The sequence below is a fragment of the Streptomyces sp. NPDC004788 genome, assembly GCF_053601115.1.
Genome location: NZ_JBSGBF010000070.1, coordinates 1 through 43578, shown reverse-complemented (window position 1 = coordinate 43578; position 43578 = coordinate 1). Strand labels below are relative to the sequence as shown.

Here is a 43578-nt window from a genome sequence, read left to right as displayed (position 1 = left end):
GGAGCACCGGGCGCCGCGTCGGCGTCTCGTCAGAGGGGCGGCAGGCCGCGCTCGTACCCTTCGACCTCGTAATGCTCCAGCATGCTCGACACTCGGTCCCGACTGTTCCCGCTCAGGAACGGGATCGCGGCCGTCAGATACCGGCGAGAGTCGAGCAGACCTTCCAGCACCGTGAAGTACACCGCGCCAGACGAGTGCATTCCTGGGATGTTGTACACGTCTTCCACGAGGTCGAAACACCGCCGCAGCAGATCGCTGTCGAGCTCCTCCTTCTCCAGAGCGGGCTGCAAGAGCTCCCTGGTCAGCAGGTCAAGCAGATTCTCATAGAGGTCCAGACCGCTGTCCGTCGTCGGTGGTGCCTCGCCCGCCCGAAGCCCGTACTTCTCCTCCACGAGCGGCCTTGCCTCAGGAACGCGCTCCACCAGAAGGGTGAGGAAATCATCAGCCGTGATCACTGGGGTTCACTCCTCTCGCCGTTCAGGCAATGGCTGGCGCAGGGCATCCCTCACCCCACAGCACGCACCGGACACCATAACCGTTATTCATTTCGTCGGACACCCCAAATGGATCAAGAAGTGACTCCACGGCGGATTTCGAAGCTTCTTCCCACCCGTACTTATAGACGTTCACCGGATACGAGGCCACCGAGGCACCTGTACCCACAATCCCGAATGCCTTGCCGAAGCCTCTCAGGTTCTGAGGCTTCCCCACGGGCTTGGGAGCCTTGAACGGTACCTCCTCGAACACCTGGCCCGTAAGCTCTGACAGCGCCGTGGATTTCAGCACCGCGCTTCTGGACTTCAGCATGGCCAAGCCACACGGGGCCCTGTCTGCACCGCAGCCGGGGCCCTACCTGTGGGCAGCGGAAGTCGAAATGGTCTCAGCGAGTGCACAGGTTAGCGAGTCCAGGGATCATCGCCGTCGTCGGTGAAACATTCTGGCCAGCCACCGGTGCCAGATGAGTGCTGTGGCTATGCCGACGAAGGCCAGGAAGCGTTCAGGCTTGCGTTCGTAGCGGCGGTGGAGGCTGCGGAAGCCGGCCAGCCAGGACATCGGTCCGCTCAAACGACCCACCGGTGCCGGACGCGCCACTGATCAGGCAGGCCAGGCCCGGGGACCGGGTCGGTGCGGTCATGTTGCGAGCACGAGGTCGCCGAGATCGCACGGACAATGGCAATCGTTCGGCTTAAGGCTGATCTTCTCGGCAGCGGGTTGTCTCGGTTGCCACCCCTCGACTCCACCAACCTCCGTTAGGACAACCCCAGGCTACGTCGTCCCGGACCCGGCGGCGCGGAGCCCTGCGTAGTCGAACGGCGGGCGGAGGGCAGATGGGAAGCCCGGCTCAGTGGTAAGTAAGCCCGCAGCTGACGACGTGCGTCTGCTTCTGGGCGAACTGCGGTTCGCTGTCGGTTGTCCACACAACACCTAATGATCAACAGCGGGCCCTCGCCGAGCACGGGCCGGCGCCAACTCACATGCCGCGGTCAGCTCCGGAAAGAGGAGCCAACCCCGGCATCGAGTCCGTAGTCGCTTTCCGTTACCTCAGGCGATGGCGATCCGCGGGTGGGCGCCCGGGCGGATCCAGACCATGATCTTGTCCATCGTCGTGCGCGGGATCGACACGCAGCCGGCCGTCGCTCCTGCCCCGTTGACGTGCAGGAAGATGCCGGCTCCCCGGCCCGGGGTGGCGGGCCAGCGGTTGTAGTTGATGACCAGCGCCTTGGCGTACTGGGTCCGATAGTTGATCAGGTGCTCGCTGCCCCGGTCGCCCGCCTCGGTGAGCGGGAAGTCCGCGCCCTGTTCGCCATGCATCGAGTTGTAGAACTGCGATTCGGGGTCCTCCACCCACCAGTCGTCGGAGTCGACCACGTGGTACGGCATGCTCGTGCCGCCGGCCTCGACGCCGAAGCCCTCGGTGATGGTGTATGTGCCCGACGGCGTGGTGTACGTGCCCTGTTGGCGCGTCGTCCCGTCCGTCACGCCCTTGGACCCGACCCGACCAGCGCTCGTCGCGAACTGCGCCTTCCAGCCGGAGGATCCTTTGGACCAGGCGGTGACCGTGGCGTAGGAACCGCTCGCCTTGACGGTGATGATCTGGGTCGCGTCGCCCACCTGGACGGGGACGGGGAAGTTCGGCGCGCTCGTAGTGGTCGAACTCTGCGTGCCCCCGCTCACACTGCCGGTCCGGGCCGTTGACGACGTCTGCTTCGGTGACGCACCGACCGTGGGCTTGACGGAAGCGGAAGCGGACGCGGACGACGAGGCGGAGGCCGACGAGGACGGCGCAGCGGTGGCTGACACGGACGCCGAGGGCGATGCCGAAGAGGACGGCGACGCGGACCCGCTCGCCGAGTCGCCGGGCGTCGCGGTGGAGCCGGTCGCCCCGTCCGCCACCTGCTCGGCGGCCGGGGCGTCGCCTCCGTCGCTTCCGCAGCCGGACACGAGGAGCAGCGCCCCGCCGGCGGCAGTCACGGCGAGAAGTCTGCGGGCACGAGGGAGGAGAGTCTGAGGGCGGGCCGGCGTGGATGTTTCGGGCAGCACGAGAGAAACCTTCGAGAGCTAGGAGCCGAGGAGGCAGGAAGGGAAACGGGGTTCAGGGAGGAGGACCGGGTCGGGACTCAGCCCTGCGTTCGACCGGCCGTCGCGCGAAGCGTGCCGGCGCAGGTGGCGCGCCCGAAGGACCCGGTGGCCGTGGCGCTCTGGACGTGGCTGCCACGGATCGCGAGGGTGCAGCGCGCGGTGCCGCCATCCTTGCCGAGCAGGATGCCGATGAGCGGGTCCTGGCCGACCGGGATGTCGACGGTCGTGCGCCAGGGCAGCCGCGCACCCCTGACCACGGTCGCCTGCCCGGACTCATTGCGGGCCTGGAACGTGAGGTCGGCGATACCGGTGCCGGTCACCTCGTAGGTGACGGAGGCGGTGGGAGTTGACGGACGTACCGCCTCCTCGCCCCCGCCGCCGTGTCCGAGGACGCCGTACAGCAGCAGTCCGCCGCACACGGCCAGTGCGGCGCCGGGTATCAGCAACCCGGCACGGCCGGGACGCGGACGGGCGGCGGTGGCGGACGAGGGCCTCGCATTTCCCGGCACATTCCGGGATTCCGGTGTTGCCCTCGCCTTTTCGCATGCATTTTTGGCAGCGCTGTCCGAAAGTTTTTCCTCGCCCACGCGAATTCCCTTTCTACTCCGGAACCGGCTCCTTATATGCGATGACGTGGAGCGTTCGCAAGTGTGGGGATAAATCGGGCGCCGATGTTGCGAGAATGGCGAATTGTCGGACTTATGACATCGCTTGACATGGCGTCATCTGAGTGATTACAACCTGCGGCGCCGCTACGTCTGGCCTGCTCATCGGCGCACGCCGGATGTTTTCGGACACCTGTTATGACGTCGTAGAAAAGGAAAGGGTTGCAGTGATAACCACAAGGGGCAGGCTTATTGCGTGCCTGGTTGTGGCCGCGCTCACCAGTAGCGCGCTACCCCAGGTCGCATACGCGGCGCCCGCATCCGATGACGGCGACGGCAAGGGAATTGCCAGTGCCGTGAAGAGCTGGTTCACAGACGATGACGAGCGCACGATCGAGACACCACGGTCGCATGACGAGCTCGGCGTGGCCGACCGGCAGAAGCTGCCGAAGGGCACGAACGCGACGAAGGCCTTACGCGTCAAGGAGCTGACGGACCGGCGCACTTCCAGCGCCCGCTTCTGGCAGTTGTCGGACGGCCGGGTCCAGGCGGAGCTGTCGGCGGTGCCGACCTCCTACCGGGACGCGGGTTCGCCGTCCTGGAAGGCGATCGACACCACGGTCCGGTCCTCAGGCGCGCAGGGCTTCGATTTCGCCAACACCACCAACGAGGGCCGCAGCTGGTTCGGCTCCGACGCCGGCAGGCTGGTGCGGTTCCAGGCACCAGACGGCCGTTCGGTCACCCTGGGCCTGGTGGGCGCGGGCAAGAAGCTGAAGCCCGAGGTCAAGGGCTCGACGGTCACGTACCGGGACACCGTGGGCGGCGCCGACATCGAGTACGGCGTCGGTCCGGGTCGTGTGAAGGAGAACATCACCCTCGCCGAACCGCCCACCGGTCCGCTGAAGTTCGCTTTCAGCCTGGATACCGCCGGCCTCACTCCCAAGGCCCGCAGGGATGGCTCGATCGCGCTGTACGGCGAGCTGCCGAACACCCCGGTGATGGTGATCCCGGCGCCGTACATGACGGACGCGAAGAAGGCGGACGCGTCCGTCTTCGGGAAGACCTACAGCACGCGCGTCACCCAGCGGCTGACCCGCGACGGTGACCGCTGGAAGTTGACCGTCACGCCAGACGCCGCGTGGCTCGCGGCGAAGGAACGGCAGTATCCGGTCGTCATCGACCCGACGATCACGATCGCGCCTTCCCCGACGGATTCGCAGGACGCGATGGTCCTGTCGGACCAGGCGTCCACGAACTTCAACACCACGTGGAAGCTGGCTGCTGGCAAGACCGACACCGGCATCGCCCGTTCGCTGATCAAGTTCCCGCTGAGCGAGATCCCTTCGGGTACGAAGATCGACTCGGCGCGTCTGGAGATGTACTACGACCAGGCGCACACCACCAACGCCAACGACGTCACCATCGGCGCCTACCGGGCGACCGGCACGTGGGACGAGGCCACGGCGAACTGGACCAACACCAGCTCTCTGGTGGGTGAGCTGTCCGGCACCAGCGTCCAGGTCGACGACGGCGACGCCGGCACCACCGCGGCGACCGGCAGCTGGCCTCTGTCGACGTCGTCGCTGGCGCAGTACGGCATCGGCGCCGACTACCGCGCGAACAAGGACTCGGTCGCCGGTGACACGTACACCTGGCAGCCGAAGATCCCCGAGACGGCGTCGTACCGCGTCGACGTGCACTACGTCGCCGCCACGGACCGCGCCACCAACGCCCCGTACACAGTGACGTCCAAGGACGGCACCGCCACGTACACGGTGAACCAGCAGACCGGCACCAATGGTGTGTGGGCCTCACTGAACAACGGCTCGCAGATCAACTTCAACGCGGGTACGACGGGCAAGGTCGTCCTCGGTGACGGCCCCGCCTCCACCTCGACCGCGGTCATCGCGGACGCGGTGCGCTGGGTGGACCCGGCGTCGATCGTGAAGAGCGCCGGTGCGTACAACCAGTGGCACAGGTTCCCGGTCACCGACACCGTCCAGGGCTGGCTGAACGGCACGTACGCCAACAACGGCTTCGTGCTGAAGGCCGCCGACGAGTCGTCCACCGCCCCGACCGGCGGCCCGCGCTACGAGGCCGGCGACGGCGACTACGGTGGCGAAGACTCGACGATCCCGCGGCTGACCGTCACGTACGGCAAGGTCGGCACCGCCCTCAACTCGCCCACGGTGATCCACTCCACGGGCCCGGAGCTGTCGTGGAAGGCCTACGGCAACACCACCGGTGACACCGGCTACGACATCGTCGAGTACCAGCTGCACCGCTCCACGCAGCAGGCGTTCACGCCGTCCGCGGCGACCCTGGTCGCGCCGATCGACAAGAGCGTCACCGCCTACACGGACACCACCGCGACCCCGACCCCGGACTCCTCCTCCGCGGAGATCGGCCGGGCGTACTACTACCAGCTCGCGGTGAAGACGAAGAACGGCCAGCTTCTCGGCTCCCCGACCCGCGTCGTGGGCGTGCCGAAGGCGGGCCGCACCATGCGGCTGATCCAGGGCACCACGGGAGTCGCCGACACCACCCTGTCCTCCGCCCAGCCCACGACGAACGAGGACACCATCCAGTCCTTCGGCGTCGGCCAGAAATGGCTGGAGGTGGGCAACAACTCCACCACGTACGGCAAGGCCCGCGCGGTGATGGACTTCACCACCACCGCCATCCCGACCACGGCCACGGTCCTGGAGTCGCGGCTCTTCCTGTGGGGCGCGGAGACCACCACCGACACCAACGGCGCGATCTACGAACTCCACGGCCTGAACAAGGACTTCACCGAGACGCAGGCCACCTGGAACAACGCCACGTCGACCACGGCATGGACGGCCGCCGGCGGCGACTACTCAGGCACCGTCTCCGACACGGTCGCCCAGGTCTCCGAGGTCGGCCGGCACTGGTGGGACGCCACATCGCTGACCCAGGGCTGGATCAAGACCCCGACGTCCAACCACGGCGCCCTGATCAAGCTGAAGGACGAGTCCACCACTGGCCCGCAGGAACGCACCCTGTTCCTGGCCTCGGAGGCGTCCGACTACCAGCTCGGCCCGCTGCTGCGGGTGATCTACGTCGACTCCACCACGGACGACACATACTACGCGCCGACCACTCCGGCCCGGATGACCCCGAACTCCACGTACACGGTGGACTTCACGGTCACCAACACCACGTCGAGCGCGTGGGCGGCCGGTGAGCGCGTCCTGTCGTACACCTGGAAGCTCCCGGACGGAACGGACATGACCACCGGCGGCAACCAGGCGTCCACGGCCATACCGGCCCTGTCACCGGGCCAGTCGGCGACGATCCAGGCCACGGTGAAAACGCCGATCAACTCCGACTCGGGCAGCAAGCGCACCGAGTACGTGCTCGGCTGGGACGTCAAGAAGGTCTCGGACGGCAGCTGGCTGTCGGTGACGAACACCTCGATCCCGCCGCTGAAGCAGAACGTGGCCGTCGAGGACCCGACCTCCAACGCGCTGGGCCTGGAGAAGTTCTACTCCTACACCGGCAAGAACACCGGCGCCGGCTCGACGGTGATGAACAACCTGTCCTCGGGCAACAGCGTGTGGTCGTACAACGCGTTCACCAACCCGGGCCGCGGTCTGACGACCTTCGCCCGGTTCGCGTACAACTCGCTGGACACCTCTGACACGGTCACCGGTGCGGGCTGGTCGGCGCAGCTGGCGGGCCCGATCCGGCTCGGCGCGCCACTGGAGTTCCACCCCAAGCCCAACCCGACCGAGATCCGCCTGCCCGACGGTGACGGCACCACGCACGTCTTCACCAAGCAGCCCGACGGCAGCTGGAAGGCCCCCGCGGGCGTCCATTACAAGGTGACGGCCAAGGCGGGCCTGGACTGCACCCCGGACAAGGACCCGGTGCCGGACGCCTGGACGCTGCTGCGCCCCGACGGCACGCGCTTCCTCTTCGGCTGCGACGGCTACCTCACGTCGATCATCGACAAGAACGGCAACACGCAGACGTACACGTACGAGGAGCGCAAGTCCAACAACAAGCCGACGAAGTTCCTCACTTACATCACCGACCCGGCGGGCCGGCAGTCGCTGACGGTCGACTACTACAAGAAGGGCGACGCGTCGTACGACTACATCGACGACACGGGCGCCAAGATCACCGGCAGCAACCTGACCAACTCCAAGATCTACGACCACATCAAGTCGGTCACGGACATCTCGGGCCGCAAGGTCTCCTTCTTCTACACGACGAAGGGCCTGCTGGGTCAGTTCATCGACGGTGACGGCTCGTCGCAGCCGAAGGTCTTCAAGTTCACCTACGACGCCACCCAGGGCAACAAGAACGTCAAGCTGGTCAAGGTGACCGACCCGCGTGGCAACGCAACGCAGCTGACGTACTACGCGCCGCAGACCGGTGACGACCCGAAGTACCACTGGTGGACGAAGACCGTCACCGACCGTCTCGGCGGAGACACCGGCTTCGTGTACACGGCCGACACCGCGAACACCAAGTTCACCGACACGACGGTGATGGACGCCGAGTCGCACGCCACGACGTACGTGACGGACGACTTCGGCCGCCCGGTCCAGACGACGAATGCCAAGTCCCAGACGACGAAGATGTCGTGGGACGCGGACAACAACGTCACGTATCTGGAGGAGGACAACGGGGCGAAGACCGCGTACTGCTACGACCAGAAGACGGGCTATCCGCTCTGGCAACGCGACGCGGAGAACAACAAGGCCGGCGTGCCGGACCAGACGGCCACCTGTGTCTCCGACACCACCAAGTGGCCGGCGAACGCGGCGAAGTACGAGTACCAGACCCGCGCCGACGGCTTCTCGGCCGACCTGTTCCGCAAGACGTCCCCGGAGGGCCGGGCCTGGCAGTTCGGGTACGACACCTTCGGAAACCTGAAGACGGTCACCGACCCCAAGGGTGTCGCGACCACGACGGCGGGTGACTACACCACGTCGTACGAGTACGACGCCTACGGTCAGCTGACCAAGGCGACGGACGCCAACGGCAACCCGACCACCAACAGCGGCTTCGGCCCGACCGGCTACCCGGCCACCATCACCGACGCACTGGGCAAGTCGACCACGTTCGTCTACGACGAGCGCGGCCAGGTCACCGAGTCCAACGACGCACTCGGGAAGAAGACCACGCAGACGTACGACACGTTCGGACGGCCACTGGTCAACACGGTGCCCAAGGACCAGGCCGCGGGCGTACTGATCACGACACCGGCGCCGGTGTACGACGCCAACGACAACGTCACCGCCTCCACCGCACCCAACGGCGCGGTCTCGACGGCGGTGTACGACGCGGCGGACGAGATCACCGAGGCGACCGCGCCCAAGGACACCACCACCGGGCCGGAGCGCAAGTCCGTCTACACCTACGACAAGGTCGGCAACCTCAGGACGACCACCGAGCCGAAGGGCAACGCGACCACCGCGGACCCGAACGACTTCATCACCACGAACAACTACGACGAGATCTACCAGCTCACCGACGTGGTCAACGCCGCTGGTGACAAGGTCTCCTACGCGTACGACAACGTCGGCAACGTCACCACGGTCATCGACCCGAAGAAGAACACGACCGCGGACACCACCGACTACACGTCGAAGACCGCCTACGACCTCAACCACCGGGTCACCACGGTCACCGACGCCGCGGGCAAGACCACCAGCCGGTCCTACGACAAGGACTCCCTGGTCGTCTCCTCCACGGACGCCGAGAACAACACCACCGAGATCACCTACGACGAGCGCGGCAAGCAGACCCAGGTCAAGGTCCCGTACACGGGCACCAGCCCGAGCATCACGTACCGTACGACGAAGTACGAGTACGACCAGGTCGGCAACACCACCAAGGTGATCACCCCGCGCGGTGTGGACACGGCCGCCGCGGACGACTTCACCGCCCGTACCGAGTACGACGCGCTGAACCGTCCGGTCAAGCAGTTCCAGCCCTACGACCCCGCCGACACCCGCTACAACAACCCGAACGTCTACACCCAGACCGTGTATGACGCCGTGGGCCGGGTCGCGAAGACCTCGATGCCGCCGTCGGAAGGTCAGACGGTCCGCAACGACACCACCTACAGCTACTTCGACAACGGCTGGGCGAAGTCGTCCACCGACCCGTGGGACATCGTCACCACGTACGACTACAACGAGCTCGGCAAGCAGACCGCCCGCACGCTCACCTCGGCCGGCGGCTCTTCCAACCGCACGATGTCGTGGTCGTACTTCCCTGACGGCAAGCTGAAGTCCAAGTCGGACGACGGTGTGCCGGTCGGCAGCGCTGTCGTGCTCGTCGATAACTCCGACACCCAGAACACCACCTCCACGGGCACCTGGACCAAGGGCAATCTGACCGGCCAGCAGGGTTACGACCACCAGGTCCACGCCGCCGGCACCGGCACGGACGCCTTCACCTGGACCCTCAACATCCCCAAGGACGGCACCTACACCGCCTACGTCAAGTACCCCCAGGTCACCGGGGCGGCGACGACAGCGAAGTACACGGTCACACACTCCACCGGCACCACCGACAAGACCATCAGCCAGGCCGCCGGCGCCGGCACCTGGGTCAGCCTCGGCTCGTACACCTTCACCCAGGGCAACACCGCCAAGCTCCAGCTGTTCCAGAACAGCGCGGGCGCGGTCGTCGCCGACGCGGTCAAGCTCGTCCGCGACAACGCGGGTGACGCCGACGCGGAGAAGAAGACCTTCGCCTACAGCTACGACGTCAACGGCAACCTGACCTCGATCGACGACACCTCCTCCGGTGCCAAGATCGACACCTACACCATCACCTACACCGGTCTGAACCAGCTCGCGAAGGTGACCGAGGCGCTGGCCGGCCAGGAGAAGAAGTCCACCTCCTACACCTACGACGCCAACAGCCAGGTGGAGACGGTCACCCACCCCGACCAGTACTCCAAGTACACCTACGACCTGCGGGAACTGGTCAAGACGGTCTCCGTCGGCAAGACGGCGACCGACGCCAGCCCGAAGGTCACCAGGTACACCTACACCGACCGCGGTCTGAGGCTGCAGGAGACCAAGGCCAACGGCAACACGGTCGACTACACCTACTACCTCAACGCAGCCCTCAAGACCCAGGCCGAGAAGAAGCCCAACGGCACCCTCGTCTCCTCCCACACCTACGCCTATGACGCCAACGGCAACAAGGCACAGGACGTGGCGAAGAAGATGAACGCCGACAACCACGCGGCGTACCTCGACTCCACCACCGACTACACCTACGACCCGGCCGACCGGCTCGCCAAGTCGGTCAAGACCGGCAACGGAGCCGGCACCGAGACCTACGTCCACGACGACAACGCCAACGTCATCAGCCAGACGGTCAAGAGCACGTCCACGACGTACACCTACGACCGCAACAGGCTGCTGAGCGCAACAACGTCCGGCGCCTCCGCCAGCTACAACTACGACCCCTTCGGCCGCCAGGAGTCCGTCACCAGCGGCGGTCAGGTCATCGAGCGGAGCGTATACGACGGCTTCGACCACGTCATCGAGAGCAGCAAGCTCGACGGCGGGTCCATGAAGACCACGAAGTACACCTTCGACCCGCTCGACCGCACCACCTCCAAAACCGCCGACGGCAAGACCACCGACTTCACCTACCTCGGCCTGTCCAACGAGGTACTGAACGAAGAGGTCGCTGGCGTCCTGACCAAGTCGTACCAGTACAGCCCGTGGGGCGAGCGCCTCTCCCAGGTCAAGCGCAACACCGACGGCACGACCGAGGACGGCTACTACGGCTACAACAGCCACACCGACGTCGAGACCCTGACCAGCAGCACCGGTGACACCGAGGCCACCTACGGCTACACCGCCTACGGCAACGACGACACGTCCGAATTCACCGGCATCGACAAGCCCGACACCGCCAACCCGACGCAGGAGGCTTACAACCCCTACCGCTTCAACGCCAAGCGCTGGGACGCCCAGTCCGGCACCTACGACATGGGCTTCCGCGACTACAACCCGGGCTTGAATCGCTTCACCACCCGGGACACTTACAACGGCGCCCTCGCCGACATGGGGCTCGGCGCCGACCCGTACACCGGCAACCGCTACGCCTTCACCGGCGGAAACCCGACCAGCCTGGTCGAGTTGGACGGGCACAGACCGGATGATGGCGGGCGTTACATCTGCTCAAGCTGCTCAGGGGACGCCAAGAAGCTCTACGACTCCCTCTGCGCAAAGTGCTATTTCGCGCAGTTCAACGGAGCCCACGACACGGCAACTCTGTTGATGGCGGGATACCTGATGAGCATGCAGCCTGGCGGAGCAGGCGAAGTATCCATGGATCTCAGCGCCTCTGGAGGCCCCACCGATTCACGCAACTATATTGAAGGCGCCGGCGGCGGAGGGGGAACCGGTAAAGCGGATCTCATCTACTGGACCGCAGACACCGTGTACATCTGGGACTCGAAGAAAGCGGGCAACGAGGAGCGCAAGGGGAAGAGAGAGGTAGAGAGGTACGTCAAGTTCCTGCAGAAGCAGTTGAAGAAGAACGGGGATAATCGAACCGTGAAGGCGGGATTCACTCTTCCCGGCGCAGCTTCCGTCAATTTTCAGAAGCCAGAGGAGTGGGTGACCGCAAGGTCATCATCGGTCTCGTCATCGGTTATTGCGTACGAACAGTGGGATCGCACACCCCGAGCGAATCCACTTCCTGATCCCGTCACGGTTCCACTACCCGTCGCCGAACCCAAACCTCTGATCAACACGGACAACATGGTCGAAGGATTCAGGGACTGGTGGCACCGCAACATCGAGAACCACGACTGGTCGCAGAGCCCATTTTCTCCCGGCTCGGGTGCACCGATTCCGGTCGTCCCGCTGGCTCCGGTGTTCTAGCCATGTCTGCCCGTAGCTAGATCGAGTCCCTCGACCCGCTCGGCCGCCCCTAGCGGCAGCCGAGCGGGTCGCAGGACAATCCGGGCTCTGCAAAACGGGCTACTACGGACCATACACGCGCTTTGCTACAAGCTGCCCTTCCTGAGCAGCCAAAGCATAGAAGGATTGTAGATCCCCTATCCTTCGCCGGACTTCGCTGATCACAAAGTCCGGCAGGCCTCTGAAGTGGTCACGTGCCGCGATGAGCAAGTCGACATTCAATCCGTCGAGAAAATGCGAGACCTCAACAACTTCCTGCCTGTCCAGCATTGTGATCAAATCACTCGGCCCGCCAACCGTGCCCAGCAACGCGCCCCCCAGGATCACCAGGCTCTCAACGCCCTGGACGGGAATCCGGTCCCGAGAGATGGCGATGTTTACCGAATCCCACACCTCTCCCACCGCACAGAAGCCAGCGAAGTCGGTCCCCTCGCCCCACTCCTCCTCGTCCAGCGCTGCCACAAAACGGCTCTCAAGATAATTCAGCCCACGACTGGCCTCATCCTCATCCAGTCGCCACATCGTCACAGACATACCCATCCAGACACCCTCCATTTCCGCTAGAATGCAAGACTTACTGCCAACGCCACTGGCAATTCCATCTGAAGTGGCGCGAATTCGACGTCGCGAAAGAATGGCCCGCTCGATATTCTAGCAGATATCAGAACAGGTCTGCCCGCCCGTTCGGCGCCACCGAGAACGACATCCTCAGGAATCCCGGAACATGGAATCTCGCGATTTCCGGTGAGCCCGCCTGATTCCTCTTCCCTCTTGGCGCTCGCCGAGAATCCTATGAGCCGCTAGGAGGGCAGGGTGGCTCTCGCGCACCGACGATGAGGATCGATATCTGCTGACGGAAATTCAGCCACGGGACCATCTCAGCGGCGCTATTTTTTGCGGGACTTATTCGTTCCGAAGTCGACCGAAGGCGAGGGATGGGAAGTCTTCTTCGCGTGAGGGATTCGATCGGCCTGCATGTCAAAATTCTCACAGTGGTTCGCGATCTGGGGGGGTTCACCTGCTTCGGCCGCAAGGCGTTTCCGAGCCGCCAAATCCTGACTGTTGCCGTGGCCGGAAGCCTGACCCCTGAAGTCGGCACGGCACTTGGCCTCGATGTCCTTGGCCTTGCCTGAGTCGTCCCTGCCAGGCTGTGACGGGCCGCCAGGATCCGACGAGTCAGAGGGAGCTCGGGCGACGCCCCCGGCAGGGGGAGAAGAGGGGCTCTCAGGCACCTTGGGCACCACGGTCGGCGAAGGGGACATCACTCGGTTCTCGGGGCGGTCTTCGTCATCGGGGGCGAGAGCTGCGAAGGCAGCGCCGCTGAGAGAGAGGCTGGCCAAGGTGGTGCCAAATGTGATGCGCATCGGCCATCGGCGCCACAGCCTGCGGGGATGACGGGTAGGGCGAGGACGCCAGTCGTCACGTGAGCGGGTCGGGGCGTCGTTCAGGTCGTCAGAGTCGCGCGCGGCACGAAAGGCGGCGAGCGCATCCGACTCACCCTCGTCTACCAGGGAAGCCGGGATGAGGGCCCCGATCAGAAGGTCTCGGAGTTGATCGGACTCGGGGGAAGCATGGGAGGCACTGATGGCCGGGGAGAGCTTTTCGGTCATCAGTGCCTCCAAGAGACGGGACTGCTGATCCTAGCGGCTGCGCGTCTGTCTGGAGCCTCCTGCGTGTCCGGTGAGGTACGCGCGCTGATGGCTTCTGGGGCTGCGAGGCGCTGCCGGAGGGCGCTCAGGCCTCGGCTGAGGGCAGTTCGTATGGCGCCCGGGCGTTTGCCGAGGATGCGGGCAACGGTGGGACCGTCGAGGCCGACGATGGTGGTGAGCAGGACGGCTTCCGCCTGACCGCGTGGCAGAGCCGCCAAGTGGGAGAGGACCTGCTGGGTGGAGATGTTCTCCAGGGCCCGGTCGTCGGTGCGGTCGAGGGATGGCGGGTGAAGAAGATCGTCGAGACCGGTGGGCGAGGGCTGGGGACGGGCCTTCTGATGGCGCAACAGGTCCAGTGCGCGGTTGCGGGCTATGACGACGGTCCAGGCACGGAAGCCGGCGCCATCGCCGCGAAAGCGCCTCAAGTCCCGGGCGATCTCCAGCCACGCGGTCGACGCGACGTCCTCTGCCTCGTTGCCGACGATGCCCCTCAAGTAACCGATCAGGAGCGGATTGACCAGGCGGTACGCGCTCACGAACGCTTCCTCGTCGCCCTCTTGGGCTCGCCGTACCGCTTTTGTGAGCTCTTGATCGTGTACCCGGACGTCCCGGCCCCCACGCCCGGACGTCCCCTCCCGCTCCTCCACCTTGTGCGCCCCGCTCTCAGTGCTCGTGTCCAGTCCCCCCTGGCGCGCCAGAGAAACATTCCACAGGGATATCACAGGGTGTCTGAGTAACTTCCGTCGCAATGAGCCTATTTACACAGGTCAGGACCGGTAAGGACGTCGGCGAGAGCGCCCGGACAGTGTCAGGTAGAAGGTGTGCAGGGACTCCTCGGCGCCGATGCGGTAGCGGTTCTCGATCTTGCCGAGAGGGCTGCGCACTCGGCCGTCCGGCATCCGTACGCCAACCCGCTGGCCGAAGAATTGCCGCTGCGAGGCATCCAGGTTCACCCACACCGCGCCCGCCCGTCGGACAAGCACCTCACCCACGTACGCGCCAAGCCCGACGAGCATGGGCGGCAGCGGGCCGTCCTGCGGGTCGCTCCCCTGGCGTAGGCCATCCACGAGGAAGTCCACCAGGCGGAGGCTGGCCACGGAGTAGTCAAGTGGGAGGGGGCCCCGCGCGGTGGTCGAGCGGCGGGCGGCGAGGTGTGTGAGAAGCGCGGCCGAGTGGTGGGGCATGTCGCCCGCTGAGACCGCCCAGCCGGTGGCTCCGCCCTGGACCAGGCATCTGCTTCCATCGGCGTTCCGGTCCATTCCCGTCTCCCTCGACTCTCCTCGGGAAGCGGCCGGTCCGATTCCCGTACTTCCCTAGCGGAGCGGGCTCCGGAAACGTCACACCATGCGAAGCCGTGCCCGGTCAGCCGATAACAAGCACCAGGTGAACAACTGTGTGGAGGAATCGTCCGAAGATGCCTGCTGCGCAATGCACGCCGTGTCGGCGGTCGGTCAGCTCGCCCCCTTGTGGATATCGCATGCCCCGGTGAGACCGAGCCGACCGCGAGCCGTCAGCCCCTACGACGCTACGAGTCAACCTCAGCAACCAGCAGAGCTCAATTCTTAGTTCAGAGAAGCCGACGCGTACCGTCTGGACACGACGAAACGACTCCTTATTAGCATTCGATCGAGGTGAGGAAGCTGCGGAAGGTGAACTACAGCCCAAACGTTGAGCCTCGGCTGGGGCGGGCTGCTCGAGCGCACCCACCCCCGTGGTTGAGATGTATGAGCACCTGGCCAGCCAACCTCTCCGGGATCACCGAACTGGTGCCCGCTGTCCCTGTCGGCCTCGACACCGCGAGCGACCTCCGCAACGGGGCCAGTGAACTCACCGCGTACGACGACGAGGTCCGCAAGATGCTTGCTGGACGGCCGCTGCGGCACCTATCACGCAACTCGACTCCTCGTTCACGAGATCGAGGACGTCTGGGCATTCGGTCTCCGAGCCCTGATCGAGGACTCCCTGAGCGATCGGGTAGACGGGCCATCAAAGCCGGCAGCATCGACACCGCCTACTTGACTACTCTGTAGGACTCGACCGCACGCGTCCACGAGCCGCCCCATGCAGCAAAGCATCGGCTCGGTGATACGAGTGCGATCAGCTCCCGTCAGCCGCCCGAAAAGCTATGGCCTGTCTGGCTCTTGTCGAACTAGGGAGGAGGGGTCTGACGGTTCGGCCCGGTGTGGGCGGACGCCGAGTTCCAGAGCAACCGTCGCCTCGGTCACCCGGCGCTGATCATCACGGGCATCAATGTTTCCACACCGGCCGCTACCGGCGCAGACCGGGAACTCATCTTCCACTCTCTCGGCACCCGCCTCGGCCTGAACGGCAGCGGCTTCACAATGCGCTACGCCGCCGGCATCCCCGCCGAGCGGATCCTGAACATCTGCCACCCCGGGCATGCGGTCGGCACAAGAACTTCTCGAAGTTCTTGCTCCCAGCAACCTGGCGTCGAGGCGGGCAACGAGTTGCCCTCAGCCCGGCAACCAGGGCCAGCGAAGACAACCCCCAGCAACTCGCCGCCCTGCCGCCGCCACGCCCCAAGGGTTGCCTCGGTTGCGCCCCCTCGCCTCCGCCAACCTCCGTTAAGACAACCCCAGGCTAACCGGGTTGGAAACACGCGCCCCGGCGCCGGCGCCGCTGTCTTCCCCTCACGTGCTGACCTCGGCGGCGGGAGCTCCGCAGATTGGCGGTGCCGAGATCCTCGGGCCCTCCGTGCAGAGGACGGGATCACGCTAGTGCCGCGTCAGGCAACGTTCGCCCTGTCGACGACCTCCTGTAGGCGTTGGTCGTCGGCGTGGCGGTTTCGCCAGATGATGTAGCGGCGGATCATGCTGCCCTGTTCCTTGTGGCTGGCGTGGTCGGTGCCGTCGAGGGTGAAGTAGCGCAGGGCGGTGAACTGTGCCTCGATGCGGTTGAGCCAGGAGCTGTTGGTGGGGGTGTAGGCGATCTCGACGTTGTTCGCGGTGGCCCAGGTGCCGACCCGCTGGCACTTCTTCGTGGTCAGGTGCGGGGAGAAGTTGTCGCAGATGATGGCGATACGGACCTCGGACGGGTAGAGGGTGCGCAGGTAGCGGCAGAACTCCAGGAACTGGGTGCGCTTCTTGATCGGCTTGATGTGGCCGTAGAGCTTGTCCTTGGTCAAGTCCAGGGCGGCGAACAGGTTCTGTCGAACCTGAACTCTGTCGGCCACGCCGACCAGTTTCAGTGAACGCGCCGATCGGGACCCGGTTCCCGATCGGCGCGTCGCGGGCCGCCGTATCAGCCGAGATGCCGGGCGAAGAACCTCAGCGTGCTCTCCAGCTCGAATGCCGGGATCTCCCCATGCTTGCCGGGGTTGGCGTGCAACGTTTTCTCGGCCGAGGCCAAGGTGTCGAACAGCGCCAAGCTCTGAACCCGCGGGACCCGCTCATCGTCCCACTGCACCAAGAACTCGACTGGGACAGTGATCCGCGCGGCGGCCTCGGCCGACGCCAGCACCCCGCCCAAGCCCAGTACCGCCGCGCGGACCCGCGGTTCGGCAGCGACGAACGGAACACCGAGACCGCATCCCAGCGAGACCCCCCAGTAGCCCACCGGGCCGGCGCCGACGTGCTCAATTTGCTGAACCGCGTCCAGGACCGCCCGCCATTCCGGCACAGTCTGGCGGGCCACGAGCGCCTGGAAGCTGGCGATCAGCGGGGCCAGCTCTTCACCGGCTTCCACGCAAGCCTGGTTCTCAGTCGCGATCCGGTCGTACTCCTCAACCTTCGGCCGGTCGCCGTGGGCGGGAGCGTCGACCGCCACGACCGCGAATCCGCATTCGGTCACGAAGCGGCGTGCACGAGCCAGGACGTCAGGGGCCTTCTTGTGCTGACCGCCACCGTGTCCCATCAAGACGAGCGGACGAGGGGCGACGGCACCTGCCGGCGTCCACAACGCGCCAGGAATCTCGCCGAGGTTGAAGAGCTGTTCGCGGACGCCGTCGGAAGACGTCTCAGAGATGAAGCGCATAGCGATTCATGCCTTTCGGGATGCCTCTGCGGGCACTCCCTAGGCCATGCGAGGGAGGGAGGCCCGACCTGTCGAAGCGTTGATCGGTCTCACCTCCTCAGTTCGCAGCAGTGCACGGCGGCAGGAACGTATCACGAAGGACTCCACCCTGGCCCGGGTGGGGATGCGACAGGGCAAACATTGTCTGATGCGGCACTAGCTTGAATGGGAAATCCTCAGGATTCCCGGCACCCACCGCACCGGGGCCGATGCCGAGAACACCGTCACCCTGACCCCGAAGTCCAGCAGAATCTCCTTGCGGGCTTGGACATCCGAGGCCTTCATCCATCGGTCCTCCACTGTTTCGCCAGTGGGGCGCTGCACCATGCCAGGCGGTCGCTGGGGCTCGCTCTCCAGGTCCTTCAGCTCGTGGGAAAGCTCGATGTAGCGCTCGCGATACCACTCGGCGTCGTCGGGCTGGTCGTAGAGGCCGGCTTCACGGTCGGCGCGCAGGCGCTGCTGGTTGGCCTTGACCTCGGCGATGCGGTCGGCGACGCCGTTTCCGGAGTCGTAGACAGTTTCGACGATCGCGCCGTGCCCGAACTTCTCCAGGAACCAGGCCTCGACCAGAGCGTCCAGCTTCGCAACGCGCATGATGGGAGCCGGACGGCAGTGCTGCGCGTTCTTCCAGCCCTTGTTCCGGGCGGTGCACGCGTAGCGAGGTGGTTCGTTGGCGGACGTCTGGGTGAAGAGCCGGTTGTGGCACTGGCCACACAGGGCCACTTCCGTCAGGAGGTACGACCGGTTGGACTTGCGGCCTCGGTATGGGGCGTCGCCGGCACGGAGCACCTCCTTCAAGGCGTTGTGGGTGGTGCGGTTCCACAACCCCTCGCACAGGCGCACCGGGTTTCCCGTCCGGTCGATGACGGGCTTGCGCTGGTGGACGAGGTAGCCCATGGCCGCCTCGGACAAAAGCATGTTGCGCAGGCTCGTGGGGTACCAGGGGCGCCCACCGGCCGGCTTGCCGTACATCACGGCGAGGTGGTCGGCCGGCGACAGCTCGCCCAGTCGGTTCAGACGAGCGGTCTCGCTGCTCACCGACACGTTCTCGGGGTCGGCGAGGATGCGGCGGGCCACGCTCCGCAGGACCTCGGCCGCATGCGGGTGCAGCTCGACGCGGTCGACCCGACCGTTCGGCACGGTGCGGGCGTACTGGAAGCCGTACGACGGCTTACCCTTCGGGCGGCCCGCGGCACGGATCTTCTTGGTGGCGTCGCGGTTGCGCCGTTGGATGGCGCGCAGCTCCATCTGCGCGCCCCAGGCCTCCATGGTGAAGCGGTTCTCGTCGTTCGGGTCGTCGAGGTTCCAGACGCCCTCGTGCCCGTAGGTGACGAGGAGCTTGTCCTCGTCGCGCATCTTGTAGCCGGTGTTCAGGCAGTCGACCACGTTGCGGCCGAGCCGGTCGACAGCCGCGGCGACGAGCCCGTCGTACTTGCCCCGCTCGTCACGGAGCCACGGACCGAGCTTGGGACGGGTCATCGGGTCGGTGGCGCCGGACACCTCCCAGTCGTCCGCCCGGTCGATGATGTGCCCGCCGATGGCGGCGGCAGCCGTCAGCACGTCCTCCCGCTGCCGCTCGGGCGAGGTCGTGGCGGCGTTGCCCCGCGACAGCCGGCGTGCTCCGAGCAGGCACTTTCCGCAGCCGTCGTACGGCCGCACGACCTCGTCCATGGTGGTACCGCGCATCTTTCTCCCGTTTCGCCGGAGCATAAGGAGAATTGGCGGCCGCACCCAGGACGATCTCGACCGGCTCGATCAGCCCAGGAAGCTCAACCGCACCTGCCGTTGCGGGTTGTCCTTGTTCGTGTCCACCAGGCAGATCGACTGCCACGTCCCCAGCTCCAGCCGTCCGCCGAGCACCGGCAGTGTCGCGTGGGGTGGGATCAGGGCCGGGAGGACGTGGTCGCGGCCGTGGCCCGGGGAGCCGTGGCGGTGTTGCCAGCGGTCGTCGGCGGGGAGGAGGAGGTGGAGGGCGGCGAGGAGGTCGTCGTCGCTGCCGGAGCCCGTTTCGAGGATGGCGAGGCCGGCGGTGGCGTGCGGGACGAAGAGGTTGAGGAGGCCGTCGCGGCCCTGGGCTGCGCGGGTGAGGAAGTCCTCGCAGTGCGGGGTGAGGTCGGTGACGGTCTCGGTGGAGCCGGTGGTGAGGCTGAGGATCGTGGTGTCGAAGGCCATGGGGTCATCCTGCCGTCCGTGGGGCGGGATTGCGCGTCCACGCACCGAGACACCGTTGACCGGGTCCGGAGCGCGTGGCTACGTTCGCGGCATGCTGCGTCCAGCCCTGCTCACCACGCGCGGTCACATCGACCTGCTGCGGGTGGCCTCCGCCGCGTGTCGTCGCGGCCGCTGACGCCCCGGGTCCTTCTCTCCCCTCTTCTTTTCGTTTCCTTTCTTCCACGGCGTGCTGACGCCGCGCGCCGGAAAGGCCGGTTCCGCATGACCGTCCATCTGCACTGGTTCCTGCCCACCGGCGGCGACGGCCGTACCCTCGTCGACCGGCATGTCTACGGCGACGGCGGCATCGGCCGGTCGTCCGCCGCCCGTGGCGTGCGCGCGCCCGACATCGGTTATCTGACCCAGATCGCCAAGGCCGCCGAGCAGTTGGGGTTCGAGGCGGTGCTCACTCCGACCGGGACGTGGTGCGAGGACGCGTGGCTGACGACGGTGGCGCTCGCGCAGCACACCGAGCGGCTGAAGTTCCTGGTGGCCTTCCGGCCCGGCGTGGTCTCGCCCGTACTCGCCGCGCAGATGGCGGCGACGTACCAGCGCATCACGGGCGGCCGGCTGCTGCTCAACGTGGTGACGGGCGGGGACGCGGCGGAGCAGCGGCGGTACGGGGACTTCCTGGACCACGACCGGCGGTACGCGCGGACCGACGAGTTCCTGCGAGTGGTGCGCGGGGTGTGGGGCGGGCAACCGTACGACTTCGAGGGCGAGTACGTACGGGTGGCGGGTGGGCTCACGGCGCTGCCGCCGGATCCCCTGCCGGAGATCTTCTTCGGCGGCTCCTCGGCGGCGGCCGGACCGGTGGCGGCCGAGCACGCGGACGTGTACCTGACCTGGGGCGAGCCGCCGTGGCAGGTGAAGGAGAAGATCGACTGGATCCGGCGGCTCGCGGAGGAGCGGGGCCGAACGGTCCGCTTCGGCATCCGGCTGCACACCATCTCTCGGGACTCGGCGCGCGAGGCGTGGGCGACGGCGGACCGGCTGCTCGACGCGCTGGAGCCGGAGGCCGTGGCGGCGGCGCAGGCCGCGCTCGGCCGCAGCGAGTCGGTGGGGCAGCAGCGGATGCTGGCGCTGCACGGCGGCGGCACGCTGGACCGGGACCGGCTGGAGATCGCGCCGAACCTGTGGGCGGGGGTGGGTCTGGTACGGGGCGGGGCGGGCACCGCGCTCGTGGGCAGCCACCGGGACGTGGCCGACCGCATCGAGGAGTACCACGATCTGGGCGTCGAGCACTTCGTACTCTCCGGCTATCCACATCTGGAGGAGGCGTACTGGTTCGGGGAGGGCGTACGGCCCGAGCTCGCCGCCCGGGGGTTGCTGCCCTCGACATCCCTCGGCCCGGGCCAGGGGGTCACCACATCGCGCCGCCGGATCCCGGAGGCCACGGCAACCCGCCGCACGGCCCCGGACACCTGGGAAGATCCTGACCGCTCACACCGTTAGTGGAACCGTGAACGATTTCGGGGTACACGAAGCGCGGGGCATCGACGTCGTCGTCATCGGCGCCGGTCAGGCCGGGCTCTCCGCCGCCTACCACCTGCGGCGGACCGGGTACGAGCCCGACCGCGACTTCGTGGTGCTCGACCACGCGCCCCGGCCCGGCGGCGCCTGGCAGTTCCGCTGGCCCTCGCTCACGTACGGCAAGGTGCACGGGATGCACGCGCTTCCCGGCAAGGAGCTGACCGGTGCCGACCCGGCGCGGCCCTCGTCCGCGGTGATCGGCGACTACTTCGCCGACTACGAGGAGACCTTCGGCCTGCGGGTCCACCGGCCGGTCGACGTCACGGCGGTGCGCGAGGGCGAGCAGGGGCGACTGATCGTGGAGACCTCGGAAGGGGTGTACGCCGCACGGGCGCTGATCAACGCGACCGGCACCTGGGACCGGCCGTTCTGGCCGCGCTACCCGGGACAGGAGACCTTCCGCGGACGGCAGCTGCACACCGCGCAGTACCCGGGGCCGGAGGCGTTCGCCGGACAGCGGGTGGTCGTGGTCGGCGGCGGGGCGTCCGGGACGCAGCACCTGATGGAGATCGCCGAGCACGCCGCCGCGACGACCTGGGTCACCCGGCGCGAGCCGGTGTGGCGCGAAGGCCCGTTCGGCGAGGTCCAGGGCCGGGCCGCGGTGGCGCTGGTGGAGGAGCGGGTACGGCAGGGGCTGGCGCCGCAGAGCGTCGTGTCGGTCACCGGGCTGCCGCTCAACGACGCCGTCCGGGACGCCCGCGAGCGCGGGATCCTGGACCGGCAGCCGATGTTCGACCGGATCACTCCGACCGGCGTGGCCTGGGACGACGGGCGGACCGTGGACGCGGACGTGATCCTGTGGGCGACCGGATTCCGGGCGGCGATCGACCATCTGGCGCCGCTGCGGCTGCGCGAGCCGGGCGGCGGCATCCGGGTGGAGGGGACCAGGGCGGTACGCGATCCCCGCGTCCATCTCGTCGGCTACGGGCCCTCGGCCTCGACCATCGGCGCCAACCGGGCCGGCCGCGCCGCCGTGAACGAGATCCGCGCCCTGCTCAGTGGCCAGGCCCGGTCGCCGCAGTCCGCGCCGCTCCCGCAGCCCGTCGCCGCTCGTTGAACTCGGCCACGTTCGCCTGGTGTTCGGCGTAGCTGGCGGTGAAGCGGGTGTCGCCGGGCCGGACGGTCACGAAGTAGAGCCAGTCGCCCTTCGCGGGGGCGAGGGCGGCCGCCATGGCCTCGTCACCCGGGTTTCCGATGGGTGACGGCGGCAGGCCCCGGCGCTCGTAGGTGTTGTACGGGCTGTCGATGCGGGTGTCCTGGTGGCTGGTGTCGACGGTGTCGCGGCCGAGGGCGTAGTTGATGGTGGAGTCCATCTGGAGCGGCATGCCCTGGGCGAGCCGGTTGTAGACGACGCGCGCGACCTTGCCCATGTCGTCGGCGGTGTCGGCCTCGGCCTGGACGATGCTGGCGACGATCACCGCCTCGTGGACGCTGATCCCGTGCTGCCGGGCGCCTTCCGCGACGCGGGCGGTTCCGAAGCGCTTCACCGCCGTCTCGACCATGTAGCGCAGCAGACCCTCGGCGGTGGTGGCCTTGCCCACCGGATAGGTGGCCGGGAAGAGATAGCCCTCGGGGTTGCCTCCCGCGGCGGCCGGGAGGGCGAGACCGGTGGCCGGCGCGTGGGCGGCCTTGCGGGCGGTGCCGGCCGGCAGGCCGAGGGCGCGGTCGACGGCCGCGTACACCTCCCCGCCCCGCCAGCCCTCGGGGATCAGCAGGGTGCGCTGCTTCTCGGGCGCGGGTCGGTCGGACGGTCCGCCGAGCAGCAGCAGGGGCACGGCGACCGCGGCGGCGAGACCGAGGACGGCGCTCACGAGGACGACGAGCCTGCCGCGCCGGGTGAGCCGGGGACGGCGGCGACGGGGTGCGGGCTGCCAGGTCCGGTTCGTCATGGTTTGCACGCTAACCCGGCCGCGCGCCGATTCCGGGGAGCCGCACGCGGCGCGCGCACCGGGCGTGGACGCGCCAGCGCCGCCGGTCCCCTGGGACGGGGGGCCGACGGCGCTGCTTCCTGCTGTGACTCGTGCGTCAGATCAGCCAGCCCAGGAAGTGGACGACGCCGGCGAGCAGGTTGGTGATGACGTTCATGATGGTGCTTCTCCTCGTGCAGAGCTTTCTGTGGGACTGCGCAGTCGCGGTCTGCAGCCCGTCACTTGCGCACCGTAATCATCAGCCGCCACACGGGAGTTGGGCAATGAAATCCGGGACGATCACACGTTCTGGGGAACAACCGCTCCCGCGTTCGTGTGTTCGTCACGGCGCACCAGGGCCGCGTACCGTCCGTCGAGGGCCAGCAGTTCCTCGTGTGTGCCGCGCTCGGCGATGCGGCCCGCCTCCAGGACGACGATCTGGTCGGCATCGCGGACGGTGGAGAGCCGGTGGGCGATGGTGATGGTGGTGCGGCCCGCGGAGAGCGCGTCGATCGCCTGCTGGACGGCGTGTTCGGTACGGGTGTCGAGGGCGCTCGTCGCCTCGTCGAGGATCAGCACGGGCGGGTCGCGCAGGATGGTGCGGGCGATCGCCAGGCGCTGCTTCTCACCGCCCGAGAAGCGGTAGCCGCGCTCGCCGACGAGGGTGTCGTAGCCGTCGGGGAGCGACGCGATGTGGTCGTGGATCTGGGCGGCGCGGGCCGCGGCCTCGATCTCGGCGTCGCTGGCGTCGGGCTTGGCGAAGCGCAGGTTGTCGGCGACGGAGGCGTGGAAGAGGTAGGTCTCCTGGGAGACCACGCCGACGGCCCGGGCCAGGGTGTCGAAGTCGAGGTCGCGCACGTCGACCCCGTCGAGGGTGACCCGGCCCTCGGTGACGTCGTAGAGCCGGGGCACCAGATAGCTGAGGGTGGACTTGCCGGAACCGGTGGGACCGACGACGGCGAGGCTGCCGCCGGCCGGGACGGTGACGTCGACGCCGTCGAGGGTGGGGCGGCCCGCACCCTCGGGGTCGTAACGGAAGCCGACCTTCTCGAAGGCGACCTCGCCGGACACCTTCGGGAGGCGGACGGGCTCGGCGGGCTCCGTGATGTCGACGGGCAGGTCGAGGTACTCGAAGATGCGCTGGAAGAGGGCGAGCGAGGTCTGGATCTGGACGCCGGTCGACAGCAGGCTCACGGTGGGCCGGAAGAGGCCCTGCTGGAGCGAGACGAAGGCGACGAGCGTGCCCAGGGAGATCGCGGGGCCACCGATGTCGTGGGAGAGTCCGGCCGCCCAGTAGAGCAGCGCGGGCATGGCGGCCATGACGATACCGATGACGGACATCCGCCAGCGGCCGGCCATGGAGGAGCGCACTTCGAGGTCGACCAGGCGCTCGGACTCCTCGGCGAAGGACTTCGTCAGGGAGTCGGCGCGGCCCATGGTCCGGCCGAGCAGGATGCCGCTGACGGAGAGGGACTCGGTGACGGTCGCCGCCATGGCGGCCATCTGCTTCTGCCGCCGGGTGGTGATGCGCTTCCGCTCGCGGCCGACCCGGCGGCTGATCCAGGCGAAGACCGGCAGCAGGAGCAGCGAGACGAGGGTGAGCCGCCAGTCGAGGGCGAGCATGGCGACGACGGTCGCGATCACGGCGGTGACGTTGGAGACCAGGGAGGTGGCGGTCGAGGTGACCGTCGCCTGCATGCCGCCGATGTCGTTCGCGATCCGGGACTGGACCTCGCCCGTGCGGGTGCGCGTGAAGAAGGCCAGCGGCATCCGCTGGAGCTGGGCGTAGACACCGGTGCGCAGATCGTGCATGACGCGCTGGCCGACGGTGGTGGATATCAGCGTCTGGAGCACGCCGAAGACGCCTGAGACCACGGCGGTGGCGATCATGCCGAGCGCGAGCAGGCTGAGCAGCCCGGTGCGGCCCTGCGGGATCGCGGTGTCCAGGATCTCGCGCAGCAGGAACGGCGAGGCGATCGAGACCAGCGACGACGCGGCCACGAGCAGGCCGACGAGGGCGAGCCGGCTGCGGTAGGGCCGGAACAGCCGCAGAATGCGCCGCAGCTGGGCGGGCTCCTCGGGGCGGCGGGAATCACGGGCGGGGGGTGTCCAGGTGGACTCGTCGTGCGGATGCATGGGCTCCTACGAGGGTTCGGGGATGTGCCAGGAGAGGCCATCAGAGCATAGCTCATTGTTACCTATACTCACAATGAACCGGGTCCTGATAAAATTCCGTCATGAGCAACCCCGCCCCGGACGCACCCGGCGCCACCGACCCCGACGGTCTCCTCGCCGAGCAGCTGCTGCGGCTCACCCGCCGGCTGCACCGCCTCCACAAGCGGTATCTGGAGCCGGTCGGCATCACGCCCGCGCAGTTCCGGCTGCTCCGTACCGTCGCGCACTACGAGGAACCGCCCCGGATGGCCGACCTCGCCGCCCGGCTCGAAGTGGTCCCGCGCGCCGTCACCAGTCTCGTCGACGGCCTGGAGGCGGCCGGCCGGGTGCGCCGGGTGCCCGATCCCACGAACCGCCGGGTGGTGCGGATCGAGCTCACCGACGCGGGCCGCGACACGCTGAGGGAGCTGCGCAGCGCGCGCCGTGGGGCCGCAGAGGACATCCTTGCCCCACTGACCGTCGAACAGCGCAAGGTGCTCGGAGGTCTGCTGTCCGCCCTGGTCGACCAGGGGCCGGAGCGCGGCTGCTGAGTCCGGGGCGGCCGGCTGCTGAGTCCGGGGCAGCCGGGACCGGGGCACGCCGCGCACTGGAGGGGAGCCCTGGCCATGCCCGTACTGGAACCGAGTCCGCGGGCCCTGCGCGCCGGTACGACGCGGCGGGCGGCGCCCGACCGGGTGCCCGACCTGCAGGCCCGCGGCACGCCGAAGCACCTGCGCGAGGAACTGGTCGCGATCCTCGGCCCGGAGAAGGTGCTGGGGAGGATCTCCGACCTGGTGCGGTACGCCTCCGACGCCAGCCCCTACCGTTTCGTACCCCAGGTCGTGGTGGTCGCCGAGGACGTCGACGACGTGTCCGCGATTTTCTCGTACGCGCACGGCAAGGGCCGCGAGGTGGTGTTCCGGGCCGCCGGGACGAGCCTGAACGGGCAGGCGCAGGGCGAGGACATCCTGGTGGACGTGCGCCGCCACTGGGCGGGTGTGGAGGTCCTGGACGGCGGCGCCCGGGTCCGGATCCGGCCGGGCACGACGGTGGTCCGGGCGAACGCGGCCCTCGCCCCGCACGGCCGGGTGCTCGGCCCCGACCCGGCGAGCGCCATCGCCTGCACGCTCGGCGGCGTGGTCGCCAACAACGCCTCCGGCATGACCGCCGGCACCACCCGCAACTCCTACCGGACCCTCGCCTCGCTGACCTTCGTGCTGCCGAGCGGCACCATCGTCGACACCGCCGACCCGGCCGCGGACGAGGAGCTGGCCCGGGCCGAGCCGCGGCTGTGCGCGGGGCTCATGGGCCTCAAGGCGGAGATCGAGGCGGACCCGGAGCTCACGGCCCGGATCCGCGCCAAGTACGCGATCAAGAACACCAACGGCTACCGGCTCGACGCCTTCCTCGACGGCGCCACCCCCGTCGAGATCCTGCGCGGCCTGATGGTGGGCTCGGAGGGCACCTTCGGTTTCATCTCCGAGCTCGTCTTCGACACCCTCCCGCTGGACCGCGAGGTCGCCACGGCCCTCCTCTTCTTCCCGTCGTTGCCCGCCGCCGCGGCCGCCGTGCCGCACTTCAACGACGCGGGGGCGCTCGCCGTCGAGCTGATGGACGGCAACACCCTGCGGGCCTCGGTGAGCGTGCCCGGGGTGCCCGCCGACTGGGCGGAGCTGCCCCGGGAGACGGCCGCGCTGCTCGTGGAGTTCCGGGCGCCGGACGAGACCGCGCTCGCGGCGTACGAGGAGGCCGCCGCCCGTGTCCTGGCGGAGGTCGAGCTGGTGGCGCCGGTCGCGTCCGTCGACAACGCCTTCACGCGGGACGCGCGGACGATCGGCGGGTACTGGAAGGCCCGCAGGGCGTTCGTGACGGCCGTCGGCGGCTCGCGCCCGTCCGGTACGACCCTGATCACCGAGGACTTCGCGGTGCCTCCGGCCCGGCTCGCGGAAGCCTGCGCGGAGCTGCTCGAACTGCAGGCCCGGCACGGCTTCGACGCCGCCGTGGCCGGTCACGCGGCGCACGGCAATCTGCACTTCCTGCTCGCCTTCGACGCCGGCGACCCGGCGGACGTGGAGCGGTACGCGGCCTTCATGGACGAGTTCTGCAAGCTGACCGTGGAGCGCTTCGACGGCTCGCTGAAGGCCGAGCACGCCACCGGCCGCAACCTCGCACCCTTCCTGGAGCTGGAGTGGGGCGCCAAGGCGACCGAGCTGATGTGGCGGACGAAGGAGGTCATCGACCCGGACGGCGTCCTCGCGCCGCGGATCGTGCTCGACCGCGACCCGCAGGCGCATCTGCGCGGCCTGAAGACCATCCCCACCGTGGAGCCGGTCGCCGACCCGTGCATCGAGTGCGGCTTCTGTGAACCCACCTGTCCCAGCCACGACCTGACGACCACGCCGCGCCAACGGATCGTCCTGCGGCGGGAGATGATGCGGCAGGCCGACGGATCGCCGGTCGAGACCGGCCTGTTGGCCTCCTACGGCTACGACGCCGTCGACACCTGCGCCGGCGACTCCACGTGCCGGCTGGACTGCCCGGTCGGCATCGACACCGGGGCACTCATGAGGCGCTTCCGGCACGAGCGGCACTCGCCGCGCGAGGAACGGATCGCCGCGCTCGCCGCCACGCACTTCCGGGCCGTCGAGGCGTCCGCCCGGCTGGCGGTGGCGGCGGGGCGGCGCGTCGGCGACCGGTTCCTGGAGTCGGCGACGGGTCTCGCGCGCAAGGCCGTGCGGCCCGATCTCGTACCGGAATGGCTGCCCGAGATCCCCGGCGCGGCGCCCCGCCGGCTTCCCCGCACCCATCGTCCGGCCGCCGTCGCGGTCTACTACCCGGCCTGTGTGAACCGGATCTTCAGCAGTCCGGAGGGGCACGAGGAGCACGAGGAGAGCGCGGGACACGGGGGACACGGGGGGCACAGGGGACCGTCGCTGCCGGAGGCGGTGGTGGCACTGTCGGCCCGCGCCGGGCGGCCGGTGTGGATCCCGGACGACGTGGCCGGCACGTGCTGCGCGACCATCTGGCACTCCAAGGGGTACGAGCGCGGCACCGAGGTGATGGCGAACCGGATCGTGGCGGCCGCCTGGGGCTGGACGGCCGGCGGCCGGCTGCCGCTGGTCGTGGACGCTTCCTCGTGCACGCTCGGCATCGCACACGAGGTGGTGCCGTATCTCACCGACGAGAACCGGGAGTTGCACGCGGAGCTGACGATCGTCGATTCACTGGTGTGGGCGGCCGACGAGCTGCTCCCCCGGCTCGACGTGCGTCGCCGGGTCGGCTCGGCCGTCGTCCATCCCACCTGTTCCATGCGGCACTTGGGTGACGTGGAGGAACTGACGCGGCTCGCCGCGGCGTGCGCGGAGGAGGTCGTCGTGCCGAGAGACGCCGGCTGCTGCGCCTTCGCCGGCGACCGGGGCATGCTGCACCCGGAGCTGACGGCCTCGGCCACGGCGCGCGAGGCGGCGGAGGTCACCGCCCGGCCCTTCGACGCGCATCTGTCGGCCAACCGGATGTGCGAGATCGGCATGGACCGGGCCACCGGCCGCACGTACCGGTCGGCGCTCCTGGAACTGGAGCGCGCGACCCGGCCGTGACGCCGTGGCGGATGTCCGGGCCCGCCGGTCGTGGCGGGCCCGGCGTCCGTACGCGGGGACGTCCGTACGCGGGGACGTCCGTACGCGAGGACGTCCGTACGCGAGGACGTCCGTACGCGAGGACGTCCGCACACGGGGACGGGTCAGCAGCGCCGCGAGTCCTCGACCAAGGTGCCCTGGGCGGTCCTCAGCGTCCGGTCGTAGCAGCCCTCGGAGCCGTACAGCCGGTAGCGCTCCTCGCTGGTGCCGACGGCGTGCCGCTGTTCACGCGGGACGCCGAGGTTGAAGGCGGCGTCACCGGTGTACGTGTCGTCGAGCCGCGACCAGGACAGGCGCTTGTCGCCGCGCACGACGGCGATGTCCGCGCGGTCGCCGACGGTGAGGACGGTCCGCAGCCGGTTGGCGGCGTCCACGCTGATCTCGCCGTCCATGGTGTACGTGCGGTGGGTGCGGGTCGTGGTCCAGCCGACGGTCACGGTCTCGTCGTCGCTCCACCGGGCGGCGAGCGCGTCCGGGTTCTCGTCCGCGCCCCAGCGGTGGGTGGAGCGGTGGTCGACGGTGCGGGTGACGGTGGTGTCGACGCGGCCGTGCGAGGTGTTCAGGTGACCGGCGACGGTGAGGGTGTGCCCGCCGGTGGTCTCCAGGACGTCGGGCGAACCGGCCGAACCGGGCGTGTGGACGGGCGAGTTGCGCAGCGCGCCGGCCTCGTGGCGGTCCAGGGCGCCGGTGACGACGGCGCGGCCCTCGTCCTGCCAGAGCAGCACGTTGGCGGGGACGCTCCACCCGCTCTGTCCGGCCGGGACGCCGGCGACGGAGACCTCGACGCGGTGGGCCCGGCCGTCGTTGAGGACGGCGGCGAAGGGCGTGAGGTCGTAGACGACGGGCTGCACGTCGAAGGCGCGCGGCGCGGGGGTCACGTACCAGAGGAAGGGGTTGGACCAGCCGCCCGTCCACACGTGCGGGAACGGGGCGGCGATGCCGGCGAGTTGCCCGTCGACGCTGATCTGCACCTCGCGGTACGGGCCTTCGGTCGCCTTGCAGGAGTACGGGGCGGCGTCGGGGACGGTGAGGTACCAGAACTCCTCGCAGCCGCCGCCGGAGCCGGTGGCGTACACCTCCGCGAGGATCCGCTCGGTGTTGCGCGGGGTGGTGAGGCTGCCGCCGGTCAGCGGCAGCACCCGGTCGGGGGTGGCGGCGGGCTTCGCCTTGCCGTGGGCGGTGTAGAAGGTGAGGGTGACGCGGACGTCGAGGACACCTGTGTAGGTGTCGTTGACGACGTTGCCGATGAGCATCTCGACGGACTGCGGGCGGCTGAAGGTGTCCCGGTAGCGGGTGACGTCCTTCTGCACGGACCAGGCGATGCCTTCGGGCGAGGGCTCGGGGGTGGAGGTGCGGAGGATCTCGACGCCGCCGACGGTGAGGTAGCCGAGCCGGTCGTACTGACGGCCCTTCACCTTGCCATCGAGGCGGAGCACGACCTTGTTCCAGCGCGTGCCGCACTCCTTGGGCGGGGCGTAACTCCCCTGGAAGGGCGTGAAGTCGCGGAACTGGGTCTCGACCAGGGTCACTTGGCAGCTGCGGGTGTCGGGGGTGTCGATCGGCGGCGCCGCGGTGACCGGGTCGTGCCAGTCGGTGGTGAACTCGGCCGGCGGGGTGGCGGGGGCCTCGTCCGCACCGGCGGAAGCGGGGGCGGCGAGCAGCAGTCCGGCGGCCAGGGTGAGGCCGCCGATCATGCTCATGATCTTCCGTTGTCTCATGGGTCGTGAGTGAAGCGCGGGCCGGGTGAGCTGGTCCAGAGGGCGTGGGCCCGCCTTGGCCTGATGTGTTCGGAGTTGCCAGAAAATCGATTGCCGGAGGGCCGCTCGCGGCGCAAACCTTGGAGGGTTCGGAAGGCCCCTCGGGCCCATCCGACCCCGATCCGACGGACAGGCCCGAAAGGCCGCCGTCGCAACCCTTGGGGCGCCATGCAGATCAAAGACCTTCCGTACGCCGACCCAGGGGTGCCGGACGTCCGCTCGGGACCGCGCTTCCTGCTCTGGCTCGGCCGGAACCAGCTCGGCGGTCAGCTGAAGTGCCTGCTGTGGGGCCTGCTCCTGCAACTGGGCATCGCCGGCCTCCCGCTGGGCGTCGGACTCGCCGTGCAGGCGGTCGTGGACCGCGACGGCGGGCGGCTCGCGCTCGGCGCGGGGCTGCTGGTCGTGCTCGGCGTGGCGATCGCGACCGGCGACGCCATGGTGCACCGGGTGAGTGTGACCAACTGGATCACGGCCGCCGCCCGCGTCCAGCAGCTGCTCTCCCGCAAGACGGCCGAGCTGGGGGCCGTCCTGACCCGCCGGGTCGCGGCGGGCGAGGTCGTGGCGGTGTCCACGAGTGACGTCGAGAAGATCGGCTGGTTCGTCGAGGCGGTCTCCCGCTTCGCGTCCGCCGCCCTCACCCTCGTCCTCGTCTGCGTCGGGCTGCTGCTCTACCAACCGGACCTCGGACTGGTCGTCGCCCTCGGCGTGCCCGTCCTCGCGCTCGCCGCGCTGCCGCTGCTCCCCCGCGCCACCCGCCGGGCCGACGAGCAGCGCGAGAAGTCGGGCCGGGCCACCGAACTGGCCTCCGACACCGTCGCCGGACTGCGGGTGCTGCGCGGCATCGGCGGCGAGGAGCTGTTCCTCAGCCGCTACCGGGCCGCCTCCCAGGAAGTGCGCCGGGCCGCCGTGCGCAGCGCCCGGATGTGGGCGCTAATCGCGGCCGTGCAGGTGCTGCTGCCGGGTCTGCTGCTGGCGGCCGTGGTCGTGTACGGGGCGCGGCTCGCGCTCGGCGGGCGGATCACGGTCGGCGAACTGGTCACCGTGTACGGCGCGGTGGCGCTCACGCACCATCCGCTGCGCAACTTCGAGGAGATCGCCATGGCGTACTCCTTCTCGCGGCCGTCCGCGAAGCGCGCGGCGCGGGTGCTCGCCCTGAGCCGTACGACCACCGCGCAGGCCGCGCGGACCGCCGGGGACGAGATCCGTCCGGGCGGGGACCTGTACGACCCGGTGACCGGAGTACGGGCGCCGGCCGGCCGGTTCACCGCGGTGGTGTGCGGCGACCCGGACGCGGCCGGGCGGCTCGCCGACCGGCTCGGCGGCCATCCGGCGGAGCCGGGCGAGGACCACTCCTCCGTCCTGCTCGGCGGGGTGGCCCTGGACGGACTCGCGCTCGGGACCGCCCGCGGCGCCGTCCTCGTCCAGGACAAGGACCCGGTGCTGCTCTCCGGCACGCTACGGGAGCTGCTCGACGTGCCGTCGTCCGGCCGGGTCGCGGCAGCGGAGGCGCTGGCCGCGGCGCAGTGCGGTGACGTGCTCGACGCGCTCGCGCAGGCGTCCGTGGACACCGGCGGCGACCCGATGCGCACCCGGATCACCGAGCGCGGCCGGTCGCTCTCCGGCGGCCAGCGGCAGCGGCTCGCGCTGGCCCGTTCCCTGGTCACCGACCCGGAGGTGCTCGTCCTGGACGAGCCGACCTCGGCGGTCGACTCGCACACCGAGGCCCGGGTCGCGGCCGGGATCAGGCGGCTTCGGGCCGGGCGGACGACGGTGGTGCTCGCCTCCTCGCCGCTGCTGCTCGACCTCGCCGACCGGGTCGTCCTGGTCGAGGGCGGCACGGCGGTCGCCGTGGGCACGCACCGCGAACTGCTCGCGGCCGAGCCCCGCTACCGGGCCGTCGTCACCCGCGAGACCGACGACGAGACCGCCGGCAAGGGCGTCGACGAACCGGATCTCGTCCTCGACACCGAGCTGAGCCGCCTCGGCGAGCTGGAAGGAGAAACGGCATGATCGGCGTGGCGCCGCCGGAGTACGACCCGGCGGCACCCCGGTCCGCGACCACCCTGCCCGTGGGCACGGCGGCGACGGTCCGGGCGTACGTACGGGATCTGCTGCGCCGTCACCGGGGCGCCTTCACCGTCCTGGTCACGGTCAACGCGGTCGCCGTCATCGCCTCGATGGTGGCGCCCTATCTCCTCGGCACGGTCGTGGAGGACCTGACGGCCGGGGCCCGGGAGCTCCATCCGGCGCGCACGGGCGCCCTGTTCGCGATCGCCCTGGTGGTCCAGACGGTGTTCACGCGGCTGGTACGGCTGCGCGGGGCGATGCTCGGCGAGCGGATGCTGGCCGATCTGCGCGAGGACTTCCTGGTGCGCGCGGTGGCGCTGCCGCCGGGCGTCCTGGAGCGGGCCGGCACGGGCGACCTGCTGTCGCGGATCACCACCGACATCGACCGGCTGGCGGAGGCGATGCGCGAGGCCGTGCCGCAGCTCGTCGTCGGCGTGGTGTGGGCGGCGCTGCTCGTCGGCGGCATCGCGGTCACCGCGCCGCCGCTCGCCCTCGCGCTGCTCGTCGCCGCGCCGCTGCTGGTCGTGGGCTGCCGCTGGTACTTCCGGCGGGCCCCGGCGGCGTACCGCTCGGAGGCGGCCGGTTACGCGGCGGTCTCCGCCGTGCTCGCCGAGACCGTGGACGCGGGCCGTACGGTCGAGGCGCACCGCCTCGGCGCGCGCCGGATCGCGCTGTCGGACCGGCGGATCGCCGAGTGGACCCGATGGGAGCGGTACACGCTCTGGCTCCGCTCGGTGCTCTTCCCGGTCGTCGACCTCACCCACACCCTGGTCATCACCTCGGTGCTGCTCGTCGGCGGCGGCCTCGTCCTCCACGGCTGGCTCGACGTCGGCGAGCTGACCACGGGCGCGCTGCTCGCGCAGATGCTGGTCGACCCGATCGGGATCGTGCTGCGCTGGTACGACGAGCTCCAGGTCGCCCAGGTGTCGCTGGCCCGCCTGGTGGGCGTCCGGGAGATCGAGCCGGCGGCCGGCGACCCGAAGACGCGGCCCGAGGGACGGGAGGTCCGGGCCGACGAGGTGCGCTTCGGCTACCGGGAGGGCGTGGACGTGCTGCACCGGGTGTCGCTGGACGTCGCCCCGGGCACCCGGATCGCCCTGGTCGGCCCTTCGGGCGCCGGGAAGTCCACGCTGGGCCGGCTGCTCGCCGGCATCTACGCCCCGCGCACCGGCTCGGTCACCCTCGGTGCGGCCGAACTGGCGCGGATGCCGGCCGAGCGGGTGCGCGAGCACGTGGCCCTGGTCAACCAGGAGCACCACGTCTTCGTCGGCTCGCTCCGCGACAACCTGCGGCTCGCGCGGGCGGACGCCGGGGACGGGGAGCTGTGGGCGGCGCTCGCCGCGGTGGCCGCGGACGGCTGGGCCCGCGCCCTCGACGCCGGCCTGGACACCGAGGTCGGCTCCGGCGGCCTGGCGCTCACCCCGGCCCAGGCCCAGCAGGTGGCGCTCGCCCGGCTCGTCCTCGCCGACCCGCACACCCTCGTCCTGGACGAGGCCACCTCGCTGCTCGACCCGCGCGCGGCCCGGCACCTGGAGCGCTCCCTCGCCGGGGTCCTGGACGGCCGCACGGTCGTCGCCATCGCGCACCGGCTGCACACCGCGCACGACGCCGATCTGATCGCGGTCGTCGAGAACGGCCGGATCAGCGAGCTGGGCAGCCACGAGGAGCTGGTCGCGGCGGGCGGGGCGTATGCGGAGCTATGGCGGTCCTGGCACGGGTAGGCGGCGGTGCCTGGCGCCGGTGCCGGTAGCGGGGCGCCCCCGGCTCGGGGGATCCGAGATCCCGGATCCGAAATCCGAAATCCGGGATCCGGGATCCGGCTGCTCTACAGATAACCGAGCGCCGTCGCCCCGCCCACTCCACCCAGCACCATGAACGCCGGCATCAGGACCTTCAGCTCGACCCAGCTGCCCGCGCGGAAGCGCATGCCCTTCGGCGGGCCGATCGGGTACCAGCGCTTGCGGCCGACCGGGATGGGCCACAGGATCGGGCAGCCGGAGACGGTCAGGGCGTCGCCGATGTCGTGGACGAGGGCGCCGAGGACGATCGGCAGGCCGAGCCACAGGTACTCCTGGCCGGGCGCGGTGAAGAGCCAGCCGGCGCCGTTGCCGGGCTGGTCGAGGACACCGGCGAGGATCCAGGCGCTGGTGGCGCCGAGCAGCCAGACCAGGACGTCGCTCGACATCCGCGCGGCCCGCCACAGCAGGCCCTCGACCGCGAGCACGAGGTGGACGAAGAGGATCGCGAGGACCGCCCAGCGGCCGCCGGTGACGGCGGCGACGGAGCAGCCGCCGCCGACCAGGACCGCCCACACCCAGGTGTGGGTGAGGGTGCGGTGGCCGCCGGAGCGGCGCGGGTCGTGGGAGGTGCGGGTCGCCTTGTAGACGGCGTACGACAGCTTGTCGACGATCTCGCACAGGCCGCGGGAGACCGGGCCGAAGGCGCGCGAGATGGTCGCCGACTTGTGGTCGAGGTCGGGGGCGAGGGCGGCGCCCGCGCAGATGAGCGCGCCGACGACGAGAACCGGCCAGGGCATGGGGTGCCCGAAGGCCGCTGCCCCCGCTCCGACGCCCAGCCAGGCCGCCGCTCCGGACAGCGAGTGCGCCGGTCCCATCATGATTCTTCCCGCCCCGTCTCTCGCTGCCGCTCGCCGCTGCTCGCGGTTTCCCCGTGCTCGGCCGCCCAGTTGACGGCCGGTCGACGGGCCAGCCTATCGTCCGTGATCTTCGATCCGGTGGCCGGTTCCCTCATCCGGGCGGAATCCAGGCAAGATGGGGGCGTGACCCTTATCGATCAGCTGCCGCCGACCGCCGACCCCGACGCCCTCTTCGAGGCGTTCTCCACCTGGGCGGAGGACCGGGGCATCACGCTCTACCCGGCCCAGGAGGAGGCGCTGATCGAGGTGGTCTCCGGGGCCAACGTGATCCTCTCCACGCCCACCGGCTCGGGAAAGTCGCTGGTCGCGGCGGGGGCGCACTTCACTGCCCTGGCCAATGACCAGGTCACCTTCTACACGGCGCCGATCAAGGCGCTGGTGTCGGAGAAGTTCTTCGACCTGTGCAAGATCTTCGGCACGGAGAACGTCGGCATGCTGACGGGCGACGCCTCCGTGAACGCGGACGCGCCGGTGATCTGCTGCACCGCCGAGGTGCTCGCCTCGATCGCGCTGCGCGACGGCAAGGACGCCGACATCGGCCAGGTCGTGATGGACGAGTTCCACTTCTACGCCGAGCAGGACCGCGGCTGGGCCTGGCAGATCCCGCTGCTCGAACTCCCGCAGGCGCAGTTCATCCTCATGTCGGCGACGCTCGGCGACGTGTCGATGTTCGAGAAGGACCTGACCCGGCGGACCGGGCGGCCGACCTCGGTGGTGCGCTCGGCGACCCGGCCGGTGCCGCTGTCGTACGAGTACCGGCTCACGCCGATCACGGACACGCTCACCGAGCTCCTGGAGACCAAGCAGGCGCCGGTCTACATCGTCCACTTCACCCAGGCGCAGGCGGTGGAGCGGGCGCAGTCGCTGATGAGCATCAACATGTGCTCGCGCGAGGAGAAGGACCGGATCGCCGAGATGATCGGCAACTTCCGGTTCACCACCAAGTTCGGCAAGAACCTCTCCCGCTACGTCCGGCACGGCATCGGCGTGCACCACGCGGGCATGCTGCCGAAGTACCGGCGCCTGGTGGAGAAGCTGGCGCAGGCGGGTCTGCTGAAGGTCATCTGCGGTACGGACACCCTGGGCGTCGGCGTCAACGTGCCGATCCGCACGGTGCTGTTCACGGCGCTGACGAAGTACGACGGCAACCGGGTGCGCACGCTGCGCGCCCGTGAGTTCCACCAGATCGCGGGCCGGGCCGGGCGGGCCGGCTTCGACACCGCCGGTTTCGTGGTGGCGCAGGCGCCCGAGCACGTCATCGAGAACGAGAAGGCGCTGGCCAAGGCCGGCGACGACCCGAAGAAGCGCCGCAAGGTGGTCCGCAAGAAGGCCCCGGAGGGCTTCGTCGGCTGGACCGAGAACAGCTTCGAGAAGCTGATCGCCGCCGAGCCGGAGCCGCTGACCTCCCGCTTCCGGGTCACCCACACCATGCTGCTCTCGGTGATCGCCCGCCCCGGCAACGCCTTCGAGGCGATGCGCAAGCTGCTCGAGGACAACCACGAGCCGCGCCGCAACCAGCTGAAGCACATCCGCCGGGCCATCGCGATCTACCGTTCGCTGCTCGACGGCGGCGTCGTGGAGCAGCTGGACAAGCCGGACGCCGAGGGCCGCACGATCCGGCTGACCGTCGACCTGCAGCAGGACTTCGCGCTCAACCAGCCGCTGTCGACGTTCGCGCTCGCCGCCTTCGACCTGCTCGACCCGCAGTCCCCGTCGTACGCGCTCGACATGGTGTCGGTCGTGGAGTCGACGCTCGACGACCCGCGCCAGATCCTGCACGCCCAGCAGAACAAGGCGCGCGGCGAGGCGGTCGGCGCGATGAAGGCGGACGGCGTGGAGTACGAGGAGCGGATGGAGCGGCTCCAGGAGATCTCGTATCCGAAGCCGCTCGAAGAGCTGCTCTGGCACGCGTACAACGTCTACCGGAAGTCGCACCCGTGGGTCGGCGACCACCCGGTGTCGCCGAAGTCCGTCATCCGTGACATGTACGAACGGGCGCTGACCTTCACGGAGTTCACCTCCTTCTACGAGCTGGCGCGCACCGAGGGCATCGTGCTGCGCTATCTGGCGAGCGCGTACAAGGCGCTGGACCACACCATCCCGGACGACCTGAAGACGGAGGACCTGGAGGACCTGATCGCCTGGCTGGGCGAGATGGTGCGGCAGGTCGACTCCTCGCTGCTCGACGAGTGGGAGCAGCTGGCCAACCCGGAGCTGGAGTCCGCGGAGGAGGCCCAGGAGAAGGCCGACCAGGTCAAGCCGGTCACCGCGAACGCCCGCGCGTTCCGGGTCCTGGTGCGCAACGCGATGTTCCGCCGGGTGGAGCTGGCGGCGCTCGACAACGTGGACGAGCTCGGCGAGATGGACGCGGAGTCCGGCTGGGACGCCGACGCATGGGGCGAGGCGATGGACGCGTACTGGGACGAGTACGACGACCTCGGTACGGGCCCGGACGCGCGCGGCCCGAAGCTGCTGGCCATCGAGGAGGACCCGGCGCACGGCGTCTGGCGCGTCCGGCAGACCTTCGCGGACCCGAACGGCGACCATGACTGGGGCATCAGCGCGGAGGTGGACCTGGCGGCCTCGGACGAGGAGGGCCGGGCGATCGTCCGTGTGACGTCGGTCGGACAGCTGTGAACCCGTGACCACTTCCAGGAGGAGCAAGGTGACCAACCCCGCCGAGAGACTCGTCGATCTGCTCGATCTGGAGCGGATCGAGGTGAACATCTTCCGCGGCCGCAGCCCGCAGGAGTCGTTGCAGCGGGTCTTCGGCGGGCAGGTCGCCGGCCAGGCCCTGGTGGCGGCCGGGCGCACGGTGGACGCCGACCGCCCGGTGCACTCGCTGCACGCCTACTTCCTGCGCCCGGGCCGGCCGGGCGTGCCGATCGTCTACCAGGTGGAGCGGGTGCGCGACGGGCGTTCCTTCACCACCCGGCGGGTCACGGCGGTGCAGGAGGGCCGGACGATCTTCAATCTGACGGCCTCCTTCCACCTCCCCGAGGAGGGCGCCTTCGAGCACCAGCTGCCGCCGCGGCACCTCACCGACCCGGACAGCCTGCCGAACCTGTCGGACGAGATCCGCGACCACCTCGGCGCACTGCCGGAGGCGCTGGAGCGGATGGCCCGCCGCCAGCCCTTCGACATCCGCTACGTGGACCGGCTGCGCTGGTCGAAGGACGAGGTCGCCGACGCGGATCCGCGCAGCGCGGTGTGGATGCGGGCGGTCGGGCCGCTGGGCGACGACCCGCTGGTGCACACCTGCGCCCTCACGTACGCCTCCGACATGACGCTGCTCGACGCGGTACGGATCCCGGTCGAGCCGCTGTGGGGGCCGCGCGGCTTCGACATGGCGTCGCTGGACCACGCGATGTGGTTCCACCGCCCGTTCCGGGCCGACGAGTGGTTCCTGTACGACCAGGAGTCGCCGATCGCGACCGGCGGGCGCGGCCTGGCCCGCGGCCGGATCTACGACCGCGAGGGCAGGCTGCTGGTGTCGGTGGTCCAGGAGGGCCTGTTCCGCAAGCTCTAGGCGTATTGACCCGCAGCGTTGTTGCTCACTCCTCCGTGGTCCAGGGGCGGAGCTTCTCCGGGTTGCGTACGGCCCAGATGCCGGTGATCCGGTCGTCGGCGACGTCGAACGCGAACACCGCGACGACGGCGCCCTCGTGACAGACCGTCAGGCCGGGCTGGGCGTTGACCGTCCGCTCCTCGAAGGTCATGGCGGAGGCGCGGGCGACGAGGTCGACCAGGTAGCGGGCGATGCGCTCGTGGCCCTCGATCGGGTGCAGCGCGGCGGCGACCAGACCGCCGCCGTCGGCCACCACCGTGGCGTCCGGGGCGAGCAGCCCGATCAGGGCCTTGATGTCCTTGGCCTCCCAGGCCCGCTTGAAGTCCCGGACCAGGTCGGCGCGCCGCGCGTCGGGCGCGGCCGCCGCCACCGCCGCCGGGCGGGCCGCGTGGACGCGGCGGCGGGCCGAGGAGGCGAGCTGCCGGCAGGCGGCCGGGGTGCGGCCGACGATCTCGGCGACCTCCTGGAACGCGTAGCCGAAGACGTCGTGCAGCACGAACGCGACGCGCTCGGCGGGCGTCATGGCGTCGAGGACGACGAGGAAGGCCATGTTGACCGACTCGTCGAGGGTGACCCGGTCGGCCGGGTCGACCGTGGCGTCACCGGGGCGCTCGCCGATCCACTCCGGGCGCCCTGGCACCGGCTCCGGGATCCACTCGCCCACGTAGCTCTCGCGCCGGACCCGCGCCGAGCGGAGCACGTCGAGGCAGATGCGACTGGCGACGCGGGTCAGCCAGGCGGCGGGGTTGGCGATCCCGGCGCGCTGCTCCGGTGACATCGCGTACCAGCGGGCGTACGTGTCCTGGACCACGTCCTCGGCGTCGGCCAGCGAACCGAGCAGCCGGTAGGCCACGCCCATCAGCTGCCGCCGCTCGCTCATGACGACGCTCAGGTCCTCGTCGCTGCTCATCGTGCCACCGGCCTTCCTCTCGCGCGTACTCACATCCGTACGACGAAACCGAGGCGCGAAATGTGACGCGGCGGGCCGTGGGGCGGGCCGGCCTGACGTTCCGGGGCGCCGTCTCGTCGTACCGGCGAAACCCATCACGTACGAGGAGTGACCAGCATGTCCACCCCGATCACCACGCTCGCCGAACTGACCGGCGACTACGTCCTGGACACCGGCCGGACGCGGATCGGCTTCGTGGCCCGCCACGCCATGTCCACCCGGGTGCGCGGCCACTTCGACGACTTCGAGGGCCGGGCGCACCTGGACGGCGCGGACCCGGCCCGGTCCGACGTCCGGCTCACCGTCCGGGCGGACAGCATCCGTACCGGCAACGCGCGGCGCGACGAGCATCTGTGCGCCACCTTCCTGCACGTGGCCGACTTCCCGGCCCTGGAGTTCGCCTCGACCGAGGTCCGGCAGACCGGGACCACCCGGTTCGCGGTGACCGGCGACCTCACCATGCGGTCGGTGACCCGGCCGGTCACGCTCGGCCTGGAGCTGACCGACAGCGGCGACGGGCACCGCGTCGGGCTCCGCGGCGGCGTCACGATCGACCGCAACGCGTGGGGGGTGAACTGGAACGCGGCGACCCGGTTCATGATGAGCCCGATGGTGCGGCTCGAACTGGACGTGGCCGTGCTGCGGCTGGGCTGACGCGCGTCCCGGCGGGCGTGTCACAGGACGGCCGGGTGCGGCGTCCCATGGGCGTATTCCGCTCCGGAAGCCACCACAGAAACGGACATCCATCATGAGCAAGGTCTGGTTCGTCACCGGTTCCGCCCGCGGCCTGGGCCGCGCCTTCGCCGAGGCCGCGCTGTCCCGCGGAGACCGGGTGGCCGCGACCGCCCGGGACGCCGCGCGCCTCGACGACCTGGTCGCCGCGCACGGCGGGGCGGTGCTGCCGCTCGCTCTCGACGTCACCGACCGGGCCGCCGTCCACGAGGCCGTACGACGGGCCGCGGAGCACTTCGGCCGGCTCGACGTGGTCGTGAACAACGCGGGCTACGGCCTCTTCGGCGCCGTCGAGGAGCTGGGCGAGCGGGACCTGCGGGACCAGCTGGAGACCAATCTGTACGGCCCGCTGTGGGTGGTGCAGGCAGCGCTGCCACGGCTGCGGGCGCAGGGCGGCGGCCACATCGTGCAGATCTCCTCGGTCGGCGGTGTCGTCGCGATGCCGCTGGGCGGCGGCTACCACGCCTCCAAGTGGGCCCTGGAGGCCCTGAGCGAGTCCCTCGCCCAGGAGGTGGCCCCGTTCGGGATCAGGGTGACCGTGGTCGAGCCCGGCTCCTACGCCACGGACGCGATGGCGAGCGTCGTCCACGCCGAGGCCGATCCGGTGTACGAGGGGCTGCGGGAGCAGTTCGCCGCGTTCGCGAAGTCCGTCGACGTCGGCGACCCCGCCGCCGCCGGCCGGGCCCTGCTGAAGGTCGTCGACGCCGAGAACCCGCCGCTGCGGGTCTTCTTCGGCGCGCAGGGGAACGAGCTCCTCCCCCAGGTCTACGCGGACCGCCTGCGCACCTGGGCGGCCTGGCAGGATCTCGCGCAGGAGGCCCACGGAGACGTGCGGGGCTAGGGGGTGTCTCGTCGATCAGGCCGGATCAGGGAGCGGCGTCTGGTGCCGTGTATCGCAAGGCGGAGGAGGGAGTCCATGCGGAGCATCGGCGACCGACGACAACGCGGCGAGGCGCGGTGCTGGGGGCACCTCCCAGGCGAAGCTCTGGGGGAGTCGCGAGCCCGGCATGATCGGCGAGACACCCCCTAGATGCCGGGCAGGGTGTCCTGCTCGACCTCGTGCCGCCGGGTCCGGATGTCCGGGCCCGGCGGGTGCAGCTTGGCGTCGCAGGCCGGGCCGAGGCCGGTGCGGCGGGACGCGGCGCCGGTCAGCGGGCGCCCGCACAGCCGGCACCACACCCGGCCGGGCGCGTCGGCATCCGGTGTGGCACCGATGTCGATTGCCAGCGATTCGTCTTCCATGGTCAGATCAAACCCCATTGTGACGAGGAGCAGTCCCATGAGCTTGTACGAGATTCCGCTGACGACCCTCGCCGGCAACCCGCTCTCCCTCGCCGACTTCCGCGACCGGGCCGTCCTGGTCGTGAACGTGGCGTCCCAGTGCGGTCTCACCCCGCAGTACGCGGGCCTGGAGCGGCTGCAGAAGGAGTACGCGGACCGGGGCTTCACCGTGCTCGGCGTGCCGTGCAACCAGTTCGCGGGCCAGGAGCCGGGCAGCGCGGAGGAGATCGGCACGTTCTGCTCGGCGACGTACGGCGTGACCTTCCCGCTGCTCGCGAAGACCGAGGTCAACGGTGCCGGGCGGCACCCGCTGTACGCGGAGCTGACGAAGGTCGCCGACGCCGAGGGCGAGGCCGGTGACGTGCAGTGGAACTTCGAGAAGTTCCTGATCGGGCGGGACGGCGCCGTGACCCGCTTCCGCCCGCGCACCGAGCCGGAGGCCCCGGAGCTGGTCGCGGCGATCGAGGCCCAGCTTGCCTGACGTCGTTTCGCGGCTGCGGGCCGCGGGCTGTGTCTTCGCCGAGGAGGAGGCGGAGCTGCTGACGGCGGCCGCGGCCGGTCCGGCCGAGCTGGACGCGATGGTGGAGCGGCGGGCCGCGGGCCTGCCGCTGGAGCACGTCGTGGGCTGGGCCGCGTTCGGGGGGCTGCGGATCGAGGTGGACGGCGGGGTGTTCGTGCCGCGCCGCCGCACCGAGTTCCTGGTCGGCCGGGCCGTGGCGCTCGCCGGGCCCGGCGCGGTCTGCGTCGACCTGTGCTGCGGTACGGGCGCGGCGGCCGCGGTGCTGCTCGCCTCGGTCGAGGGCGCCGAGGTGTACGCCTCCGACATCGAGCCGGCCGCCGTGCGCTGCGCCCGCCGCAATGTGGAGCCGCGCGGCGGGCGGGTGTACGAGGGCGACCTCTTCGCCCCGCTGCCGGCGCAGCTGCGGGGCCGCGTCGAGGTGCTCGTCGCCAACGTCCCGTACGTACCGAGCGGCGACGTGCCGCTGCTGCCGCCCGAGGCCCGCGACCACGAGCCGCTGGTGGCCCTGGACGGCGGCGCGGACGGTCTGGACGTGCTGCGCCGGGTCGCGGCCGGCGCGGTCGAGTGGCTGGCGCCGGGCGGTCATCTGCTGTTCGAGACCAGCGAGCGCCAGACGGGCCCGGCCGTGGCGGTGGTCGCCGCGCACGGCCTGACGGCCCGGGTCCTGGAGGACGAGGACCTCTACGCCACGATCGTCGTGGCGACCCGCCCCTAGGGGGTGTCTCGCCGATCATGCCGGGCTCGCGACGCCTGGCACCGCGCCTCGCCGCGTTGTCGTCGGTCGCCGATGCTCCGCATGGACTCCC

Annotated in this window: 31 protein-coding genes and 2 pseudogenes; 15 read left to right on the top strand and 18 right to left on the bottom strand. The window is 69.7% G+C overall.

Features of this window, described 5'->3' with window-relative positions:
- Positions 1-29: 29 nt before the first annotated feature.
- The 4 genes and pseudogenes from ACWEJX_RS26625 to ACWEJX_RS26610 form a co-directional block, all read right to left on the bottom strand.
- Positions 30-455: a hypothetical protein gene (locus tag ACWEJX_RS26625; protein ID WP_451609934.1), complete on the bottom strand. Its 426-nt coding sequence runs from the start codon at positions 453-455 to the stop codon at positions 30-32.
- Positions 456-477: 22 nt separating this feature from the next.
- On the bottom strand, positions 478-813 hold the full coding sequence (locus ACWEJX_RS26620; protein WP_451609933.1) for a hypothetical protein: 336 nt from the start codon (positions 811-813) through the stop codon (positions 478-480).
- A 99-nt stretch (positions 814-912) separates the two neighbouring features.
- A pseudogene (locus ACWEJX_RS26615) lies at positions 913-1082 on the bottom strand (IS5/IS1182 family transposase); the annotation flags it as partial.
- A 460-nt stretch (positions 1083-1542) separates the two neighbouring features.
- Positions 1543-2175, bottom strand: coding sequence for a L,D-transpeptidase family protein (locus tag ACWEJX_RS26610; protein ID WP_451609932.1), 633 nt, complete (start codon positions 2173-2175; stop codon positions 1543-1545).
- Positions 2176-2230: 55 nt separating this feature from the next.
- Here ACWEJX_RS26610 and ACWEJX_RS26605 point away from each other — a divergent pair, with 55 nt between their 5' ends.
- Positions 2231-2509, top strand: coding sequence for a hypothetical protein (locus ACWEJX_RS26605; RefSeq protein ID WP_451609931.1), 279 nt, complete (start codon positions 2231-2233; stop codon positions 2507-2509).
- A gap of 109 nt (positions 2510-2618) precedes the next feature.
- Here the strand turns inward: ACWEJX_RS26605 and ACWEJX_RS26600 are convergent, their stop codons facing one another.
- Positions 2619-3026: a hypothetical protein gene (locus ACWEJX_RS26600; RefSeq protein WP_451609930.1), complete on the bottom strand. Its 408-nt coding sequence runs from the start codon at positions 3024-3026 to the stop codon at positions 2619-2621.
- Positions 3027-4411: 1385 nt separating this feature from the next.
- Between ACWEJX_RS26600 and ACWEJX_RS26595 the strand changes: the two genes are divergently transcribed.
- The gene (locus ACWEJX_RS26595) at positions 4412-12082 is read left to right on the top strand and encodes a golvesin C-terminal-like domain-containing protein (RefSeq protein WP_451609935.1); all 7671 of its coding nucleotides are present in this window, start codon (positions 4412-4414) and stop codon (positions 12080-12082) included.
- Positions 12083-12184: 102 nt separating this feature from the next.
- On the opposite strand, the gene ACWEJX_RS26590 is transcribed toward ACWEJX_RS26595, so the two are convergent.
- Positions 12185-12676: a DUF1877 family protein gene (locus tag ACWEJX_RS26590; protein ID WP_451609929.1), complete on the bottom strand. Its 492-nt coding sequence runs from the start codon at positions 12674-12676 to the stop codon at positions 12185-12187.
- A gap of 398 nt (positions 12677-13074) precedes the next feature.
- Here ACWEJX_RS26590 and ACWEJX_RS26585 point away from each other — a divergent pair, with 398 nt between their 5' ends.
- A complete protein-coding gene (locus tag ACWEJX_RS26585; protein WP_451609928.1) occupies positions 13075-13254 on the top strand; it encodes a hypothetical protein in 180 nt (59 codons plus the stop codon).
- Positions 13255-13730: 476 nt separating this feature from the next.
- Here the strand turns inward: ACWEJX_RS26585 and ACWEJX_RS26580 are convergent, their stop codons facing one another.
- The 6 genes and pseudogenes from ACWEJX_RS26580 to ACWEJX_RS26555 all read right to left on the bottom strand — a co-directional run bounded on the left by ACWEJX_RS26580 (position 13731) and on the right by ACWEJX_RS26555 (position 19974).
- Entirely contained in the window at positions 13731-14417 is a 687-nt protein-coding gene (locus tag ACWEJX_RS26580) for an RNA polymerase sigma factor (protein WP_451609927.1), read from the bottom strand.
- A 120-nt stretch (positions 14418-14537) separates the two neighbouring features.
- Positions 14538-14849 carry a hypothetical protein gene (locus ACWEJX_RS26575; protein WP_451609926.1) on the bottom strand — a complete coding sequence of 104 codons (312 nt, stop codon included), beginning with the start codon at positions 14847-14849 and terminating at the stop codon, positions 14538-14540.
- 1667 nt (positions 14850-16516) lie between these two features.
- A pseudogene (locus ACWEJX_RS26570) lies at positions 16517-16936 on the bottom strand (transposase); the annotation flags it as partial.
- 95 nt (positions 16937-17031) lie between these two features.
- Positions 17032-17763, bottom strand: coding sequence for a dienelactone hydrolase family protein (locus tag ACWEJX_RS26565; RefSeq protein WP_451609925.1), 732 nt, complete (start codon positions 17761-17763; stop codon positions 17032-17034).
- Between the two features lie 195 nt (positions 17764-17958).
- Positions 17959-19488 carry a recombinase family protein gene (locus tag ACWEJX_RS26560; protein ID WP_451609924.1) on the bottom strand — a complete coding sequence of 510 codons (1530 nt, stop codon included), beginning with the start codon at positions 19486-19488 and terminating at the stop codon, positions 17959-17961.
- A 69-nt stretch (positions 19489-19557) separates the two neighbouring features.
- Positions 19558-19974 carry a YjbQ family protein gene (locus tag ACWEJX_RS26555; RefSeq protein ID WP_451609923.1) on the bottom strand — a complete coding sequence of 139 codons (417 nt, stop codon included), beginning with the start codon at positions 19972-19974 and terminating at the stop codon, positions 19558-19560.
- A 261-nt stretch (positions 19975-20235) separates the two neighbouring features.
- Here ACWEJX_RS26555 and ACWEJX_RS26550 point away from each other — a divergent pair, with 261 nt between their 5' ends.
- Both ACWEJX_RS26550 and ACWEJX_RS26545 read left to right on the top strand, forming a co-directional pair.
- Entirely contained in the window at positions 20236-21468 is a 1233-nt protein-coding gene (locus ACWEJX_RS26550) for an LLM class flavin-dependent oxidoreductase (protein ID WP_451609922.1), read from the top strand.
- Positions 21469-21475: 7 nt separating this feature from the next.
- The gene (locus ACWEJX_RS26545) at positions 21476-22603 is read left to right on the top strand and encodes an NAD(P)-binding domain-containing protein (protein ID WP_451609921.1); all 1128 of its coding nucleotides are present in this window, start codon (positions 21476-21478) and stop codon (positions 22601-22603) included.
- Here ACWEJX_RS26545 and mltG read toward each other — a convergent pair.
- Together mltG and ACWEJX_RS26535 are read right to left on the bottom strand one after the other, a co-directional pair.
- A complete protein-coding gene (gene mltG / locus ACWEJX_RS26540; RefSeq protein WP_451609920.1) occupies positions 22542-23435 on the bottom strand; it encodes an endolytic transglycosylase MltG in 894 nt (297 codons plus the stop codon). The two genes, ACWEJX_RS26545 and mltG, sit on opposite strands and share 62 nt — an antisense overlap.
- 318 nt (positions 23436-23753) lie before the next feature.
- Positions 23754-25589: an ABC transporter ATP-binding protein gene (locus tag ACWEJX_RS26535; protein WP_451609919.1), complete on the bottom strand. Its 1836-nt coding sequence runs from the start codon at positions 25587-25589 to the stop codon at positions 23754-23756.
- 101 nt (positions 25590-25690) lie between these two features.
- On the opposite strand from ACWEJX_RS26535, the gene ACWEJX_RS26530 reads away from it, so the two are divergent.
- Positions 25691-26158 (top strand): MarR family winged helix-turn-helix transcriptional regulator, encoded by a 468-nt coding sequence (locus ACWEJX_RS26530; protein WP_451609918.1) that lies wholly within the window; start codon positions 25691-25693, stop codon positions 26156-26158.
- Between the two features lie 75 nt (positions 26159-26233).
- On the top strand, positions 26234-29203 hold the full coding sequence (locus ACWEJX_RS26525; RefSeq protein ID WP_451609917.1) for an FAD-binding and (Fe-S)-binding domain-containing protein: 2970 nt from the start codon (positions 26234-26236) through the stop codon (positions 29201-29203).
- Positions 29204-29346: 143 nt separating this feature from the next.
- Here ACWEJX_RS26525 and ACWEJX_RS26520 read toward each other — a convergent pair whose 3' ends face one another.
- A complete protein-coding gene (locus ACWEJX_RS26520; RefSeq protein WP_451609916.1) occupies positions 29347-30960 on the bottom strand; it encodes a peptide-N4-asparagine amidase in 1614 nt (537 codons plus the stop codon).
- 207 nt (positions 30961-31167) lie between these two features.
- Between ACWEJX_RS26520 and ACWEJX_RS26515 the strand changes: the two genes are divergently transcribed.
- Together ACWEJX_RS26515 and ACWEJX_RS26510 are read left to right on the top strand one after the other, a co-directional pair.
- A complete protein-coding gene (locus tag ACWEJX_RS26515; protein WP_451609915.1) occupies positions 31168-33009 on the top strand; it encodes an ABC transporter transmembrane domain-containing protein in 1842 nt (613 codons plus the stop codon).
- Positions 33006-34787 carry an ABC transporter ATP-binding protein gene (locus tag ACWEJX_RS26510; protein ID WP_451609914.1) on the top strand — a complete coding sequence of 594 codons (1782 nt, stop codon included), beginning with the start codon at positions 33006-33008 and terminating at the stop codon, positions 34785-34787. The genes ACWEJX_RS26515 and ACWEJX_RS26510 overlap by 4 nt, the downstream gene beginning before the upstream one ends.
- A 104-nt stretch (positions 34788-34891) precedes the next feature.
- On the opposite strand, the gene ACWEJX_RS26505 is transcribed toward ACWEJX_RS26510, so the two are convergent.
- On the bottom strand, positions 34892-35683 hold the full coding sequence (locus tag ACWEJX_RS26505; RefSeq protein WP_451609913.1) for a metal-dependent hydrolase: 792 nt from the start codon (positions 35681-35683) through the stop codon (positions 34892-34894).
- Between the two features lie 102 nt (positions 35684-35785).
- On the opposite strand from ACWEJX_RS26505, the gene ACWEJX_RS26500 reads away from it, so the two are divergent.
- Both ACWEJX_RS26500 and ACWEJX_RS26495 read left to right on the top strand, forming a co-directional pair.
- Positions 35786-38359, top strand: a complete 2574-nt coding sequence (locus tag ACWEJX_RS26500) for a DEAD/DEAH box helicase (RefSeq protein ID WP_451609912.1) — start codon at positions 35786-35788, stop codon at positions 38357-38359.
- A gap of 28 nt (positions 38360-38387) precedes the next feature.
- A complete protein-coding gene (locus tag ACWEJX_RS26495; protein ID WP_451609911.1) occupies positions 38388-39251 on the top strand; it encodes an acyl-CoA thioesterase in 864 nt (287 codons plus the stop codon).
- Positions 39252-39276: 25 nt separating this feature from the next.
- Here the strand turns inward: ACWEJX_RS26495 and sigJ are convergent, their stop codons facing one another.
- Positions 39277-40200, bottom strand: coding sequence for an RNA polymerase sigma factor SigJ (gene sigJ / locus ACWEJX_RS26490; protein ID WP_451609910.1), 924 nt, complete (start codon positions 40198-40200; stop codon positions 39277-39279).
- A 156-nt stretch (positions 40201-40356) separates the two neighbouring features.
- On the opposite strand from sigJ, the gene ACWEJX_RS26485 reads away from it, so the two are divergent.
- Together ACWEJX_RS26485 and ACWEJX_RS26480 are read left to right on the top strand one after the other, a co-directional pair.
- On the top strand, positions 40357-40893 hold the full coding sequence (locus ACWEJX_RS26485) for a YceI family protein (RefSeq protein WP_451609909.1): 537 nt from the start codon (positions 40357-40359) through the stop codon (positions 40891-40893).
- Between the two features lie 94 nt (positions 40894-40987).
- Entirely contained in the window at positions 40988-41812 is an 825-nt protein-coding gene (locus tag ACWEJX_RS26480) for an SDR family NAD(P)-dependent oxidoreductase (RefSeq protein WP_451609908.1), read from the top strand.
- Between the two features lie 185 nt (positions 41813-41997).
- Here ACWEJX_RS26480 and ACWEJX_RS26475 read toward each other — a convergent pair whose 3' ends face one another.
- Complete coding sequence (locus ACWEJX_RS26475; protein WP_451609907.1) at positions 41998-42213, bottom strand: DUF6011 domain-containing protein; 216 nt, start codon at positions 42211-42213, stop codon at positions 41998-42000.
- Positions 42214-42250: 37 nt separating this feature from the next.
- On the opposite strand from ACWEJX_RS26475, the gene ACWEJX_RS26470 reads away from it, so the two are divergent.
- Positions 42251-42733 (top strand): glutathione peroxidase, encoded by a 483-nt coding sequence (locus ACWEJX_RS26470; RefSeq protein ID WP_451609906.1) that lies wholly within the window; start codon positions 42251-42253, stop codon positions 42731-42733.
- Positions 42726-43487 carry a putative protein N(5)-glutamine methyltransferase gene (locus tag ACWEJX_RS26465; protein WP_451609905.1) on the top strand — a complete coding sequence of 254 codons (762 nt, stop codon included), beginning with the start codon at positions 42726-42728 and terminating at the stop codon, positions 43485-43487. Before ACWEJX_RS26470 ends, ACWEJX_RS26465 begins: the two co-directional genes overlap by 8 nt.
- Positions 43488-43578 lie beyond the last annotated feature (91 nt).

Excerpts from the sequence above, each read along its gene's own strand:
- ACWEJX_RS26595 (WP_451609935.1), top strand. The coding sequence starts at position 4,412 with ATGGTCCTGTCGGACCAGGCGTCCACGAACTTCAACACCACGTGGAAG.
- ACWEJX_RS26590 (WP_451609929.1), bottom strand. The coding sequence starts at position 12,676 with ATGGAGGGTGTCTGGATGGGTATGTCTGTGACGATGTGGCGACTGGAT.
- ACWEJX_RS26565 (WP_451609925.1), bottom strand. The coding sequence starts at position 17,763 with ATGCGCTTCATCTCTGAGACGTCTTCCGACGGCGTCCGCGAACAGCTC.
- ACWEJX_RS26560 (WP_451609924.1), bottom strand. The coding sequence starts at position 19,488 with ATGCGCGGTACCACCATGGACGAGGTCGTGCGGCCGTACGACGGCTGC.
- ACWEJX_RS26555 (WP_451609923.1), bottom strand. The coding sequence starts at position 19,974 with ATGGCCTTCGACACCACGATCCTCAGCCTCACCACCGGCTCCACCGAG.
- ACWEJX_RS26550 (WP_451609922.1), top strand. The coding sequence starts at position 20,236 with ATGACCGTCCATCTGCACTGGTTCCTGCCCACCGGCGGCGACGGCCGT.
- mltG (WP_451609920.1), bottom strand. The coding sequence starts at position 23,435 with ATGACGAACCGGACCTGGCAGCCCGCACCCCGTCGCCGCCGTCCCCGG.
- ACWEJX_RS26535 (WP_451609919.1), bottom strand. The coding sequence starts at position 25,589 with ATGCATCCGCACGACGAGTCCACCTGGACACCCCCCGCCCGTGATTCC.
- ACWEJX_RS26530 (WP_451609918.1), top strand. The coding sequence starts at position 25,691 with ATGAGCAACCCCGCCCCGGACGCACCCGGCGCCACCGACCCCGACGGT.
- ACWEJX_RS26525 (WP_451609917.1), top strand. The coding sequence starts at position 26,234 with ATGCCCGTACTGGAACCGAGTCCGCGGGCCCTGCGCGCCGGTACGACG.
- ACWEJX_RS26520 (WP_451609916.1), bottom strand. The coding sequence starts at position 30,960 with ATGAGACAACGGAAGATCATGAGCATGATCGGCGGCCTCACCCTGGCC.
- ACWEJX_RS26515 (WP_451609915.1), top strand. The coding sequence starts at position 31,168 with ATGCAGATCAAAGACCTTCCGTACGCCGACCCAGGGGTGCCGGACGTC.
- ACWEJX_RS26510 (WP_451609914.1), top strand. The coding sequence starts at position 33,006 with ATGATCGGCGTGGCGCCGCCGGAGTACGACCCGGCGGCACCCCGGTCC.
- ACWEJX_RS26505 (WP_451609913.1), bottom strand. The coding sequence starts at position 35,683 with ATGATGGGACCGGCGCACTCGCTGTCCGGAGCGGCGGCCTGGCTGGGC.
- sigJ (WP_451609910.1), bottom strand. The coding sequence starts at position 40,200 with ATGAGCAGCGACGAGGACCTGAGCGTCGTCATGAGCGAGCGGCGGCAG.
- ACWEJX_RS26485 (WP_451609909.1), top strand. The coding sequence starts at position 40,357 with ATGTCCACCCCGATCACCACGCTCGCCGAACTGACCGGCGACTACGTC.
- ACWEJX_RS26480 (WP_451609908.1), top strand. The coding sequence starts at position 40,988 with ATGAGCAAGGTCTGGTTCGTCACCGGTTCCGCCCGCGGCCTGGGCCGC.
- ACWEJX_RS26475 (WP_451609907.1), bottom strand. The coding sequence starts at position 42,213 with ATGGAAGACGAATCGCTGGCAATCGACATCGGTGCCACACCGGATGCC.
- ACWEJX_RS26470 (WP_451609906.1), top strand. The coding sequence starts at position 42,251 with ATGAGCTTGTACGAGATTCCGCTGACGACCCTCGCCGGCAACCCGCTC.